Origin of the sequence: Humibacillus xanthopallidus, from assembly GCF_044793955.1 — a bacterium.
Taxonomy (GTDB): Bacteria; Actinomycetota; Actinomycetes; order Actinomycetales; family Dermatophilaceae; genus Humibacillus; species Humibacillus xanthopallidus_C.
The window spans coordinates 2237764-2295434 of the sequence record NZ_CP084995.1; the positions used below are offsets into that span (position 1 = coordinate 2237764).

At 71.3% G+C, this 57671-nt stretch carries 53 protein-coding genes, 1 tRNA gene and 1 riboswitch (2 of these 55 only partly in view); of the genes, 48 read left to right on the forward strand and 6 right to left on the reverse strand.

Annotated elements, in window-relative coordinates; translation table 11 throughout:
* The 5 genes from def to LG278_RS09885 form a co-directional block, all read left to right on the forward strand.
* Positions 1 to 129, forward strand: partial view of a peptide deformylase gene (gene def, locus LG278_RS09865; protein WP_404393331.1) — the final stretch only. It extends 417 nt beyond the left edge of the window; only the last 129 of its 546 coding nucleotides appear in the window; its start codon lies beyond the left edge, outside the window; its stop codon occupies positions 127 to 129.
* 1 nt (position 130) lies between these two features.
* On the forward strand, positions 131 to 1078 hold the full coding sequence (gene fmt / locus LG278_RS09870; protein ID WP_404393333.1) for a methionyl-tRNA formyltransferase: 948 nt from the start codon (positions 131 to 133) through the stop codon (positions 1076 to 1078).
* On the forward strand, positions 1071 to 2588 hold the full coding sequence (locus LG278_RS09875) for an RsmB/NOP family class I SAM-dependent RNA methyltransferase (protein WP_404393335.1): 1518 nt from the start codon (positions 1071 to 1073) through the stop codon (positions 2586 to 2588). Before fmt ends, LG278_RS09875 begins: the two co-directional genes overlap by 8 nt.
* Positions 2589 to 2597: 9 nt before the next feature.
* Entirely contained in the window at positions 2598 to 3254 is a 657-nt protein-coding gene (gene rpe / locus LG278_RS09880; protein ID WP_404393337.1) for a ribulose-phosphate 3-epimerase, read from the forward strand.
* A 96-nt stretch (positions 3255 to 3350) separates the two neighbouring features.
* Positions 3351 to 3827, forward strand: a complete 477-nt coding sequence (locus tag LG278_RS09885) for a GNAT family N-acetyltransferase (protein WP_404393339.1) — start codon at positions 3351 to 3353, stop codon at positions 3825 to 3827.
* A 35-nt stretch (positions 3828 to 3862) separates the two neighbouring features.
* Here the strand turns inward: LG278_RS09885 and LG278_RS09890 are convergent, their stop codons facing one another.
* Complete coding sequence (locus LG278_RS09890) at positions 3863 to 4864, reverse strand: alpha/beta fold hydrolase (protein WP_404393341.1); 1002 nt, start codon at positions 4862 to 4864, stop codon at positions 3863 to 3865.
* 146 nt (positions 4865 to 5010) lie between these two features.
* Positions 5011 to 5141: riboswitch (FMN riboswitch) on the forward strand.
* Between the two features lie 119 nt (positions 5142 to 5260).
* On the opposite strand from LG278_RS09890, the gene pnuC reads away from it, so the two are divergent.
* From pnuC to LG278_RS09950, 12 genes are all read left to right on the forward strand, one after another.
* Entirely contained in the window at positions 5261 to 6022 is a 762-nt protein-coding gene (pnuC, locus tag LG278_RS09895; RefSeq protein WP_404393343.1) for a nicotinamide riboside transporter PnuC, read from the forward strand.
* A gap of 2 nt (positions 6023 to 6024) precedes the next feature.
* Positions 6025 to 7056 carry a bifunctional diaminohydroxyphosphoribosylaminopyrimidine deaminase/5-amino-6-(5-phosphoribosylamino)uracil reductase RibD gene (ribD, locus tag LG278_RS09900; RefSeq protein ID WP_404393345.1) on the forward strand — a complete coding sequence of 344 codons (1032 nt, stop codon included), beginning with the start codon at positions 6025 to 6027 and terminating at the stop codon, positions 7054 to 7056.
* 8 nt (positions 7057 to 7064) lie between these two features.
* Positions 7065 to 7670 carry a riboflavin synthase gene (locus LG278_RS09905; protein WP_404393347.1) on the forward strand — a complete coding sequence of 202 codons (606 nt, stop codon included), beginning with the start codon at positions 7065 to 7067 and terminating at the stop codon, positions 7668 to 7670.
* A complete protein-coding gene (ribB, locus tag LG278_RS09910) occupies positions 7667 to 8911 on the forward strand; it encodes a 3,4-dihydroxy-2-butanone-4-phosphate synthase (protein ID WP_404393349.1) in 1245 nt (414 codons plus the stop codon). The genes LG278_RS09905 and ribB overlap by 4 nt, the downstream gene beginning before the upstream one ends.
* The gene (gene ribH, locus LG278_RS09915; RefSeq protein ID WP_404393351.1) at positions 8908 to 9399 is read left to right on the forward strand and encodes a 6,7-dimethyl-8-ribityllumazine synthase; all 492 of its coding nucleotides are present in this window, start codon (positions 8908 to 8910) and stop codon (positions 9397 to 9399) included. Before ribB ends, ribH begins: the two co-directional genes overlap by 4 nt.
* A gap of 44 nt (positions 9400 to 9443) precedes the next feature.
* Positions 9444 to 9707, forward strand: coding sequence for a phosphoribosyl-ATP diphosphatase (locus tag LG278_RS09920; protein ID WP_404393353.1), 264 nt, complete (start codon positions 9444 to 9446; stop codon positions 9705 to 9707).
* A gap of 22 nt (positions 9708 to 9729) precedes the next feature.
* Entirely contained in the window at positions 9730 to 10575 is an 846-nt protein-coding gene (hisG, locus tag LG278_RS09925; RefSeq protein WP_404393355.1) for an ATP phosphoribosyltransferase, read from the forward strand.
* Between the two features lie 4 nt (positions 10576 to 10579).
* On the forward strand, positions 10580 to 11107 hold the full coding sequence (locus LG278_RS09930; RefSeq protein ID WP_404393357.1) for a PH domain-containing protein: 528 nt from the start codon (positions 10580 to 10582) through the stop codon (positions 11105 to 11107).
* A complete protein-coding gene (locus tag LG278_RS09935) occupies positions 11104 to 11670 on the forward strand; it encodes a flavin reductase family protein (RefSeq protein WP_404393359.1) in 567 nt (188 codons plus the stop codon). The genes LG278_RS09930 and LG278_RS09935 overlap by 4 nt, the downstream gene beginning before the upstream one ends.
* A 48-nt stretch (positions 11671 to 11718) precedes the next feature.
* Positions 11719 to 14097 (forward strand): ATP-binding cassette domain-containing protein, encoded by a 2379-nt coding sequence (locus LG278_RS09940; protein WP_404393361.1) that lies wholly within the window; start codon positions 11719 to 11721, stop codon positions 14095 to 14097.
* Positions 14094 to 15296 (forward strand): 2-oxo acid dehydrogenase subunit E2, encoded by a 1203-nt coding sequence (locus LG278_RS09945; RefSeq protein WP_404393363.1) that lies wholly within the window; start codon positions 14094 to 14096, stop codon positions 15294 to 15296. Before LG278_RS09940 ends, LG278_RS09945 begins: the two co-directional genes overlap by 4 nt.
* A 188-nt stretch (positions 15297 to 15484) precedes the next feature.
* On the forward strand, positions 15485 to 15784 hold the full coding sequence (locus LG278_RS09950) for a hypothetical protein (protein WP_404393365.1): 300 nt from the start codon (positions 15485 to 15487) through the stop codon (positions 15782 to 15784).
* Positions 15785 to 15840: 56 nt separating this feature from the next.
* On the opposite strand, the gene LG278_RS09955 is transcribed toward LG278_RS09950, so the two are convergent.
* Both LG278_RS09955 and LG278_RS09960 read right to left on the reverse strand, forming a co-directional pair.
* A complete protein-coding gene (locus tag LG278_RS09955) occupies positions 15841 to 17076 on the reverse strand; it encodes a CynX/NimT family MFS transporter (protein WP_404393367.1) in 1236 nt (411 codons plus the stop codon).
* Between the two features lie 3 nt (positions 17077 to 17079).
* Positions 17080 to 17667 carry a hypothetical protein gene (locus LG278_RS09960; protein WP_404393369.1) on the reverse strand — a complete coding sequence of 196 codons (588 nt, stop codon included), beginning with the start codon at positions 17665 to 17667 and terminating at the stop codon, positions 17080 to 17082.
* A 53-nt stretch (positions 17668 to 17720) separates the two neighbouring features.
* Between LG278_RS09960 and hisF the strand changes: the two genes are divergently transcribed.
* Positions 17721 to 18494: an imidazole glycerol phosphate synthase subunit HisF gene (gene hisF, locus LG278_RS09965; RefSeq protein WP_404393371.1), complete on the forward strand. Its 774-nt coding sequence runs from the start codon at positions 17721 to 17723 to the stop codon at positions 18492 to 18494.
* A 93-nt stretch (positions 18495 to 18587) separates the two neighbouring features.
* On the opposite strand, the gene LG278_RS09970 is transcribed toward hisF, so the two are convergent.
* Positions 18588 to 19229 (reverse strand): TIGR03085 family metal-binding protein, encoded by a 642-nt coding sequence (locus LG278_RS09970; protein ID WP_404393373.1) that lies wholly within the window; start codon positions 19227 to 19229, stop codon positions 18588 to 18590.
* 73 nt (positions 19230 to 19302) lie between these two features.
* On the opposite strand from LG278_RS09970, the gene LG278_RS09975 reads away from it, so the two are divergent.
* The 22 genes from LG278_RS09975 (at position 19303) to LG278_RS10080 (ending at position 45510) form a co-directional block, all read left to right on the forward strand.
* A complete protein-coding gene (locus LG278_RS09975; protein WP_404393375.1) occupies positions 19303 to 19854 on the forward strand; it encodes a GNAT family N-acetyltransferase in 552 nt (183 codons plus the stop codon).
* A gap of 113 nt (positions 19855 to 19967) precedes the next feature.
* On the forward strand, positions 19968 to 21872 hold the full coding sequence (locus tag LG278_RS09980; RefSeq protein ID WP_404393377.1) for an ABC transporter ATP-binding protein: 1905 nt from the start codon (positions 19968 to 19970) through the stop codon (positions 21870 to 21872).
* On the forward strand, positions 21869 to 23680 hold the full coding sequence (locus LG278_RS09985) for an ABC transporter ATP-binding protein (protein ID WP_404393379.1): 1812 nt from the start codon (positions 21869 to 21871) through the stop codon (positions 23678 to 23680). Before LG278_RS09980 ends, LG278_RS09985 begins: the two co-directional genes overlap by 4 nt.
* 46 nt (positions 23681 to 23726) lie before the next feature.
* Positions 23727 to 24107, forward strand: a complete 381-nt coding sequence (hisI, locus tag LG278_RS09990; protein WP_404393381.1) for a phosphoribosyl-AMP cyclohydrolase — start codon at positions 23727 to 23729, stop codon at positions 24105 to 24107.
* Between the two features lie 380 nt (positions 24108 to 24487).
* Entirely contained in the window at positions 24488 to 26074 is a 1587-nt protein-coding gene (locus LG278_RS09995) for an anthranilate synthase component I (protein WP_404393383.1), read from the forward strand.
* Complete coding sequence (locus tag LG278_RS10000; RefSeq protein WP_404393385.1) at positions 26071 to 26655, forward strand: Trp biosynthesis-associated membrane protein; 585 nt, start codon at positions 26071 to 26073, stop codon at positions 26653 to 26655. Before LG278_RS09995 ends, LG278_RS10000 begins: the two co-directional genes overlap by 4 nt.
* Before the next feature lie 58 nt (positions 26656 to 26713).
* Positions 26714 to 26983, forward strand: coding sequence for an HGxxPAAW family protein (locus LG278_RS10005; RefSeq protein ID WP_404393386.1), 270 nt, complete (start codon positions 26714 to 26716; stop codon positions 26981 to 26983).
* A 5-nt stretch (positions 26984 to 26988) separates the two neighbouring features.
* Entirely contained in the window at positions 26989 to 27804 is an 816-nt protein-coding gene (trpC, locus tag LG278_RS10010; RefSeq protein WP_404393388.1) for an indole-3-glycerol phosphate synthase TrpC, read from the forward strand.
* 2 nt (positions 27805 to 27806) lie between these two features.
* Positions 27807 to 29090: a tryptophan synthase subunit beta gene (trpB, locus tag LG278_RS10015; protein WP_404393390.1), complete on the forward strand. Its 1284-nt coding sequence runs from the start codon at positions 27807 to 27809 to the stop codon at positions 29088 to 29090.
* Entirely contained in the window at positions 29087 to 29887 is an 801-nt protein-coding gene (gene trpA / locus LG278_RS10020) for a tryptophan synthase subunit alpha (RefSeq protein ID WP_404393392.1), read from the forward strand. The genes trpB and trpA overlap by 4 nt, the downstream gene beginning before the upstream one ends.
* Positions 29884 to 30939 carry a prolipoprotein diacylglyceryl transferase gene (lgt, locus tag LG278_RS10025; RefSeq protein WP_404393394.1) on the forward strand — a complete coding sequence of 352 codons (1056 nt, stop codon included), beginning with the start codon at positions 29884 to 29886 and terminating at the stop codon, positions 30937 to 30939. The genes trpA and lgt overlap by 4 nt, the downstream gene beginning before the upstream one ends.
* 198 nt (positions 30940 to 31137) lie before the next feature.
* Entirely contained in the window at positions 31138 to 35697 is a 4560-nt protein-coding gene (gltB, locus tag LG278_RS10030; RefSeq protein WP_404393396.1) for a glutamate synthase large subunit, read from the forward strand.
* Complete coding sequence (locus LG278_RS10035; protein WP_404393397.1) at positions 35690 to 37147, forward strand: glutamate synthase subunit beta; 1458 nt, start codon at positions 35690 to 35692, stop codon at positions 37145 to 37147. Before gltB ends, LG278_RS10035 begins: the two co-directional genes overlap by 8 nt.
* Before the next feature lie 147 nt (positions 37148 to 37294).
* Positions 37295 to 38752 (forward strand): pyruvate kinase, encoded by a 1458-nt coding sequence (gene pyk / locus LG278_RS10040; RefSeq protein ID WP_404393399.1) that lies wholly within the window; start codon positions 37295 to 37297, stop codon positions 38750 to 38752.
* Positions 38753 to 38780: 28 nt separating this feature from the next.
* Positions 38781 to 38863, forward strand: a tRNA-Leu gene (locus LG278_RS10045).
* A 63-nt stretch (positions 38864 to 38926) separates the two neighbouring features.
* Positions 38927 to 39562 (forward strand): ANTAR domain-containing response regulator, encoded by a 636-nt coding sequence (locus LG278_RS10050; protein WP_404393401.1) that lies wholly within the window; start codon positions 38927 to 38929, stop codon positions 39560 to 39562.
* 143 nt (positions 39563 to 39705) lie between these two features.
* Positions 39706 to 40854, forward strand: coding sequence for a branched-chain amino acid ABC transporter substrate-binding protein (locus LG278_RS10055; protein WP_404393403.1), 1149 nt, complete (start codon positions 39706 to 39708; stop codon positions 40852 to 40854).
* 112 nt (positions 40855 to 40966) lie between these two features.
* Positions 40967 to 41956, forward strand: a complete 990-nt coding sequence (locus LG278_RS10060) for a branched-chain amino acid ABC transporter permease (RefSeq protein WP_404393405.1) — start codon at positions 40967 to 40969, stop codon at positions 41954 to 41956.
* Positions 41953 to 43104 (forward strand): branched-chain amino acid ABC transporter permease, encoded by a 1152-nt coding sequence (locus tag LG278_RS10065; protein ID WP_404393407.1) that lies wholly within the window; start codon positions 41953 to 41955, stop codon positions 43102 to 43104. The genes LG278_RS10060 and LG278_RS10065 overlap by 4 nt, the downstream gene beginning before the upstream one ends.
* Positions 43097 to 44041 (forward strand): ABC transporter ATP-binding protein, encoded by a 945-nt coding sequence (locus tag LG278_RS10070; RefSeq protein WP_404393409.1) that lies wholly within the window; start codon positions 43097 to 43099, stop codon positions 44039 to 44041. Before LG278_RS10065 ends, LG278_RS10070 begins: the two co-directional genes overlap by 8 nt.
* Positions 44031 to 44750 (forward strand): ABC transporter ATP-binding protein, encoded by a 720-nt coding sequence (locus tag LG278_RS10075; protein ID WP_404393605.1) that lies wholly within the window; start codon positions 44031 to 44033, stop codon positions 44748 to 44750. Before LG278_RS10070 ends, LG278_RS10075 begins: the two co-directional genes overlap by 11 nt.
* 175 nt (positions 44751 to 44925) lie before the next feature.
* Positions 44926 to 45510, forward strand: coding sequence for a GNAT family N-acetyltransferase (locus tag LG278_RS10080; RefSeq protein WP_404393411.1), 585 nt, complete (start codon positions 44926 to 44928; stop codon positions 45508 to 45510).
* A 4-nt stretch (positions 45511 to 45514) separates the two neighbouring features.
* On the opposite strand, the gene LG278_RS10085 is transcribed toward LG278_RS10080, so the two are convergent.
* On the reverse strand, positions 45515 to 45952 hold the full coding sequence (locus LG278_RS10085) for a PaaI family thioesterase (RefSeq protein ID WP_404393413.1): 438 nt from the start codon (positions 45950 to 45952) through the stop codon (positions 45515 to 45517).
* Between the two features lie 90 nt (positions 45953 to 46042).
* Between LG278_RS10085 and polA the strand changes: the two genes are divergently transcribed.
* The 3 genes from polA (at position 46043) to LG278_RS10100 (ending at position 52151) form a co-directional block, all read left to right on the forward strand.
* Positions 46043 to 48718 carry a DNA polymerase I gene (polA, locus tag LG278_RS10090; protein ID WP_404393415.1) on the forward strand — a complete coding sequence of 892 codons (2676 nt, stop codon included), beginning with the start codon at positions 46043 to 46045 and terminating at the stop codon, positions 48716 to 48718.
* Between the two features lie 191 nt (positions 48719 to 48909).
* A complete protein-coding gene (locus tag LG278_RS10095) occupies positions 48910 to 49509 on the forward strand; it encodes a hypothetical protein (RefSeq protein ID WP_404393417.1) in 600 nt (199 codons plus the stop codon).
* Positions 49506 to 52151 carry a hypothetical protein gene (locus LG278_RS10100; RefSeq protein ID WP_404393419.1) on the forward strand — a complete coding sequence of 882 codons (2646 nt, stop codon included), beginning with the start codon at positions 49506 to 49508 and terminating at the stop codon, positions 52149 to 52151. Before LG278_RS10095 ends, LG278_RS10100 begins: the two co-directional genes overlap by 4 nt.
* Positions 52152 to 52209: 58 nt before the next feature.
* On the opposite strand, the gene LG278_RS10105 is transcribed toward LG278_RS10100, so the two are convergent.
* Positions 52210 to 53019: a class I SAM-dependent methyltransferase gene (locus LG278_RS10105; RefSeq protein WP_404393421.1), complete on the reverse strand. Its 810-nt coding sequence runs from the start codon at positions 53017 to 53019 to the stop codon at positions 52210 to 52212.
* 171 nt (positions 53020 to 53190) lie between these two features.
* Between LG278_RS10105 and rpsA the strand changes: the two genes are divergently transcribed.
* From rpsA to coaE, 5 genes are all read left to right on the forward strand, one after another.
* Positions 53191 to 54705, forward strand: coding sequence for a 30S ribosomal protein S1 (gene rpsA, locus LG278_RS10110; RefSeq protein ID WP_404393423.1), 1515 nt, complete (start codon positions 53191 to 53193; stop codon positions 54703 to 54705).
* 164 nt (positions 54706 to 54869) lie between these two features.
* Positions 54870 to 55805: a glycerophosphodiester phosphodiesterase family protein gene (locus tag LG278_RS10115; protein WP_404393425.1), complete on the forward strand. Its 936-nt coding sequence runs from the start codon at positions 54870 to 54872 to the stop codon at positions 55803 to 55805.
* 214 nt (positions 55806 to 56019) lie between these two features.
* Positions 56020 to 56718, forward strand: a complete 699-nt coding sequence (locus LG278_RS10120) for a TetR/AcrR family transcriptional regulator (protein ID WP_404393426.1) — start codon at positions 56020 to 56022, stop codon at positions 56716 to 56718.
* A 3-nt stretch (positions 56719 to 56721) separates the two neighbouring features.
* A complete protein-coding gene (locus LG278_RS10125; protein WP_404393428.1) occupies positions 56722 to 57186 on the forward strand; it encodes a PPOX class F420-dependent oxidoreductase in 465 nt (154 codons plus the stop codon).
* A gap of 13 nt (positions 57187 to 57199) precedes the next feature.
* Positions 57200 to 57671 carry the 5' end (the start) of a dephospho-CoA kinase gene (coaE, locus tag LG278_RS10130; protein WP_404393430.1) on the forward strand. It continues 725 nt past the right edge of the window, so only the first 472 of its 1197 coding nucleotides appear in the window; its start codon is at positions 57200 to 57202; its stop codon lies beyond the right edge, outside the window.

A 57671-nucleotide genomic window follows, 5' to 3' on the forward strand; every position in this document is an offset into this window, starting at 1 on the left:
TTCGTCGACCGGCTCGACCCGGAGGCGCGGCGCGAGGCGATGCGGGCGATCCGCGAGTCCGACTGGTTCGCCGAGAGCCCGACCGAGGTGCGCATCAGCCCGCACTCGACCTTCGGCCGGGCGATGTGACGTGAGAGTCGTCTTCGCCGGCACGCCGGAAGCCGCGGTGCCGAGTCTCGAGGCCGTGGCGGCATCGAGCCACGAGCTCGTCGGGGTCGTGACCCGCCCCGACGCCCCGTCGGGTCGCGGCCGCCGTCTCGAGGCCTCGCCCGTGCGACGCCGGGCCGACGAGCTCGGTGTGCCGGTGTTGACCCCTGCCCGGGCCGGTGACCCCGACTTCCTCGAGGCGCTTCGCGGCCTGGCCCCCGACGCGTGCCCGGTCGTCGCCTACGGCAACCTCCTGCCGCCGGCCGCTCTCGAGATCCCGCGCCTCGGCTGGGTCAACCTGCACTTCTCGCTGCTGCCCGCCTGGCGCGGCGCGGCCCCCGTCCAGCACGCCATCATGGCCGGCGACACGGTGACCGGCGCCTCGACGTTCCTCATCGAGCGGGGACTCGACACCGGACCGGTGCTCGGCTTCATGACCGAGACGATCCGGCCGGCAGACACCGCCGGCACGCTGCTCGAGCGGCTCGCCACCGCAGGGGCCGGACTGCTCGTCGCCACGCTCGACGGCCTCGAGACCGGCGACCTCGTGCCGCGGCCGCAGGGTGGTGACGGGGTCTCGCTCGCGCCGAAGATCGAGGTCGGCGACGCCCGCATCCGCTGGGAGCACCCGGCCACGGCCGTCGACCGTCGCGTCCGCGGTTGCACCCCGGCGCCCGGCGCCTGGACGACCTTCCGCGGTCAGCGCCTCAAGGTCGAGCCCGTGACGCTGCCGACCGACGACGAGAGGACTGCCCTCGGGCATCTCGACCCCGGAGTCCTGCTCGTCACGAAGAAGGCCGTCCACGTCGGCACCGGCACCGTGCCCGTGCGGCTGGGCGCGGTGCAGGCGCACGGCAAGAAGCCGATGGCGGCGGCCGACTGGGCCCGCGGCACGCGCATCGAGGCGGGAGAGCGGGTCGGCGATGAGTGACGACGAGAGCAGGGCCCGGCGCGGCGACCGGCAGCGGCCCCCGGCCCGCGAGCGGTCGGCCCGGCACCGCTCGGAGCAGCGGCCGTCCGAGCGGGCCCGCCGCACCGACTTGGCCCGCCTGACGGCCTACACGGCGATGCGTGAGATCGCCGACGGCGCCTACGCCAACCTCGCTCTGCCGAGGCTCCTGCGCGACAAGCGGATCACCGGTCGGGACGCCGGCTTCGCGACCGAGCTCGTCTACGGCGCGACCCGACTGTCCGGCCTCTACGACGCGATCATCGCCTCAGCCGCCGGCCGCCCCGTCGACAAGATCGACGCCAACGTGCTCGACACCCTGCGGCTGGGGGCCCACCAGGTGCTCGGCATGCGGGTGGCCACCCACGCCGCCGTCGACGAGACGGTGGCCCTCGCGCGCCAGGTCAACGGAGCCGGGGCAGCCGGCTTCGTCAATGCCGTCATGCGGCGCATCAGCGAGCGCGAGCCCGACGCGTGGGTCGAGCTCGTGTCACAAGGCATCACCGACCCGGTCGAGCGGCTGGCCCTGCGCACGTCGCACCCCGTCTGGGTCGCCAAGGCCCTGCGCGCCGCCCTCATCGGCCACGGCGCCACCACCCCTGACGAGGCCGAGGCATCGCTCGCCGCGCTGCTCGAGGTCGACAACGAGCCCGCCAAGGTCTCGCTCGTGGCACGCCCGGGTCTGTGCTCGCTCGAGGAGCTCGAGGACTTCGGGGCCGAGCGCACCGGCCTCAGCCCGGTGGGCGCCGTCCTGCCCGAGGGCGACCCCGGCGCCGTCGACGCGGTGCGCGACGGCAGGGCGGCCGTGCAGGACGAGGGGTCGCAGCTGCTCGTGCTCGCGCTGGCGGGGGCCGAGGTCCAAGGGGCGGCGGCTGCCGACGAGCGCTGGCTCGACCTGTGCGCGGGGCCGGGCGGCAAGGCCGGGCTGCTCGCCGCGCTCGCCATCCAGCGACGAATTCCCTTTGTCGCCAACGAGATCAGTGAGCACCGCGCCGACCTCGTGTGGCAGACGCTCGCTGCTGCGCGGCTGGCGGCACGCGAGGCCGACACGAGTCTGAAAGTCCGCCACGGCGACGGGCGCGAGATGGGGGAGGTCGACCCGGCGGCATACAGCAGGGTGCTCATCGACGCGCCGTGCACCGGCCTCGGTGCGTTGCGCCGCCGCCCCGAGGCGCGCTGGCGGCGCAGCCCCGCGGATGTCGCGGCCCTCGCCGGCCTGCAGCGCGAGCTGCTCGCCTCGGGCATCGAGGCCACCGCCCCGGGCGGCCTCGTCGGCTATGCGACGTGCAGCCCGCACCTCAACGAGACCCGCTTCGTCGTCGCAGACATCCTCAAGCGTCGCGACGACGTCGAGGTGGTCGATGCCCGGCCACTCTTCGTCGACGCGTCGGGGGAGCAGCTGCCGGAGCTCGGCGAGGGACCCTTCGTCCAGCTCTGGCCACACGTCCACGGCACCGACGCGATGTTCTTCGCGCTGCTGCGCAAGAAGTAGATTCGCCCCGTGCAGATCTCACCGAGCATCCTGTCGGCCGACTTCGCCAACCTCGAGTCGGAGCTGCGGCGCATCGCCAACGCCGACTGGGCCCACGTCGACGTCATGGACGCCCACTTCGTGCCCAACCTCACCCTCGGGCTGCCCGTCGTCGAGGCCCTGGTGCGCGTGAGCCCCGTGCCGATCGACGCCCACCTGATGATCGAGGATCCCGACCGGTGGGCGCCGAAGTACGCCGAGGCGGGCTGCCAGTCGGTCACCTTCCACATCGAGGCGGCGCGCGACCCGCGCACCCTGGCGCGGGGGCTGCGCGCGGCCGGTGCGCGGGCGTCGATGGCGCTGAAGCCCGCGACGCCGTTCGCGCCCTACGAGGACCTGCTGCCCGAGCTCGACATGGTGCTGGTGATGACCGTCGAACCCGGCTTCGGGGGGCAGTCGTTCATGGCCGACCAGATGCCCAAGGTGCGCGAGGTGCGTGAGGCCGTGCGACGTCACGGCGGCGAGATCTGGGTGCAGGTCGACGGTGGCGTGAGTGCCGACACGATCGAGCAGTGCGCCGAGGCCGGTGCCGACGTCTTCGTCGCGGGGTCGGCCGTCTACGGCGCCGAGGACGCCGCTGCCGCGGTCGACGAGCTGCGGGCTCTCGCCGTCGCGCACCGGCACTGACCGGGCGCGGTTACTGAGTCAGCGGTTGTCGCCGGCAAGCGGCTGCAGCACCCGGCGACGTCAGGAGGCGGAGGAGGCCGGGCTAGCCTGCTGGCCGTGGAGCTCGAGCTGCGTGTCATCACCCCCGACGACTGGGAGGCCTTGCGTGCGGTGCGCCTGAAGGCGCTGGCGGACTCACCCGACGCGTTCGGCGCAACTCTGGCCGACGCCACGGCGCAACCTCCGCAGGTGTGGCGGGACCGCGCGGCCGGTGCCGGCCCGGTCATCCTCGCGTTCGCCGACCAGGTGCCGGTCGCCATGGGTGGGCTGTATGTGCCGCCGGAGTCGGACGACGCGTTCGTCTGGGGGATGTGGGTCGAGCCGGCGTCACGAGGTCATGGCTTGGCCTCCCGCATCCTTCACGACCTGCTGAGCCACCCCGAGGCAGCGGGACGATCCCTGCACCTGCATGTCACGCACGGCAACAGCACCGCTCGTCGCCTCTACGAACGGCACGGCTTCACGGGCACCGGCGAGAGCCAGCCGTTGCGGGACGGCTCCGACGTTCGCATCGCCGCCATGCGGCGGGACTGATCGCTGCAGCGAGCCGCCGCGTCACGGCCGTGGTCTCAGGCCTTGTCGGCGGTCGGTCCGGTGTCGGCGAGCCACTTGCCCACGGCCTGCGCACAGAGGTCGGGCGCCTCGACCGGAAGCAGGTGGCCGGCGCCGTCGACCGCCCGGAGGGTCCAGCCCGGCCGCCGGGCGTGCTCTGTGAGCGACGCGGGGTCGACCAGCGGATCGTCGGTGCCGCGCAGGACGAGCACCGGCATCCGCAGCGCATCGAGCGCCTCGGTGGTCGGGCGCTGCGTGATGAACATGGCCCTGACGGCCGACGCCAACGCCGTGGCCGTGCCCGCCAGCCGTTCGGGGTGCTCGCGGGCCACCTCGAGGCTCTCGAGCCACAGGTCGACCTGCGCGCGCGAGACACGGCTCGGGTCGCCGCCGACCGGGCCGGCGCGGCCGGGTGAGACGGCACCCCCTGTGAGGATCGCGTTCCGCTTGGCGTCCACGATGCGCCGGCCGGCCAGTCGCAGCACGATGCGTGCCAGGGGCGGGCCCGTTGCCACGGCGAGGCGTCCCATCGTCTGCCACCCGAGCGCCTCGACGGGCGACGCGCGGCGCCAGGGCAGCGTCGGGGCCACCAGGACGACTCCCCGAGTCTGCTCGGGCATCATCCCCGCAGCCAGCGCCGCCACGAGGCCACCCGTCGACCAGCCGTGCAGCACCACCGGGCGGTCGAGCCGGAGCCGCCGGACGAAGGCCGACACGAAGAGAGCGTCGAGGTGCGCGGAGGGCCCTCGCCGATAGGGGTCACCGGTGTGACCCGTGACCGTGCCCGGGAGGTCGACGGCGACCACCGTGCCGAAGCGCCTCAGGTGCGGAACGAGGTCGAGCCACATGCTCGCGCTGCCGGTCATCGGGGGCACGAGCAGGTGAACCGGTGACGCGGGCGCGGCGGCAGAGGTGGGCTCCGCGAGGACGTAGTGCACGGGCACGCCGCACACGCTCGTCGACACGCTGCGCAGGCCCGCCCACTGCTGCGAGCGAACGCCCCAGTCGTCACAGCGCACGGGACCCTCCGCCCTCCGATGGGAGCCGTGGCGAAGCCTCGGCCCCTCTCATCATGACCCCGACCCAGGCAGCCTGCACCCCGCGTCGTGGCGGCCGTCACGTGGTCAGGGTGTGCGTCGCGGGTGGACGCGGGTGCATACTGGATGCACGTGCTCCGGGGTCGGTGTAATTCCGAGCCGGCGGTTAAAGTCCGCGACCCGGCCGCAGCCAGCGGCCGGTTGATCTGGTGAAATTCCGGGACCGACGGTGAAAGTCCGGATGGGAGGCAGCACGAGACAGGCCGTCATGGTCTGGGTCTTCGGCGTCCGCACGCCGCGACCCGGCACCCTGCGGCGTGTGGGAGTTCCCCCGGAGTTCGTCCGTGCACCGACGAACGACGCGAGGTCGAACACCCCATGCAGGCACTTGCCCTGGCCGACGAGACACAGAACGTCTTCCAGCGCGCCATCGAGGCGGCGATCGCCATCGGCCCCTACCAGCTGCACTGGCTCGAGCTGATCGGCGTGCTGATCGGCCTCGCCTCCGCCTACCTCGGCATGCGCCGGTGGGTCTGGGCCTGGCCCGTCGGCATCATCGCCAACGTCATGCTCTTCTTCGTGTACCTCGGTGCCGTCTTCGGCGCGGACGAGCGCATCCCGCTCTTCGGGCAGGCCGGCCGCCAGGTCTTCTTCATCATCACGAGCATCTACGGCTGGTGGCGGTGGTCCCGGCTGCGCCGGCTCAACCACGCCGACGACCCGACCGGCGCCGCCATCACCCCGCGATGGGCGACGGCGAAGGAGCGCACGGCGGTCGTCGCCTTCTGGCTCGTCGGCACCGTCGTCGTGCACCAGGTCTTCGTCTGGCTCTGGAGCCTCTCGCCCAACCCCTACTTCACCCCGCAGTGGTGGTTCTTCTGGTGCGACGCCTGGATCTTCGTCGGCTCGATCGTCGCCACCTACGCCATGGCGCGCGGGTGGAACGAGTTCTGGCTCGCCTGGATCGGGGTCGACCTCGTCGGCATCCCCTTCGGTTTCGCCACGGGCTACGTGCCGACGGCGGTGCTCTACACGTTCTACGGCCTGTTCGTCATCTACGGCTTCACCCAGTGGGTCAAGGCCTCACGCACCGAGCAGCCCGACCCCGAGGCGACCCTCGCGAGATCGGCGACGGGCTGAGCATGGCTGACACGACTGCCTCGACCTGGATGCGGCGAGCCCTCCACCTCGCCGCATCCGGGCCGTGGCCCGACCCCAACCCCCGCGTCGGGTGCGTGATCGTCGCGCCGGACGGCAGCGTCGTCGCAGAGGGACACCACCACGGGGCCGGCACGCTGCACGCCGAGGTCGAGGCGCTCCGCAGGGCCGGCGAGCAGGCCCGGGGTGCGACCGCCTACGTGACCCTCGAGCCCTGCGCGCACACGGGCCGCACCGGGCCGTGCGCCGACGCCCTCGTCATGGCGGGGGTGGCTCGGGTCGTCTTCGCCCAGTCCGACCCGAACCCCGATGCCATGGGTGGGGCCGAGCGGTTGCACGCCGCCGGGGTCGACGTGATCGGGGGGGTGCTCGCCGACGAGGCGGGCGCGCTCAACGACCGGTGGGCCCGCGGTGTCGCGCTCGGCCGGCCCCTCGTGACCTGGAAGTTCGCAGCCACCCTCGACGGTCGCAGCGCGGCCGCCGACGGCACGAGCCGCTGGATCACGAGCGACGCGTCCCGCGCCGACACTCACGCCCTGCGGGCGACCCGCGACGCCGTGCTGGTCGGCACCGGCACCCTGCTCGCCGACGACCCGCGCCTCACCGCCCGTATGCCGGACGGCGGGCTCGCCGAGCGTCAGCCGCTCCGCGTCGTGATGGGCCTGCGCGACGTGCCCGGCTCGGCACAGGTGCACCGCGGCCCCGGCGAGGTGCTGCACCTGCGCACGCGCGATCCCGAGCGCGCCCTCAAGGAGCTGTGGCACACCGGCGTCCGCGACGTCTGGCTCGAGGGCGGCCCCACCCTGGCTGCTGCCTTCGTCACCGCCGGGCTCGTCGACGACGTCTACGCCTACCTCGCGCCCGCGCTCCTCGGGGCCGGGCGCCCCGTCGTCGACGACCTCGGCATCACCACCATCGCGGACATCCGGCGGCTCGAGACCGTCGACGTCGAGGTCATCGGGGGAGACGTGCGCGTGCACGCACGACCCAGTGACAGCACCGAAGAGGAGCAGTGATCAGAACGATGTTCACCGGAATCGTCGAGGAGCTCGGCACGGTCAGTGCCATCGAGCACGGCGCCGACTCGGCCGTGCTGCGCATCAGGGGCCCGCTCGTCGTCAGCGACGCGGTGCACGGGGCCTCGATCTGCGTCAACGGCGTCTGCCTGACCGTGACCGATCACGACAGCGAGCAGTTCGCCGTCGATGTCATGGCGGAGACGCTGAGCCGCAGCGCCCTCGGAGCGCTCGAGCCCGGCGACCGCGTCAACCTCGAGCGTGCCATGCGCGCCGACGGTCGCTTCGGCGGCCACGTCGTGCAGGGGCACGTCGACGGCACGGCCACGATCACCCGGCGCACCCCCGGGGACCGTTGGGAGACAGTCGAGCTGACGCTCCCACCCGACCTCGCGGCATACGTCGTGGAGAAGGGGTCGATCACCGTCGACGGTGTCTCGCTCACGGTCGCCTCCGTCGGCGACGACAGCTTCTCGGTGTCGCTCATCCCGACGACTCTCGCCCTGACCACCTTGGGGCACAAGCGAGTCGGCGACGTCGTGAACCTCGAGGTCGACGTCATCGCGAAGTACGTCGAGCGGCTGCTCGGGGCCCGGACGGCGGTGCAGCGATGATCGGGCTGGCCACGATCGAGCAGGCCCTACAGTCCCTCCGAGACGGGCGACCGGTGCTCGTGCTCGATGACGAGGGGCGCGAGAACGAGGGCGACCTCGTGCTGGCCGCCGAGACGGCCACGCAGGAGTGGATGGCCTGGACCGTGCGCCATTCGTCGGGCTACCTCTGCGCGCCGATGCCGGCCGAGCTGGCCGACCGGCTCGAGCTGCCTCTCATGGTGACCGACAACCGCGACCCGCTCCGCACCGCCTACACGGTGTCGGTCGACGCGGCCCGTGGGGTCACGACGGGCATCAGCGCCGCCGACCGCCTGCGCACCGTGCGGGTGCTCGCCGACCCCGCCTCGGCGCCGAGCGACCTCGTGCGCCCCGGGCACGTGCTGCCGCTACGGGCGCGGCACGGCGGCGTGCTCACCCGGCCCGGGCACACCGAGGCAGCCGTCGACCTCACCCGGCTCGCCGGTCTCGCGCCGGTGGGGGTCATCGGGGAGCTCGTCCACGACGACGGGCGGATGATGCGCTACGACGCCGTCGTGGCCCTCGGCGCGGAGGCCGGGCTGCCGGTCATCACCATCGAGTCGCTCATCGCCTGGCGGCAGCGTCTCGACCGGGTCGAGCGGCTCGCGACGACCCGCATCCCGACGGTCCACGGCACCTTCACCGCCCACGGCTACCGCGACACCCTCACCGGCGACGAGCACGTCGCGCTCGTCAGCCCGCGCGGCCTCCAGGCGCTCGGACGACCCGGCCCCGTGCTCACCCGGCTGCACAGCGAGTGCCTCACGGGCGACGCCTTCGGCTCGCTGCGGTGCGACTGCGGCCCGCAGCTCCAGTCCGCACTCTCCCGAGTCGGGCGCGAGGGTGGCGTCGTGGTCTACCTCGGCGGTCACGAGGGCCGGGGAGTGGGCCTGGTCGACAAGCTGCGCGCCTACTCCGAGCAGGACGCCGGCGCCGACACCGTCGACGCGCAGACCGCGCTGGGCCTGCCCGTCGACGCCCGTGACTATGCCGCCGGCGCCGCGATCCTGCACGACCTCGGCGCCGAGCAGGTCGTCCTGCTCACCAACAACCCGACCAAGGTCTCGGCCCTGCGCCACTTCGGCGTCGACGTCGTCGCCGTCGAGCGACTCCACGGACCTGTGGGCGAGGACAACGCCGGCTACCTCATCACCAAGCGCGAGCGGCTCGGCCACGACATCCCGGCGGCGCCCGCCGCGCACCAGAGCAAGGAGACAGCATGAAGGACGGCGCCCCCACCATCGCCGCCGACGGCACCGGCCTGCGGATCGCCGTCGTCGCGGCGAGCTGGCACGAGCAGGTGATGGGCGGCCTGCTGGGCGGGTCCCTCCGAGGCCTCGCCGAGGCCGGCGTCACGGACGTCGAGGTCGTGCGCGTGCCCGGCACCTTCGAGCTGCCCGTCGCCTGCGCCGCCCTCGCCGACCGCTTCGACGCGCTCGTCGCGCTCGGCGTCGTCATCCGTGGAGGCACACCGCACTTCGACTACGTGTGCCAGGCGGCGACCGTCGGCATCACCGAGGTAGCCGTGCGCACCCGCGTGCCGATCGGCTTCGGCGTGCTCACGTGTGACGACGAGGCCCAGGCGCTCGACCGGGCCGGGCTGCCCGGCTCCGCCGAGGACAAGGGCCACGAGGCCGCCACGGCCGCGGTGGCCACCGTCGTTGCGCTCCGTGCCGCAAGCGACGCCGGGCCCCTGAGCGCCACGGGGTGAGCGGCATACGGACCCCGTCCCGGCCCCACGTAGGCTGGGGGACCGTGAAGAGCTTTGAGCAGCTGTATGCCGAGCTGGCCGAGAAGGCGGCGACCCGACCCGAGGGATCCGGCACCGTCGCGCAGCTCGACGCCGGCGTCCACGCGATCGGCAAGAAGATCGTCGAGGAGGCGGCCGAGGTCTGGATGGCCGCGGAGTACGAGTCGAACGCCGAGGCCGCCGAGGAGATCAGCCAGCTGCTCTACCATCTGCAGGTCCTCATGCTCGCCAAGGGCATCACGCTCGACGACGTCTACGCCCACCTGTAAGACCCCAGAGGACCCCACCCCCATGCTGCGAATTGCCGTGCCCAACAAGGGCTCCCTGTCCGACGCCACCGTCGAGATGCTTCGCGAGGCGGGCTACCGCACGCGCCGCGACACCAAGGAGCTCGTCGTCACCGACGTCGAGAACGACGTCGAGTTCTTCTACCTGCGCCCTCGTGACATCGCCGTCTACGTCGGCTCCGGCACCGTCGACGGCGGCGTCACCGGACGCGACCTGCTGCTCGACTCCGGCTCCGCCGCCGTCGAGGTGATGGCGCTCGGCTTCGGGGGCTCGACCTTTCGGTATGCCGCCCGCCCGGGCCAGGTGGCCACGGTCGACGACATCGACGGCAAGCGGGTGGCGACGAGCTATCCGGGTCTCGTCCGCGCCGACCTCGCGGCCCGCGGTCTCACCGGCGAGGTCGTGCGCCTCGACGGGGCGGTCGAGACCGCCATCACCCTGGGTGTCGCCGACGTCATCGCCGACGTCGTCGAGACGGGCGCCACGCTGCGCAGCCAGGGCCTCGCGGTCTTCGGTGAGCCGATCCTGCAGTCCGAGGCCGTGCTCATCCGCGGTGACCGGCCGGGCGAGGAGCAGGCGGTGTCGGTGCTCGAACGACGCATCGCGGGCGTCATCACCGCGCGCACCTACGTGATGCTCGACTACGACTGCCCCAAGGAGCTCGTCGACAAGGCGACCGAGCTGACGCCGGGTCTCGAGTCGCCCACCGTGTCGCCGATGCAGGACGACGCCTGGGTCGCCGTGCGAGCCATGGTGCCGCGCATCGGCCGCAACCGGCTCATGGACGAGCTCTACGACCTCGGGGCCCGCGCCATCCTCGTCACCGACATCGCGGCGTGCCGCCTGTGACGCCGTGAGCGCGCCCGACGGGCCCGACGCCTCCATCCCGTCCGGTGAAGGTGACGCCCTCGCGACGTTCCGGCCGCGGCGCGGTCGGGCCGTCGCCTTCGGGGTCGCGTGGGCCTCGCTCGCCGTCTTCGGGGGGCTGGCGGTGCTCATGCCCGCCGAGACGCTGGGGCAGTGGAGCATCGTCGACCGACTGATGTTCTTCGCCCTCGGCGTCGTCATCGCCGTCGTCGCCTGGCGCTACGCCTCCATCTCGGCGGTGCCGACGCGCGAGGGCCTCGTGGTCCGCAACCTCGTGCTCACCCGCACCCTCAGCTGGCCGGAGGTCGTCGGCGTGCAGTTCGGTGGTGGCGAGCCGTGGGTGTCGCTCGACCTCGACGACGGCGACACCCTCGCCGTCATGGCGATCCAGAAGGCCGACGGCGACGTCGCGGGACGTGAGGCGTCACGCCTCGCAGCACTCGTGCAGGCCTTCGGGGAGTCACGCCACGGCGACGGCAGCGGGGGAGCCGGGCCAGGCGGCGGGGAGTCGTGAGCGACGGCACCGGTGGTGAGCTGCAGCAGGGCGACCCCACGCCGGAGCGCATGCGTCACGCCCTCGGCCACTTCGCCACGGGCGTCACCGTCGTGACCGGCCTGACGGCACAAGGCGATCCGGTGGGCTTCGCGTGCCAGTCGTTCGCCTCGGTGTCGCTCGACCCGCCCCTCGTGCTCTTCTGTGCCGACCACCGTGGGCGGTCCTGGCCGCGCATGCGCGAGGCGGGTCGCTTCACCGTCAACGTCCTCGGTCACGCGCAGCGCGACCTCATCGAGCGCTTCGGCTCGTCGACCGGGCGGCGCTTCGAGGGACTCGACTGGCTGCCGGCGCGCTCCGGCGGCCCGGGGCTGCCGGGGGTGCTCATGCGCATCCACTGCACCGTCGAGCAGGTGCACGTCGCCGGAGACCACGACGTCGTCATCGGCCGCGTCGTGGAGCTCGAGGACGGAGAGTCCGGCCGGCCCATGCTCTTCTACCGCGGTCGCCTCAGCGTGACCGAGCGGCGCACCCCCTCCGGCGGAGACGACGGCGCCGAGCCGCTCGACGACTACTGGGGCTGACTCGGGACTACCGTGGGTCGCGCATCACGCCGAGGGGACGGAGACACGATGAGCGGGACGACGACGAGGACGGGCACGCACGTCGCTGACAGCCACGATCGCATCCGGGTGCACGGGGCCCGGGTCAACAACCTCAAGGACGTCAGCATCGAGCTGCCGAAGCGACGCCTGACGGTCTTCACCGGCGTCTCGGGCTCCGGCAAGAGCTCGCTCGTCTTCGCCACGATCGCTGCCGAGTCGCAGCGGATGATCAACGAGACCTACAGCGCCTTCGTCCAGGGCTTCATGCCGTCGCTGGCCCGGCCCGAGGTCGACCTCCTCGACGGGCTGACGACGGCGATCATCGTCGACCAGGAGCGGATGGGCGCCAACCCGAGATCGACCGTCGGCACTGCGACCGACGCCAACGCCATGCTGCGGATCCTCTTCAGCCGTATCGGCACGCCGCACATCGGGCCGCCGACCGCCTTCGCCTTCAACGTGCCGACCCGGGTCGCGAGCGGGGTCATGAAGACCGACCGCGGCAACCGGCAGGAGACCTCAGTCGTCCGTGAGGCGGTTTACCAGGGCGGCATGTGCGCCCGGTGCGAGGGGATGGGCGCTGTCAACGACTTCGACCTCACCGCGATCTACGACGAGAGCAAGTCGCTCGCCGAGGGGGCCCTCCTCGTCCCCGGCTACAGCATGGACGGGTGGTACGGCCGGATCTTCAGCGGCGCCGGACTGCCGATGGACAAACCGGTCGGGACCTTCACGGCGAAGCAGCTGCAGAAGCTGCTCTACGGCCCGCCGGAGAAGATCAAGGTCGAGGGCGTCAACCTCACCTTCGAGGGCGTGCTCACGAAGGTCCAGAAGTCGATGCTCTCCAAGGACCTCGACGCCATGCAGCCGCACGTGCGCCGTTTCGTCGAGCGCGCCGTCACCTTCACGACCTGCCCCGACTGCAACGGCACCCGCCTGTCCCAGGAGGCGCTGTCCTCGAAGATCAAGGGCAAGAACATCGCCGACCTGTGCTCGATGCAGATCAGCGACCTCGCCGACTGGCTGCGTGACCTGTCCGAGCCGTCGGTCGCGCCCCTGCTGCGTGGCCTGCAGCACCTGCTCGACTCCTTCGCCGAGATCGGCCTGGGCTACCTCTCCCTCGACCGTCCCGCTGGCACGCTGTCGGGCGGGGAGGCGCAGCGCACCAAGATGATCCGGCACCTCGGGTCGTCCCTCACCGACGTGACCTACGTCTTCGACGAGCCGACCATCGGGCTGCACCCGCACGACATCGACCGCATGAACGCCCTGCTGCTCCAGCTGCGCGACAAGGGCAACACCGTGCTCGTCGTCGAGCACAAGCCCGAGGCGATCGCCATCGCCGACCACGTCGTCGACCTCGGTCCCGGTGCCGGCTCGGGCGGCGGCGAGGTCGTCTTCGAGGGCACGGTCGAGGGGCTGCGCGGCAGCGACACCGTGACCGGTCACCACCTCGATGACCGGGTGCGGCTCAAGGACTCGACCCGCTCGGCGACCGGGGTGATGGAGGTGCGTGGCGCCGCGGCCCACAACCTGCGCGACCTCGACGTCGACATCCCCCTCGGCGTGCTCTGCGTCGTCACCGGAGTCGCAGGGTCGGGCAAGAGCTCGCTCATCCATGGGTCGGTGGCGGGGCGAGAGGGGGTCGTCGTCGTCGACCAGGGCGCGATCCGCGGCTCACGCCGTAGCAACCCGGCGACCTACACCGGTCTGCTCGAACCGATCCGCAAGGCGTTCGCCAAGGCCAACGCCGTCAAGCCGGCGCTCTTCAGCTCCAACTCCGAGGGCGCCTGCCCGGCCTGCAACGGCGCCGGTGTCATCTACACCGAGCTCGGAGTCATGGCGACCGTCGAGTCGACCTGCGAGGAGTGCGAGGGCCGGCGCTTCCAGGCCGCGGTGCTGGGCTACGAGTTCGGCGGGCGCAACATCGCCGAGGTGCTGGCGATGCCGGTGTCCGAGGCGCTGGACTTCTTTGCCGAGGGTGAGGCCCGCACCCCGGCCGCCCACACGATCCTCGGGCGGCTCGTCGACGTGGGGCTCGGCTACATCACGCTCGGCCAGCCCCTGACGACGCTGTCCGGCGGTGAGCGCCAGCGCCTCAAGCTCGCCGCCCAGATGGCCGAGAAGGGCGAGGTCTACGTCCTCGACGAGCCGACGACGGGCCTGCACCTCGCCGACGTCGACAACTTGCTCGGGCTGCTCGACCGGCTCGTGGAGTCGGGACGCTCGGTCATCGTCATCGAGCACCACCAGGCGGTGATGGCCCACGCCGACTGGATCATCGACCTCGGTCCCGGAGCCGGGCACGACGGCGGTCGCGTCGTCTTCGAGGGCACTCCCGCCGACCTCGTGGCCGACGCGTCCACGCTCACCGGCACGCACCTCGCCGCCTATGTCGCGACGTGAAGGTCTACGTCGCCGGTGAGCTGTCCGACATCGCCGCGGTGACGCAGGCGCAGCGCACGATCGTCGCCGCCGGCCACGAGCTCACGCACGACTGGTCGCAGGATCTCGAGCTGCCGCAGGACTACGCCTCGCGTCCCGATCGGTCCGCCGCGATCGCGCGGACCGATCTCGACGCCGTGCTGACCGCCGAGGCGGTCGTCGTCCTGGCATCGAGCGCGCAGGCCGGTCGGGGACTCTTCGTCGAGCTGGGCGCAGCGCTCGCCCGAGCCGAGCTCGGGCAGCTGCAGCACGTGGTCGTCGTCGGCGAGATCCGTCACGAGAGCGTCTTCCACTTCCACCCGCGAGTCCTCCGCGTGGGGTCCGTCGAGGAGTGGCTCGCGACGGTCGAGGCCAGCACCGTGCCTGCTGACCGACCGGCGCTGCGCCCGCGCTCCGTCGTGGTGCGCCCGTTCCCCCCGAGCCGGCGACTCGTCACGGCCGCGGTGCGTGCCGGACGACGCATGGTGCCGATGCACGGGCTCGTCGAGGTCGACGTCACCGAGGCGCGCCGGCTCCTCGTGGACGCAGACCCACCGCTCTCGCTGACGGCCTTCGTCGTGGCCTCGGTCGGTCGCGCGGCCGCCGCGCACCCGCAGGTGCACGCCTACCGCGACTGGCGGGGTCGGCTGGTCGAGCACCACTTCGTCGACGTGCAGACCCTCATCGAGGTCCCGACGGGTGAGGGCCCCTTCGGGCTCGTGCACGTCGTGCGCGACGCCGACACCCGTGCCGTCGACGACGTCACGGCCGAGATCCGATCGGTCCAGCACGACGCGGACTCGACGACGGGCGGGCGCCTCCTCAGGAGCGTCGCGCCGGCACTCGGTCACGTGCCGGGCCTCTACCCGGCGATGTATGCCGCGTTGGGCCGGTCCCGTCGCGCCCACCTCTCGACCGGCACCGTCCAGGTGACCGCGGTCGGGATGTTCGCCGGCGGCGACGGCTTCGCCATCGCCCCGCCGACGCTGGCCTCGCTCAGCATCGTCGTCGGCGGGCTGAGCCGACGGCCGCGTGCGGTCGGCGACGACGTGGTGGTGCGCGACGTCCTCGACCTGACGGTGACGATCGACCACAACGTCGTCGACGGCGCACCGGCAACGCGCTTCGTCGCCGAGCTCCGACACCTGTTGACGACCGCCGCGGTCCTGACCGACGGCTGACCGAGGGCTGACCAAGGGCCGACCGAGGGCCGACCGACGAGCTCGAGCAGGCCCGGGCTCCGGCTGCGACTCGGCTGCCAGGCAGCCGCGTGGTGTCCAGCTCGCTGCGTACACTGCTGCCTCCCGAGCCGGCCCGTGATGTCTCACCGCACATGGACGGTCTCCCGTTCGACGAGAAGGACTGAGCCGTGCCCGACCGACCTGAGATCGTCTGCATCTGCGGCTCCGCCCGGTTCGTGGACGAGATGCGTGCGGCAAACCGTGACCTGACCTTCGCGGGTGTCATCGTCGTCGCGCCCGGCGAAGCGGACGAGGTGATCACCCACGAGCAGAAGACCGCGCTGGACGCCCTCCACCTGCGCAAGATCGACCTGGCTGACCGGGTGCTGGTCGTCAACCCGGGCGGATACATCGGGGAGTCCACAAGCAGGGAGATCGCCTACGCCCAGGCCTCGGGCAAGCCGATCTCGTTCACCGATCCCGTCTGACCCCGAGCCGCTTCGCGGTGTCCGAGGTCCGGGGTCCGGACCGTGAGAGGCACGGCCTAGTCGATGCGGCGCAGTCCCGGGCGCAGGCGCAGCACGACAACCGCCTGCACGACACCGACCGCCGCGAGCACCGCCCAGACGGGCCCGAGGCCGCCGGTGACGTCACGCACGAGACCCATCGCCATCGGCCCGATCGAGGCGATGCTGTAGGAGGCGAAGAAGGCCATGCCGGTCAGCCGGCCGCTCGCCTCGGGCGTCGCGGCATACCGCACGAGCAGCACGAGCCCGAGCGAGAAGGCCGCGCCCTGACCGAGCCCGACCACGCCCGCCCACAGCCAAGGGGCGGCCAGCGGCGCGAGCCAGATGCCGATGCAGCCCAGCGTGCCGAGCGCGGCGACGGGCAGCAGGAGCCGACGAAGGTCGGTGGCGCGGTCGCTCAGCACCGGACCGAGCAGTCCGGAGACGATCTGGGTGCCGCTGAAGACGGCAGCGAGGTAGCCCGCCGACGACGGCGACCAGCCCTGCTCGACGTAGGTCGGCGCGAGCCACGTGACCGCGGAGTAGAAGGCCCACGACTGCAGTGCGAGATAGGCGGCGACGAGCCACGCCGTGCGGTGGCGCCACGGCAGACGCCCGCGCCCCGCCTCGTCGGGCGTGTGGTGCGGGTTGGCGCGCCTCGTGAAGGGCGCCCAGGCGAGGGTGCCGACGAGGGCGATCACCGACCACGAGCCCAGCGAGGCCTGCCACGAGCCGAAGCGGTCGGCGAGCGGCACCGAGAGCGCCGAGCTCAGCGCGGCGCCGCCCATCATCGCGAGCATGTAGAGCCCCGTGACGAGGCCGGCGCGCTCGGGTGGGAAGAAGGTTTTGACCAGTCGCGGGAGCAGCGTGCCGGCCAGGGCGATGCCGACGCCGGCGAGGGCCGTGCCGAGGTAGAGGATGGGCCACGAGTCGGCGGCGAAGCGGCTCGCGGTGCCGGCGAGGATCGCCAGGATCGCCCCGAGCACCGCGGCGACGGCGCCGAACCGGTGGGCGACGACGCTCGCGACCGGGGCGAAGAGGCCCATGCAGAGCACCGGCAGGGTGGTCAGGGCCCCGGCGGCAGCGTGGCTGAGGCCGAGGTCGGCCGAGATCGCGTCGAGCAGCGGCGGCACGCTCGTGATCGCGGTGCGCAGGTTGGCAGCGACCGCGAGCAGGGCGAGCGCCATGATCCACGCGGGCGGCAGCGGTCGCCGGACGGGAGCCGACGGCGGCGCAGCAGACCGCGTGTCGTCGGACGGGGCGGGTCGGGGCACCCTTCAGAGACTAGAGGTGTCGATGACGAGGTCGGCACGCTCCCTCGTGCCGTCGGCGGCATAGAGGCGCGCCTCCTGCTCGGCCCACCGCTCCCAGTTCGGGCGGTAGCCCTCGCCGTCGCGGGCGATACCGCGGCGCATCCGCAGCGCCCGCCCGGCCTCGACGAAGACGCGCACCGCGGCATACGCCCCGGCGGGCCCGACGCTGCTCCCGCAGCCCTCGACGACGAGGAAGCGCGACGCGGCGACCGTGCGGGTCCCGTGCCACTCGTCGCGCACCCAGCTCCACGTCCGGTATGCCGCCGGGTGGCCCTGCGCGATCGGCTCGAGCACCTGCGTGGTGAGCAGTCCCGGGGCCTCGGCGAGTCCGTCCCACCCCGGGAAGATGAGGTCCATGTGCACCACCTCGACCGTGCCGAGCCCCTCCAGCGCGTCGGCCACGCCCTTGGCGAGCGTCGTCTTGCCCGAGCCGCTGGGCCCGTCGATGGCGACGACCACCGTTGCGCCGCAACGGGGCTCGGCCTCTCGGGCCAGCGACACGACGGCTTCGACATCGGAGTCTCGAGCGGGCTCGGTCAGCTGATGCCACATGGCGGCGACCCTACCGGTGCGGCCGTCATCGGCCACTGGCCTAGATTTGGTCCATGCCGGTTGCCACGAGGGTCATCGCCTGTCTCGACGTCGACGCGGGCCGTGTCGTCAAGGGCGTCAACTTCGAGAACCTCCGCGACGCCGGCGACCCGGTCGAGCTGGCGAAGGTCTACGACGCCCAGGGCGTCGACGAGCTGACCTTCCTCGACGTGACGGCGAGCAGCGGCAACCGCGAGACGACCTACGACGTCGTGCGACGCACGGCTGAGCAGGTCTTCATCCCGCTCACCGTCGGCGGGGGAGTGCGCGCGGTCGACGACGTCGACCGCCTCCTGCGCGCGGGCGCCGACAAGGTCGGGGTCAACACGGCGGCCATCGCACGCCCCGAGCTGATCGCCGAGATCGCCGAGCGCTTCGGCGCCCAGGTGCTCGTGCTCTCGGCCGACGTGCGCCGCCGGATCGGCGACGACGGCCGGCCCACGGACGACTTCGTCATGACGACCCACGGCGGGCGCACTCCGGTCGACCTCGACGCCGTCGAGTGGTGTGCCCGGGCGGCCGAGCTCGGCGCCGGCGAGATCCTGCTCAACTCCATGGATGCCGACGGCACCAAGGAGGGCTTCGACCTCGAGCTCATCCGGCGCGTCCGGGCGGCCGTGTCGGTGCCGGTCATCGCAAGCGGAGGCGCGGGCGCGGCCCAGCACTTCGCCCCGGCGGTCGAGGCCGGCGCCGACGCCGTGCTCGCCGCCAGTGTCTTCCACTTCGGCGAGCTGACCGTCGGGCAGGTCAAGGACGCGCTGCGCGCGGCCGGCGTCGTGGTGCGCTGAGCTTCGTCGTGCGCTGAGCGACGCGGACGACGAAGCCAGCCCATGACGACGCTGCCGGCGTCGAGGACCCGGCGACGCGGCATACGGCAGCCGTCAGGAGATGCCGAGCTCAGCCGCCTGCAGGGCCGCGATGTCGTCGGCGTCGCCCGACAGCTCGACCCGCGCGACGTCCTTGCGGCCGTAGGCGTAGAGCACGAGCTCGGCGGGCGTGCCGCGCACGACGACGGTGCCGTGGGCGTCGGGCAGCTTGGCGGAGTGCCGGCCGTGGCCCTCGGCGACGAGGACGATGCCCGTCGGGGACTTGCGGAACATCAGGCGCGAGCTGCGGCGGACCGCGACCCACAGCGCGTGCTGGAGGTTGCCGGCGAGCTCGCGCGGCTCCCAGTCGGGCTGGGCGCGGCGCACGTCCTCGTGGTGCACGAAGTACTCGACGAGGTTGGCCATCTCGTCGACCTTCTCGAAGTGCATCGGGTTCCACACGGGGGCGCCGGCGCGGACGCGCTCGACGAGGGCCGCGTAGTCGCCGCGGGCCATCCGCGACTGCTCCCGCTCGAGACGGTCGCGGAGGAAGGGCAGCCAGGCGCCGGCCGCGAGGTCGGGGCGTCCTTCGCGGATCACGAGGTGGGCCGCGAGGTCGCTGGTGCTCCAGCCATCACACTTCGTGGGGGCGTCGGGGCCGAGTCGGAGCAGCTCGTCGCACAGCAGGTGGCGTTCGGACAGGGCGTGGCGGGTCATGGCCCCATCCTCGCAGCCATGGCCGCGCAGAACGCGCTGGCCTGCCCGGGAGGTGCGTGCCTAGGGTCGGGGAGTGATCGAGCTCGCACGACCGACCGTCGACCTGGCCGCCTCGTGGTGGGCCCTCGTCGACGCCTTCGACGGCGCGACCATCCACGGCTCGGGGCTGCGTCCCGGCGACACCGTCCGGCTGCGCGACCCCGAGGTGCTCGCTGAGTGGGTCGACTGGCTGGGCCGCCAGGAGCGCTCCGACGAGGAGCTGCCCGAGGGTCGGGTGCCCTCGTCCTATCGCTGGGTGCTCGACGGCGGACGGGTCGTCGGCACCATCGCGATCCGTCACGCGCTGACGCCGTCGCTGCTCGCCGAGGGCGGCCACATCGGGTATGCCGTCGGGCCGGGTGACCGCGGACGCGGGGTCGCGAGCGCCGCCCTCGCGCTCGCCCTCGACCTGGCCGGCAGGCGCGGCATCGACCGGGCGCTCGTGACGTGCGACGACGACAACGTCGCGTCCGCTCGCACCATCGAGCGGGCCGTTCGGGAGCGCGGGGGCTTCCTCGAGGACGTGCAGGGCGGCATCCGGCGCTACTGGGTGCGCACCGATGCATTGACTGTCGGTGGCGCGTGAGAGGCTGGCAAGTCGTGGCAGTGGGGGCGGCGGCGCGTGCCGACCACCCTGATGCCTGACCGACGCATGACCCTACGCATGACCTGAAGCTCGACCCAACGGGAGCCCCACACGTGAACGACCTGCCGTCCTCGACCCTGCGAGAGGGCCTGTCCGTCATCGCTCGCGGCATCAAGGGACAGCCCCGGTGGTTCGCGCTCGCGGTCCTCGGCAGCGTGGTGTACGGCGTCATGACCGGCATGACCGCGTGGACGATCGGGTGGCTCGTCGAGCACCAGATCACGCCCGCCATCGAGGCCGGCAGCGTCACCGCACAGCAGCTGTGGACGATCGGTGGGGTCCTCGGCCTCGTCGTGCTCGTCACCGTCACCGGCGTCATCGGCCGACGGTTGGCCGGCGGCATCGCGATGTTCAACCTCGGCGCCATGTATCGCCGCCAGGTGACGCGGCAGTACCTCCGCCTCCCGCTCTCGTGGCACCACAAGCACCCGTCGGGCCAGCTCCTGTCCAACGCCAACGCCGACGTCGAGGCGACCTGGAACATCTTCGCCCCGCTGCCCATGGCCCTCGGGGTCGTCGTCATGCTCGCCTTCGGCATCGTGCAGATGATGGTCATCGACCCCTGGCTGGCCGTCGTCGGTCTCACCGTCTTCCCGCTGCTCTTCCTCGCCAACGTCGCCTTCCAGCGCGCGATGTCGCCCAAGGTCACCCTGGCGCAGCAGCTGCGCGCCGACGTCTCCGAGGTCGCGCACGAGAGCTTCGAGGCCGCGCTCATCGTCAAGTCGCTGGGCCGTGAGGACCACGAGGCCGAGCGCTTCCGCGAGGTGACCCACGCCCTGCGCGACGCCAACATCGAGGTCGGCCGCACCCGCGGCCGGTTCGACCCGGCGATCGAGGCCATCCCGACCATCGGCACCCTCGCGGTCCTCTTCGTCGGCACCCTGCGCGTCAGCGGCGGCTACCTGTCGGCGGGCGAGGTCGTGCAGATCGCCTACCTCTTCTCCATCCTCGCCTTCCCCGTGCGCGCGCTCGGCTGGGTGCTCGCCGAGCTGCCCCGCTCCGTCGTCGGCTGGAAGCGGGTCTCGGCCGTGCTCGAGGCCGAGGGCAGCATGACCTACGGCGACCGTGACCTGCCGCGCGGGCGCTCGAGCCGGCTGCAGGCCGACCACGTCGCCTACGCCTACGAGGTCGAGAGCGAGTCGGGCAAGGTCGACCTCAACCCGGCGCTGGTCGACGTGACGCTCGACGTCGCGCCCGGCTCCACCGTCGCCGTCGTCGGCCCCACCGGCAGCGGCAAGTCCACGCTGACCAACATCCTCATGCGCCTCGTCGACCCCGACACCGGTGCGGTGCTCGTCGACGGCATCGACCTGCGCGAGGTGCGACGCGGCGGGGTCAGCGACGTCGCCGCCCTCGTCGCCCAGCAGACCTTCATGTTCGACGACACCGTGCGCGGCAACGTCACGCTGGGGCTCGACCACGACGACGAGGCGGTGTGGCGCGCCCTCAACGTCGCGCAGGGTGCCGGCTTCGTCGACCGCCTGCCGGAGGCCCTCGACACCCGCGTCGGTGAGCGCGGGGCGAGCCTCTCCGGGGGCCAGCGCCAGCGCATCGCCCTCGCCCGGGCGATCATCCGAGAGCCGCAGCTGCTCATGCTCGACGACGCCACGTCGGCGGTCGACCCCAGCGTCGAGCAGGCGATCCTCTCGCGGCTGCGCGAGGCGAGCTCGGGCACGACGGTGCTCGTCGTCGCCTACCGCATGGCGACGATCCTGCTCGCCGACGAGGTCGTCTACGTCGAGGGTGGCCGAGTCATCGACCACGGCACGCATGCCCAGCTGCTCGGGAGGTGCGCCGGCTACGAACGCCTCGTGACGGCATACGCCCGCGAAGCGGCTGAGCGGGCGGCCCTCGCGGCGGAGGACGACGACATCGGCGCCGACTTCGACGACGACTACACCCAGCGCGACTCCGACGGCGAGCCGCGACGCGACCAGGTCGAGGAGGTGTCGCGATGAGCATGCGCTCCGAGGCTCTCGTCGAGCACCACGGCATCGCCACCGGCAAGGAGCGGTCGACGAGCGACACGCTGAAGCGCGGGCTGCACCTCTCGCCCGAGCTGAGCCGGGGCATCTGGGTCACCGTCGCCCTCGCGGTGCTCTCGACCCTGGGGCGCGTCCTCGTGCCCTTCGTCGTGCAGCGCATCACCGACGACGGCATCCTCGCCGATGGCGGCCCCGACATGGGGGTCGTCGCGGTCTACATCGGCATCGCCCTCGTCGGTGTCGTCGTCACGGCGTTCTCCGCCTACTTCGTCAACGTGCGGCTCTTCCGCGCCTCGGAGAACGGCCTGGCGACCTTGCGGCTCAAGGCTTTCCGTCACATCCACGACCTCGCAATGCTGACCCAGAACACCGAGCGCCGGGGCTCGCTCGTCTCGCGCGTGACGTCGGACGTCGACACGATCTCGATGTTCGTGCAGTTCGGCGGACTGATGCTGATGATCAACCTCGCGCAGATCACGCTCGCGACGGTGCTGATGGTCGTCTACAGCCCACCGCTCGCCCTTGTCGTGTGGCTGTGCTTCGTGCCGCTCTTCGTCATCATCCGAAAGTTCCAGGGCATCGTCGGCCGCGCCTACACCAAGGTGCGCGAGCGCGTCGGCGACATGCTCGGCGCGATCTCCGAGGCCGTCGTCGGCGCCCAGGCGATCCGCGCCTACGGCGTCGAGGACCGCACTGCTGCGCGCATAGACGTCTCGGTCGAGGCCCACCGCAAGGCCGCCATCGGCGCGCAGGCACGCGCGGTCGTCGCCTTCACCTCGGGGCAGCTCGTCTCGGGTCTGACGACGGCCGTCGTGCTGGTCGTCGGCACCGTGCTCGCGGTGAACGGCCGTCTCACCCTCGGTGAGCTGCTCGCGTTCCTCTTCCTCGTCAACCTCTTCACCATGCCGGTGCAGCAGGCGACCGAGATCCTCAACGAGATGCAAAACGCCGTCGCCGGCTGGCGGCGCGTCATCGGCATCATCGACACGCCCGCCGACGTCTCCGACCCGGCCGACGAGGGTGTCGAGCTGCCGCGGGGACCGATCACCGTGCAGTTCAGCGGCGTCGGCTTCTCCTATCCCGGCGGCGAGCAGGTGCTGCACGACATCGACCTCACCATCGCGCCGCGCAGCCGCGTCGCGATCGTCGGCGAGACCGGCTCGGGCAAGTCGACGCTCGCCAAGCTGCTCACCCGGCTGATGGACCCGACCTCGGGTCGGGTGCTGCTCGATGGCACCGACCTCGACACGATCCGCTTCTCGTCGCTGCGCCAGCGCGTCGTGCTCGTGCCGCAGGAGGGCTTCCTCTTCGACGGCACGCTGCTCGACAACATCCGCTTTGGCCGGCCCGAGTCGAGCCAGCAGGACGTCGAGCGCACGCTCGCCGAGCTGGGCCTCGACGCCTGGGTCGCCACGATGCCGCTCGGTCTCGGCACCGAGGTCGGCCAGCGCGGTGAGTCGCTGTCGGCGGGGGAGCGGCAGCTCGTGGCCCTCGCCAGGGCCTACCTCGCCGACCCCGACCTGCTCGTGCTCGACGAGGCGACCTCGGCCGTCGACCCGAGCACCGAGGTGCGCCTCCAGCGCGCGCTCGACTCGCTGACCCGCGGGCGCACCTCGATCGCGATCGCGCACCGGCTCTCCACCGCCCAGGCGGCCGACGAGGTCATCGTCGTCGACGCGGGTCGGATCGTCGAGCGCGGTCCGCACGCCGAGCTCGTGCGGCTCGGGGGCGTCTATGCCCGCCTGCACGACTCGTGGGTCGCCCAGCAGCACGCCGTCTGAGACCCGGCGCGTTCGCCGCTCCTCGCGGACGCGGCAGAATGTCCGGGTGACCGACACCTCGACCCTCAGCCCTGACATCGCCGCCCTGCTGAAGCGCGACGAGCACGGCCTCGTCGCCGCCGTCGTGCAGCAGCACGACTCCGGTGACGTGCTCATGGTCGGGTGGATGGACGACGAGGCCCTGCGCCGCACCCTCACCGAGGGTCGGGTGACCTTCTGGTCGCGCAGCCGACAGGAGTACTGGCGCAAGGGCGACACGAGCGGTCACGCCCAGTGGGTCAAGGGCGTGCGGCTCGACTGCGACGGCGATGCGCTCCTCGTCTCCGTCGACCAGGTCGGTGCGGCCTGCCACACCGGCGACCGGACCTGTTTCGACGCCCGGGTGCTGCCCGCCACCGTCGGCGAGCCCGACCCCGCCACCACCTGACCCCCTGACCCGTCGAGTGGCCACTTCTGGCCGCGACCCCCGTGTCGAGTGGCCACTTCTGGCCGCGACCCCCGTGTCGAGTGGCCACTTCTGGCCGCGACCCCCGTGTCGAGTGGCCACTCGTGGCCGCTTCTCGAGGGGGAGGGGGGCGGCATACCTTGGCCTCTCGACCGGTCGGGGGCGGCACGCTTTGGCCTCTCGACCGGTCGGGGGCGGCACGCTTTGGCCTCTCGACCGGTCCGGGGCGGCATACCTTGGCCACTCGACTTGTGGGGGGCGGCATGTTTTGGTCTCTCGAGGGAGAGGGGGCGGCACGCTTTGGCCTCTCGACGCGTGGAGGCGGCGGCACGGCATACCGGCCGGTGGGCCAGAATGGCCGGGTGCCCGACTCGACCACGTCCCTCGCCCCTGCGCCCGCACCACACGCAGACCTCACGTGGGGGCAGACCTGGCCGAGCCTGCAGGTCTTCACCGAGCTGGCCCTCGAGCGGCGCCGGGTCATCCCCGTCGTGCGCCGCCTCCTCGCCGACAGCGAGACGCCGGTCGGTGTCTATCGCAAGCTGGCCCGGGGCGGGCCGGGCACCTTCCTGCTCGAGTCGGCCGAGCACGGCGGCGTGTGGTCGCGATACTCCATCGTCGGGGCCCGCTGCGCTGCGACGCTGACCGAGCGCGACGGCGAGACGCACTGGATCGGCAGCCCTCCCGTCGGGGTGCCGACGACGGGCGACCCGACCGAGGCCCTGCGCCGCACGGTCGCCGAGCTCGCGACCGACCGCATCCCGGGGCTGCCGCCGCTCACGGGCGGGATGGTCGGTGCGATCACCTACGACGCCGTGCGCCGCTGGGAGCGCGTGCCCGACGAGGGCCGTGACGACCTCGACCTGCCCGAGCTCGCGATGATGCTCGCCACCGACCTCGCCGTCTTCGACCACAGCGACGGCTCCCTGCTGCTCATCGCCAACGCCGTCAACCACGACGCCACCGACGAGCGCATCGAGGACGCCTGGGCCGACGCCGTGTCACGGCTCGACCGGATGACCGACGAGCTCGCCGAGGCCGCACCGAGCACCGTCGCGACGATCGAGCCGATCGCGAGCGAGCCGCGCAGCAGCCACACCCAGCAGCAGTTCGAGGCGATGGTCGAGCAGGCCAAGGAGGCGATCCGGGCCGGCGAGGCCTTCCAGATCGTCGTCTCGCAGCGCTTCACGGTGCCGTGCGAGGCGGACTCGCTCGACGTCTACCGCGCGCTGAGGGTCAGCAACCCCAGCCCGTACATGTACCTCCTGCGCCTGCCGCACCCCGACGGCTCGGCCTACGACGTCGTCGGCTCGAGCCCCGAGGCGCTCATCAAGGTGACCGGCCGGCAGGCGATCACCCACCCGATCGCCGGGTCGCGTCCGCGCGGCAAGAGCCCCGACCACGACGCACACCTCGCCGAGGAGCTGCTCGGCGACGCCAAGGAGCGGGCCGAGCACCTCATGCTCGTCGACCTCGCCCGCAACGACCTCCAACGGATCTGCCGCGCCGGCACGGTCGACACCGTCGACTTCATGTCGGTGCGCCGCTACAGCCACATCATGCACATCGAGTCGACAGTCGTCGGAGACCTGCGTGATGACCGCAGCGCCTACGACGCGCTCGTCACGACCTTCCCGGCAGGCACCTTGAGCGGGGCGCCGAAGCCGCGCGCGATGGCCCTCATCGACGGCTACGAGGGGGTGCGGCGCGGCCTCTACGGCGGCGTCGTCGGCTACCTCGACTTCGCCGGCGACCTCGACATGGCCATCGCGATCCGCACCGCGCTCATCAAGGACGGCCTCGCCCATGTGCAGGCCGGTGCGGGCATCGTCGCCGACTCGGTGCCTCACCTCGAGTTCGAGGAGACCGTGCACAAGGCCGCCGCGGCCCTGCGCGCCGTGGCTGCGGCGGCGGGTCTGCGTCCCATGGCGGGCAGGCGCGACCGATGAGGCTGTCCAAGCGGTATGCCGCTCTCGCCGTGCTCGTGCCCGCCGCGCTCGCGCTGTTGCTCACGACTCGCCCCTGGGTGGTCGGGGAGTCGCGCGACGTCCTCAGCGTCGGCACGACGGAGGTGACGGGGGGAGCGGCCGCACCGGGTGTGGTCGGGCTCGTCGTCGTCACGGTCGTCGCCCTGCTCGGTCTGATGACGGGCGGCCGCATCATCCGTGCGGTGTCGGGCGTGGTACTCGTGCTCGCCGCGGCCGGCGCCACCGCGCTGACGCTCCTCGTCGTGCTGCGACCGGTCGACGCGGTGTCGTCCGCCGTCGCCAAGGAGCTCGCGCGCACGACGGCGCCCGACGCGACCGGCGCGACGACGGCCTGGGGCTGGGCGGCGGTTGTCGTCATGGTCGCGCTCCTCGCCGGCGCCCTCGCCGCTGCCCTGTCGAGCCGATCGTGGGCGGGCCTGTCGTCGCGCTACGAGCGCGGTGCGCGCCCCGACAGCGGGCCCCGCGGGCAGGTGCGCAGCGCGTGGGACGAGCTGTCCGAGGGCGGCGACCCCACCCTGCGAGACGCACCAGACCAGACCTGACAGAATGGCGGACGTCGAGGCCCATGGGCGGGCCCGCGATCGATCGAGAGAGGGCGACATGGAAGACGAGCACGAGGACCACGGCCACAGCACCGCTGCCTGGACCGGAGTCGGCATCATCCTGCTCGGCTCGGCCATCGCCTCCGTCGCCGTGCTCCTGCCCAACCTGCTCCTCGGCATCATCGGCGCGGTCGTCATCGTCGCCGGCGCGGCCGCCGGCAAGCTGCTGTCGATGGCCGGCTACGGCAGCAACGGGCACAGCGCCCAGGCCGGGTCGCTCGTCGACGCCCCCGACGAGGCGGGCGCCGAGACCGTCGGCAAGAGCTGAGAGCGGTGCCGACGGTTCTCGACGGGATCATCGACGGCGTCCGCGAGGATCTCGAGCGTCGTCGCGCCACGACCTCGTTGGCGTCGCTCGAGACGCGTCTCGCCGCAGTCGCTCCTGCCCTCGACCCCATGCCGGGCATCCGCTCCGCGCACGGTGTCGCGGTCATCGCCGAGGTCAAGCGTGCCAGTCCCAGCAAGGGGTCGCTCGCCGAGATCCCCGAGCCCGGTCGCCTCGCCCGGGCGTATGCCGCCGGGGGAGCCAGCGCGATCAGCGTGCTCACGGAGGAGCGCCGTTTCAGCGGCAGCCTCGCCGACCTCGTCGAGGTGCGTGCTGCGGTGCCGACCCCCTTGCTGCGCAAGGACTTCATGGTCGAGCCCTACCAGGTCACCGAGGCCCGGGCGCACGGCGCCGACCTCATCCTGCTCATCGTCGCGGCCCTCGACGACGCCCTGATGCACGACCTGCACGACCAGGCCCGTGACCTCGGCATGACCGCCCTCATCGAGGTGCACGACGCCGCCGAGCTCGACCGGGCCCTGGCGCTCGACCCCGTCCTCGTGGGCGTCAACGCCCGCAACCTCAAGACCCTCGAGGTCGACCCCCGCACCGTCACCGACCTGCTGCCCCGCGTGCCCGAGGGCGTCGTCGGCGTGGCCGAGAGCGGCGTCACCGGACCCGCCGACGTCGCCGCCTACGTGCGCGCCGGAGCCGGCGCCGTGCTCGTGGGCGAGGCCCTCGTCCGCGACGGTGCCCCGGAGCGCACCGTGCGCGCCTTCATCGAGGCAGCCGCGGCCGTGCGCAGCGGCGCCACCCAGGAGTGAGCATGACCACGACATCCAACGTGCCGGCATACGGCCGCTTCGGTGGCTTCGGCGGACGCTACGTCCCCGAGGCGCTGATCCCTGCCCTCGAGCAGCTCGAGGAGGTCTGGCGCAAGGCGGTCGTCGACCCCGAGTTCGTCGGCGAGCTCGAGCGCCTCCACCGCACCTACACGGGCCGGCCGAGCATCATCACCGAGGTGCCGCGCTTCGCCGAGCACTGCGGCGGCGCGAGGGTCATCCTCAAGCGCGAGGACCTCAACCACACCGGCTCGCACAAGATCAACAACGTGCTCGGGCAGGCGCTGCTCACCAAGCGGATGGGCAAGACGCGCGTCATCGCCGAGACCGGTGCCGGGCAGCACGGCGTCGCGACGGCCACCGCGGCCGCCCTGCTCGGCCTCGAGTGCGTCGTCTACATGGGCCGCAAGGACACCGAGCGCCAGGCCCTCAACGTCGCTCGGATGCGGCTGCTCGGCGCGACCATCGTGCCGGTCGACAACGGCAGCAAGACGCTCAAGGACGCCGTCAACGAAGCCTTCCGCGACTGGGTCGCCAACGTCGAGACGACCCACTACGTGCTCGGCACGGTGACCGGTCCGCACCCCTTCCCCGAGATGGTCCGCGACTTCCACCGCGTCATCGGTGTCGAGGCGCGCCAGCAGGTGCTCGACCTCGTCGGTCGCCTGCCCGACGCCGTGCTCGCCTGCGTCGGCGGGGGATCCAACGCCATCGGCATCTTCCACCGCTTCATCGACGACCGGTCGGTGCGGCTCATCGGCTTCGAGGCCGGCGGCGAGGGGGTCGCCTCGGGCAAGCACGCCGCGCGCTTCTCGGCCGGCATCCCGGGCGTGCTCCACGGCGCCTTCACCTACGTCATGCAGGACGTCGACGGCCAGACGGTCGAGTCGCACAGCGTCTCGGCCGGACTCGACTACCCCAGCGTCGGACCCGAGCACGCTCACCTGCTCGAGTCGGGGCGCGCCGAGTACCGTCCCGTCACGGACGACGAGGCGATGGAGGCCTTCTCGCTGCTCTCACGCACCGAGGGCATCCTGCCGGCCATCGAGAGCGCGCACGCCCTCGCCGGCGCGATGAAGGTGGGGCGCGAGCTCGGCCCCGACGCCGTGCTGCTCGTCAACCTCTCCGGTCGCGGCGACAAGGACGTGCACACGGCTGCGGCGTGGTTCGGCCTCATCGACGAGCAGGGCGGCACCGTCCTGCCCACCGACGACGGCGGCGCGCTCGCGGCCGACGACGGTGCCAAGGGCATGGGAGTGCAGCAGTGAGCGTCGGACCCGTCCTCGCGGCGTGCCGCGCCGAGGGTCGAGCGGCGCTCATCGGCTACCTCCCCGTCGGCTTCCCCAGCGTCGAGGGCTCCATCGAGGCGATGCGGGTGATGGTCGACAACGGTGTCGACATCGTCGAGATCGGCGTGCCCTACAGCGACCCGGTCATGGACGGCCCCGTCATCCAGGAGGCCGCGGTGCGCGCCCTCGAGGCGGGCGTGCACCTCGGCGACATCTTCACCGCCGCACGTGCGGTCTCCGAGGCCGGGGCGGGTGCCCTCGTCATGACCTACTGGAACCCCGTGCTGCGCTACGGCGTCCACCGCTTCGCCGCCGACCTCGCCGCCGCCGGAGCCGCGGGCCTCATCACGCCCGACCTCATCCCCGACGAGGCCGGAGACTGGATCGCGGCGGCCGACGCCCACGACCTCGACCGCGTCTTCCTCGTCGCGCCGAGCTCGACGCCCGAGCGCCTCGCCAAGGTCACGGCGGCGAGCCGCGGATTCGTCTACGCCAGCGCGGTCATGGGCGTCACCGGCGCCCGGACCAGCGTCGGCGCCGCCGCCGACGCGCTCGTCTCGCGCACGCGGGCGACGACCGACCTTCCCGTCTGCGTCGGGCTCGGCGTCTCGACGGGCGACCAGGCGGCCGAGATCGCCCGCTACGCCGACGGCGTGATCGTGGGCTCGGCCCTCGTGCGCTGCCTCACCGAGGCATCGACGCCGGAGGCTGGCCTCGAGGAGCTCGGCGCTCTCACGCGCGAGCTCGCCGAGGGCGTCCGGAGGGGCCGCGCATGAGCCTGCTCGGCGGCATACCGGCTGCCGTGGCCGCAGTGCCCGGACTTCCCACGCTGGCGGCCGAGCTGCCGTCGCCGACGGTCGGCGTCTGGCACCTCGGGCCGTTGCCGCTGCGCGGCTACGCGCTCTGCATCCTCGCAGGCATCGTCGTCGCCGTCTGGCTCACCCAGCGCCGGCTCGGCGCCCTCGGATACCAGCCGGGCGTCGCCATCGACATCTCCGCGTGGGCGGTGCCCTTCGGCATCATCGGCGGGCGGCTCTACCACCTCATCACCACGCCCCAGCCCTACTTCGGTGAGGGCGGCGACCCGTGGCGGGCCTTCGCGATCTACGAAGGCGGCCTCGGCATCTGGGGCGCCGTCGCTCTCGGCGCGCTCGGCGCCTACATCGGCTGCCGCAAGAACGGCGTCCGGTTCCGTGACTTCGTCGACGCGGCCGCGCCGGGTGTCGCGATCGCCCAGGCGATGGGGCGCTTCGGCAACTGGTTCAACAACGAGATCTATGGCGCGCCGACCGACCTGCCGTGGCGCCTGCGCATCTACGAGTGGGACACCGGCGCCGGGCGCGCGGTCGTCGACGCGGCCGGCAACCCCGTCGTCAAGGGCTACTTCCACCCGACCTTCCTCTACGAGGCGCTCTGGTGCCTGCTGCTGGCCGCGTTCCTCATCTGGATCGGGCGGCGCTTCACGCTCAAGCCGGGGCAGGTCTTCGCGGCCTACGTCATCGGCTACCCGATCGGGCGCTTCGTCATCGAGAACATGCGCAGCGACTCTGCCAACTACATCTTCGGCCAGCGGGTCAACACCTGGGTCTCGATCCTCGTGCTGCTGCTGGGCGTCTTCCTCTGGCGGCGCTTCGGCCAGATGTCGGGGGAGCGTGGGCCGATCGCCGAGCCGGCGTCAGACCCGATGTCGGAGTCGACCTCGGAGCCCGCAGCAGGGTCGGATGCCGGGGGGCGGCCGGACGGAGATCCTTCGGCAGAAGGCGACGACGACCGTGAGGACGACGCGGCGCAGGCCGGTTCGAAGCAGGAGCCTTCGCAAGGCACCTGATCACCGGTTCGTGCAGACCCGACCACCTGTTGAGCACGACGTCTCAGCATCCGGAATCCGCCGTATCAGCAGGTAGGACGGGGGCCTGCTCCGATATCGTCGTACCCATCGCCTGTGGCCAGTGCCGTCCACATGCCATTCGTCATGCCGTCGGCCCCTCGAGGGAAGCCCCGGGGCCCAGTCAGAAGGACGGTGGAGATGTCGCCGCACACCCGCACCCTCTTCAGTGCACAGCCGGAGGACTCCGGCCTCTACCGCCGCGAGTTCGAGCACGATGCCTGCGGCGTCGCGCTCATCGCGACGATGCGCGGGAGCGCCGGCCACGACATCGTCGACCACGCCCTGACGGCCCTGCGCAACCTCGACCACCGCGGCGCCACCGGCGCCGACCCGCTCGTCGGCGACGGTGCGGGCATCCTCACGCAGATCCCCGACGAGTTCTTCCGCGAGGCCGTGCCGTTCACGCTGCCCAACGTCGGGGCGTATGCCGCCGGCATGGCCTTCCTGCCCCCCAACCCCGTCGAGCGCGCCGCCGCCAAGGCCCGCATCGAGGAGATCGCCGCCTCTGAGAACCTCAAGGTGCTCGGCTGGCGCGAGGTGCCGGTCGGCGCCGACCTCGTCGGCAAGGTCGCCCGCGAGTGCATGCCGTTCTTCGAGCAGCTCTTCGTCAGCAGCTCGATGGGTCGCCAGGTCGCGCTCGGCCTCGACCGGCTCGCCTTCTGCCTGCGCAAGCGGGCCGAGCGCGAGGCCGAGGTCTACTTCGCCTCGCTCAGCTCGCGCACCATCGTCTACAAGGGGATGCTGACGACGGGCCAGCTCGAGCCGTTCTTCCCCGACCTGTCGGACCCGCGTTTCGCCACCGAGCTCGCGCTCGTTCACTCGCGCTTCTCGACCAACACGTTCCCGTCCTGGCCGCTCGCGCACCCCTACCGGATGATCGCCCACAACGGCGAGATCAACACCGTCAAGGGCAACCGCAACTGGATGCGCGCCCGCGAGAGCCAGCTGACCTCCGACATCATCCCGGGTGACCTCGAGCGGATCTTCCCGATCTGCACCCCCGACGCCTCCGACTCCGCCAGCTTCGACGAGGTGCTCGAGCTGCTGCACCTCGGGGGCCGCTCGCTCCCGCACGCGGTGCTCATGATGATCCCCGAGGCGTGGGAGAACCACGCCACGATGGACCCCGCCCGCAAGGCGTTCTACGAGTTCCACTCCACCTTCATGGAGCCGTGGGACGGCCCGGCCAACGTCTGCTTCACCGACGGCACCCTCGTCGGCGCGGTCCTCGACCGCAACGGGCTGCGCCCGGGTCGGTATGCCGTGACCGACGACGGGCTCGTCGTGCTCGCCTCCGAGTCCGGCGTCATCGAGCTCGACCCCGCTCACGTGGTGCAGCGCGGACGCCTGCAGCCCGGCAAGATGTTTCTCGTCGACACCGAGCACGGCCGCATCGTCAGCGACGACGAGATCAAGTCCTCGCTCGCGGCCGCCAAGCCCTACGCCGAGTGGCTGCACGCCGGCCTCATCCGCATGAAGGACCTTCCCGAGCGCGAGCACATCGTGCACACGGCGGCCTCGGTGCAGCGTCGTCAGCAGACCTTCGGCTACACCTCGGAGGACCTGCGCATCCTGCTGACGCCGATGGCCAAGTCGGGCGCCGAGGCGCTGGGCTCGATGGGCACCGACACCCCCATCGCCGTGCTGTCGTCGCGTCCCCGCCTGCTGTTCGACTACTTCACGCAGCTCTTCGCGCAGGTGACCAACCCGCCTCTCGACGCGATCCGCGAGGAGCTCGTCACCTCCCTGGGCACCTTCCTCGGCCCGGAGGGCAACGCCCTCTCGGCCTCGCCGGCGCACGCCCGCCAGCTCGTCCTCGACTTCCCGGTCATCGACAACGACGAGCTCGCCAAGGTCGTGCACATCAACGCCGACGGCGACCTCCCCGGCTACGCCACCCACGTCGTGCGCGGCCTCTACGACGTCACCGGCGGCGCGGCCGCGATGCGCGACCGGCTCGAGGAGATCTTCGCCGAGGTGTCGCAGGCGATCCGACGCGGCGCGCGCTTCGTGGTGCTCTCGGACCGCGACTCCGGGCGCGACCTCGCGCCCATCCCGTCGCTGCTTCTCACGGCAGCGGTGCACCACCACCTCATCCGCGAGAAGACCCGCACCCAGGTCGGCATGATCGTCGAGGCGGGCGACGTGCGCGAGGTGCACCACGTCGCGCTGCTCATCGGCTTCGGTGCCGCGGCCGTCAACCCCTACCTCGCGATGGAGACCGTCGAGGACCTCGTGCGCTCCGGCGAGATCGAGGGCGTCGAGTCCGAGCAGGCCGTCAAGAACCTCATCAAGGCGCTCGGCAAGGGTGTGCTCAAGGTGATGTCCAAGATGGGCATCTCCACGGTCGCCTCCTACCGCGGCGCCCAGGTGTTCGAGGCGATCGGCCTGTCGCAGCAGCTCGTCGACCGCTACTTCACGGGCACCGTCTCGCAGCTCGGCGGCGTCGGGCTCGACGTCATCGCCCGCGAGACGGCCGAGCGGCACGCCCGGGCCTACCCGCCCGACGGCGTGCAGCAGGCCCACCGGGTGCTCGAGGTCGGCGGTGAGTACCAGTGGCGCCGCGAGGGGGAGCCGCACCTCTTCGACCCCGACACCGTCTTCCGGCTCCAGCACTCCACGCGCCAGCGCCGCTACGACATCTTCAAGCAGTACACCGAGCGCATCGACGACCAGACGTCACGCCTCATGACCCTGCGCGGCCTGATGGGTTTCAAGCCCACGGGCGTGACGGGCCGGCTGCCCGTGCCGCTCGAGGAGGTCGAGCCGGTCAGCGAGATCGTCAAGCGCTTCAACACCGGGGCGATGAGCTACGGCTCGATCTCGAAGGAGGCGCACGAGACCCTCGCGATCGCGATGAACCACCTCGGCGGCCGCTCCAACACCGGAGAGGGCGGCGAGGACGTCGACCGCCTGCTCGACCCCGAGCGGCGCTCGGCCGTCAAGCAGGTCGCCTCCGGTCGGTTCGGTGTCACGAGCCTCTACCTCACCCACTCCGACGACATCCAGATCAAGATGGCCCAGGGCGCCAAGCCCGGCGAGGGCGGCCAGCTGCCCGGCCACAAGGTCTACCCGTGGGTGGCCAAGACGCGTCACTCGACGCCGGGGGTGGGCCTCATCTCGCCGCCGCCGCACCACGACATCTACTCCATCGAGGACCTCGCCCAGCTCATCCACGACCTCAAGAACGCCAACCCGTCGGCGCGCATCCACGTCAAGCTCGTCTCCGAGATCGGTGTCGGCACGGTCGCCGCGGGCGTGTCCAAGGCGCACGCCGACGTCGTGCTCATCTCCGGCCACGACGGCGGCACCGGAGCCTCGCCCCTGACGTCGCTCAAGCACGCCGGGGCGCCGTGGGAGCTCGGCCTGGCCGAGGCCCAGCAGACGCTCGTGCTCAACGGCCTGCGCGACCGCATCGTCGTGCAGGTCGACGGTCAGCTCAAGACGGGCCGCGACGTCGTCGTGGCGGCGCTGCTCGGTGCCGAGGAGTTCGGTTTCGCGACCGCCCCGCTCGTCGTCTCGGGCTGCATCATGATGCGCGTCTGTCACCTCGACACCTGCCCGGTCGGTATCGCGACCCAGAACCCCGAGCTGCGGGCGCGCTTCTCGGGCAAGCCGGAGTTCGTCGAGACCTTCTTCGAGTACATCGCCGAGGAGGTGCGCGAGAACCTCGCCCTGCTCGGCTTCCGCTCCATCGAGGAGGCGGTGGGCCAGGTCGGCAGCCTCGACCTCGACAAGGCCATCGCGCACTGGAAGGCCTCGGGCCTCGACCTCAGCCCGATCCTCGCCGTGGCCGACAACCCGACCGGCGGCACGCTGCACCAGTCGGCGGTGCAGGACCACGGACTCGACAAGGCGCTCGACAACGAGCTCCTGACGAGGTCGCTCGCGGCCATCGAGGACGGGGAGCTGGTGCGCACCGAGATCGCCGTGCGCAACGTCAACCGCACGGTCGGCACGATGCTCGGGCACCACGTCACCAAGGCGCACCCCAACGGCCTGGCCGACAACACCATCGAGCTGACGATGACCGGGTCGGGCGGGCAGTCGTTCGGCGCCTTCCTGCCGGCGGGCATCACGATGAAGCTCTTCGGCGACGCCAACGACTACGTCGGCAAGGGCCTGTCGGGCGGGCGCATCGTCGTGCGCCCCGATGTCAGGGCCACGCTCGTGGCCGAGCACAACGTCATCGCGGGCAACGTCATCGCCTACGGCGCGACCACCGGCGAGCTCTTCCTGCGCGGCCGGGCGGGCGAGCGCTTCTGCGTGCGCAACTCGGGGGCCCGGGCCGTCGTCGAGGGCGTGGGCGACCACGGCTGCGAGTACATGACCGGCGGTGTCGCGGTCGTGCTCGGTTCGACCGGCCGCAACTTCGCGGCCGGCATGTCCGGCGGTGTCGCCTACGTGCTCGACCTCGACCGCGACCTCGTCAACCGCGAGCTCGTCGACCTCACCCCGCTGCGGCCCGACGACGAGACCACCCTGCACGAGCTGCTCGCAGCCCACCTCGAGTGGACCGAGTCGCCCGTGGCCGCAGCGCTGCTCTCGGAGTGGGAGGAGGCGCGCCAGCGCTTCACCCTCGTCCTGCCGCGCGACTACCAGCGCGTCCTCGACGTCCGCGCCCAGGCCGAGGCCGAGGGCCTCGACCCCGACGGCGCCGACGTGTGGCACCGGATCATGGAGGCTTCCCGTGGCTGACCCGCAAGGTTTTCTCAACGTCCGCGAGCGCGAGCTCCCCGCCCGTCGTCCGGTCCCGGTCCGCATCCGGGACTGGAAGGAGGTCTACGAGGAGCAGGAGCTCGGTCAGCTCCAGCGGCAGGCCGGACGCTGCATGGACTGCGGCATCCCGTTCTGCCACTCGGGGTGCCCGCTCGGCAACCTCATCCCGGAGTGGAACAACCTCGCCTGGCGTGGCGACTGGACCGACGCGATCGAGCGCCTGCACGCGACCAACAACTTCCCGGAGTTCACCGGTCGCCTCTGCCCGGCTCCGTGCGAGACCGCGTGCGTGCTCGGCATCAACCAGCCGGCCGTGACGATCAAGCAGATCGAGGTCACGACGATCGAGCAGGCCTTCGAGGGTGGCCTCGTGCAGCCGCTGCCGCCGGAGCGCCTCTCGGGCAAGACGGTCGCGGTCGTCGGCTCGGGGCCGGCCGGTCTCGCCGCAGCGCAGCAGCTGACGCGAGCCGGTCACACGGTCGCGGTCTTCGAGCGGGCCGACAAGCCGGGTGGTCTGCTGCGCTACGGCATCCCGGAGTTCAAGATGGAGAAGTCGGTCCTCGACCGACGCCTCGACCAGATGGCGGCCGAGGGCACGCGCTTCCGCAACAACATGAACGTCGGCGTCGACATCACCGGGCGCCAGCTGCGCGACCGCTACGACGCGGTCGTGCTCGCCCTCGGCGCCACCGTGCCACGTGACCTCGACGCACCCGGCCGTCAGCTCGGGGGCATCCACCAGGCGATGGAGTACCTCCCGCAGGGCAACCGCGTCGCCCTCGGCGAGCAGGTCGAGGACCAGATCCTCGCCACCGGCAAGCACGTCGTCGTCATCGGCGGCGGCGACACCGGCGCCGACTGCATCGGCACCGCCCACCGTCAGGGTGCGGCCTCGGTGACGAGCCTCGAGATCATGCCGCAGCCGGGGGAGGACCGCCCCTCGACCCAGCCGTGGCCGACCTACCCGATGCTCTACCGGGTCGCCAGCGCGCACGAGGAGGGGGGCGAGCGCCTCTACGCGGTGAGCACGACGGAGTTCGTCGGCGACGACGACGGCAACGTCGCGGCGCTCAAGATCACGGAGGTCGAGTTCGTCGACGGCAGGCCGAGCGGCAAGCCCGGTACGGAGCGCGAGATCCCCGCACAGCTCGTCCTCTTCGCGATGGGCTTCCTCGGACCCGAGGGGCCGGGGGTGGTCGAGCAGCTCGGCGTCGAGCTCGACGAGCGCAGCAACGTCAAGCGCGACAAGACCTTCATGAGCTCGGTCCCTGGCGTCTTCGTGGCCGGCGACGTCGGTCGCGGTCAGTCGCTCATCGTCTGGGCCATCGCCGAGGGGCGGTCAGCGGCGGCCGGGGTCGACGCCTGGCTCACCGGCTCGAGCGCCCTGCCGCGCCCGGTCGCGCCCACCGACCGACCCCTCACGGCCTGACCGATCGAGAGAGCAGTTCGTCCCGACCCGTCGTCCGCGCCCGACGCGTACGACGCCTCGGACGGACGAACTGCTCTCTCGATCGAGGACGCGCCCACAGACCGAACCCCCCCGTGACCCGCGTCACAGCACCCCTAAGGTTGACGTATGCGCCGCGCCAAGATCGTCTGCACCATCGGTCCCAAGACGTCGTCCCCCGAGCAGCTCCACGCCTTGGTGCTCGCCGGCATGGACGTCGCCCGTCTCAACCTCTCGCACGGCGACCACTCCGTGCACGAGCAGGTGTGCAGGGACGTGCGTGCCGCCAGCGACGCCTCCGGTCGCGCGGTCGGCATCCTCGTCGACCTGCAGGGCCCCAAGATCCGCACTGGTCGATTCGCCGAGGGACCCGTCACGTTGCGCGTCGGGCAGCGCTTCACGATCACGACGCGTGACGTCGCGGGCGACGCGACCGTCGTCGGCACGACGTATGCCGGCCTGCCGGGTGACGTCAGCCCGGGCGACTCGCTGCTCATCGACGACGGCAAGGTCATGCTCCGGGCCATCGAGGTGACCGACACCGACGTACTGACCGAGTGCGTGGTGCCGGGCGAGGTGTCCAACAACAAGGGCATCAACCTGCCCGGTGTCGCGGTCAGCGTGCCCGCGCTGTCCGACAAGGACCGCGACGACCTGAGGTTCGCCATGCGCCTCGGGGTCGACATGATCGCCCTGTCCTTCGTGCGATCGGCCGACGACATCGTCGACGTGCACGAGATCATGGACGAGTTCGGCACGCGCCTGCCCGTCATCGCCAAGATCGAGAAGCCGCAGGCCGTCGACAACCTCGAGGGCATCGTCGGCGCGTTCGACGGCATCATGGTCGCCCGCGGCGACCTCGGCGTCGAGATGCCGCTCGAGGACGTGCCGCTCGTGCAGAAGCGCGCCATCGAGCTGGCCCGGCGCGAGGCCAAGCCGGTCATCGTCGCGACACAGGTGCTCGAGTCGATGATCGACAACCCGCGCCCGACGCGCGCCGAGGCCTCCGACGCCGCCAACGCCGTGCTCGACGGCGCCGACGCCCTGATGCTGTCGGGCGAGACGTCGGTCGGCGCCTGGCCGATCGAGTCGGTGCGCACGATGGCGCGCATCATCTCGAGCACGGAGCAGAACGGCTTCGACAAGATCGTGCCGATGAAGACCAGCCCCAAGACCGTCGGTGGGGCGGTCACCAAGGCGGCGGTCGAGATCGGCGAGACCGTCGGGGCGAAGTTCCTCATCATCTTCACCGAGACGGGCGGCTCGGCCACCCGGATGGCGCGACTGCGCCCCCGACTGCCGATGCTCGCCTTCACCTCGGATCCCCGCGTGCGCTCACGGCTCGCGCTGGTCTGGGGCGTCGAGACCTACCTCGTGCCGCGCATGCAGCACACCGACCAGTTCGCCATGCAGGTCGACCTCAACCTCATCCCCGAGGGTCGGGCCACCAAGGGCGAGCGCGTCGTCATCGTGGCCGGCTCGCCCCCCGGCATCCCCGGGTCGACCAACGCCCTGCGGGTGCACCGCATCGGCGACGCCGTCGACGGCACCGCTCCGGCCTACCGACCCGAAGAGGTCACCGGCTGACACCCGGCTATGCTGGCCCGGCACTCCTGCCGGGGTGGTGGAATGGCAGACACGGGGCACTCAAAATGCTCTGACCGAAAGGTCGTGCGGGTTCGAGTCCCGCCCTCGGCACCGGTCGACGCGTGTCACCGATCCGAAACGCGCCCGAAACCCGACCCCGGATAGGCTGGGAACGTGAGCACAGACGAGAGCACGACACCCCAGCCCGCCGAGACGCCGGCGGCCGCCCCGTCGGGCGGCACCCGCATCCTCGTCGCCGAGGACGAGGCGCTGATCCGGCTCGACCTCGTCGAGATGCTGGGGGAGCAGGGCTACGACGTCGTGGGCCAGGCGAGCAACGGCGAGCAGGCCGTCGAGCTCGCCAAGGAGGTCAAGCCCGACCTCGTCATCATGGACGTCAAGATGCCGGTGCTCGACGGGCTGTCGGCGGCCGAGCAGCTCCACGAGGTCAAGCTGTGCCCCGTCATCATGCTGACCGCCTTCTCGCAGACCGAGCTGGTCGAGCGGGCCCGCGACGCCGGCGTGATGGCCTACATCGTCAAGCCCTTCACCGCCGACGACCTGCGCCCGGCCATCGACATCGCCACCTCGCGGTGGCAGGAGCTCAAGGCGCTCGAGGCCGAGATCGCCGACCTCGGCGAGCGTCTCGAGACCCGCAAGCTCGTCGACCGCGCCAAGGGCGTGCTGATGACGCAGCTCAAGCTGAGCGAGGCCGACGCCTTCCGCTGGATCCAGAAGACCGCCATGGACCGGCGGCTCGGCATGAAAGAGGTCGCCGAGGCCGTCATCAACGGGTTCCCGTCGTCCTGACGGCGTCACGCCGGAAATCATCCGGCTCCCGCAGGTCACGACACGGTCACTCCTACGGAGTTTCTGATGACCGGAGCCGGATTGTGGGCCTAGCCTTCGACTCAGCCCTCGACCGGGGGATGTGTGACATCAGGAGGACATCCGTGCGTTCTACCCTCAAGTTCGCTGTGCCGCTCGCGGCCGCAGCTCTTGCCCTCGGTGCCTGTGGCACCACGGGCGGCGACTCCGCGGCGCCTGCCGCCAGCGGTGGCGCCACGGCCGCAGCTGCCTGCGACCTGAAGATCGGCATGTTCGGTGCGCTGACCGGGCCGAACGCCAACCTGGGCATCTACATCCGCAACGGCGTCAACCTCGCCCTGGATGACTACAACAAGGCCAACCCGGACTGCAAGGTCGCGCTCGCCGAGTACGACTCGCAGGGTGACCCCACCCAGGCGCCGGCGCTCGCCAAGACGGCCATCGACGACAAGAAGGTCGTCGGCATCGTCGGACCGGCCTTCTCCGGTGAGTCCAAGGCCGCCAACCCCGCCTTCGCCGAGGCCGGGCTCGTCCACATCACGCCATCGGCCACCAACCCGGCCCTCGCCGAGAACGGCTGGAAGACCTTCTTCCGCGTGCTCGGCAACGACGCGACGCAGGGTCCCGCCGCCGCGAAGTACATCAAGGACACCGTCAAGGCCACCAAGGTCTTCGCCATCGACGACGCGTCCGAGTACGGCAAGGGCCTGGCCGACATCGTCCGCACCGACCTCGGTTCCACCGTGATCGGCAACGACACGATCCAGCAGAAGCAGACCGACTTCGGCGCCTCCGTCACCAAGGTGACGGCCTCGGGTGCCGACGCGGTGTTCTTCGGTGGCTACTCCCCGGAGGCCGCGCCGCTCATCAAGCAGCTGCGCGACGCCGGCTGGAAGGGCACCTTCGTGGTCGCCGACGGTGTCAAGGACCAGTCCTACATCGACAACGCGCAGGCCGCCGCCGAGGCCACCATCATCACCTGCCCGTGCGTCCCCGCCGACGTCGCCCCGGACTTCCAGGCCGCCTACAAGGCCAAGTTCAACGAGGACCCCAACACCTACTCCGGTGAGGGCTACGACTCCGCGAAGATCCTGCTCGACGGCATCAAGGCCGGCAGCACGCGCGAGACGATGGTCGACTTCGTCAAGGCGTACGACCAGCCCGGCGTGACCAAGCAGCTGAAGTTCGACGACAAGGGCGAAGTTGCCGAGGTCAAGGTCTTCGCCTACAAGGTCGAGGGCGGCAAGATCGTCTCTGCCGGCGAGATCAAGTAACGATTCACCGTCACTCCGGGGGCGGTCGGAGCCCAGGCTCCGACCGCCCCCGGCCGGTTGACGGCCGCAGTGCTCGGTCTCATCTCGCTCCCCGGCCCGCAGGAGGTCTTGGATGCAGTTCCTCATCGACAACTTCTGGGCGCTGACGATCACGGGCATCACGCTCGGTGCCGTCTACGCCCTGGTCGCCCTCGGTTACACCCTCGTCTACGGCGTGCTGCGACTCATCAACTTCGCGCACTCCGAAGTCTTCATGTACGGCACCTTCGCCGCCCTCTGGGTCGTCATGCTCCTCGGTGGCCAGGCCGGCGGCAGCACCGGCCAGGTGATCTTCTGGATCGCCATGATGTTCGTCGCGGCCATGACCATGTCGGGCCTGATCGCCGTGCTCCTCGAGCGCGTCGCCTACCGACCGCTCCGCAAACGCAACGCGCCACCGCTCATCGCCCTGATCTCCGCCATCGGCGCGTCCTTCGTGCTCGCCGAGATCATGGGTCTGCGCGAGAAGATCGTGGCCTGGGTCGGCCTCGACGACGAGCTGCGCCCCTACGTGCGCAACTCGCGCAACGCCGTGGGTCTGCCCGACATCGTCACCAAGGAGGCGGTCTTCACGATCGGTGGCTACAACGTCACCAACGTCGACATCTTCGTCATCGTCGGTGCCATCACCATCATGGTGATCCTCGACCAGTTCGTGAAGCGCTCGCGCCTCGGACGCGGCATCCGGGCGGTCGCCCAGGATCCCGAGGCCGCGGCCCTCATGGGTGTCAACCGCGACCGGGTCATCCAGGTGACCTTCCTCGTCGGCGGCGTCATGGCCGGCGCGGCTGCCGTGTTCTATCTCCTGCGCATCGGCATCACGCGCTACGACGTCGGCTTCCTGCTCGGCGTCAAGGCCTTCACGGCCGCCGTCCTCGGCGGCATCGGCAACCTGCGAGGCGCGCTGCTCGGCGGCTTCGTGCTCGGCCTGGCCGAGAACTACGGGTCCGCCATCGTGGGCACCCAGTGGAAGGACGTCGTCGCGTTCGTCCTGCTCATCGTGATCCTGCTGTTCCGACCCACCGGCCTGCTCGGTGAGTCCCTCGGAAAGGCCCGCGCATGACGACCGCCCCGACCGTCTCGAAGAAGGCCTCGAAGAAGGACCGGCCCAACCTCAACGAGCGCATCGCGGACATGCCGCTGCCGCTCAAGGTCGTGCTCTGGATCCTCTTCGCGATCTTCCTCTTCGCCCTTCCGCTGCTCAACATCCCGTTCATCACGACGGCCGACTCCGACTTCGGCGGAGTGCTCTTCACCGTCGCGACCTACGTCCTCGTGGCCCTGGGCCTCAACATCGTGGTCGGGTATGCCGGCCTGCTCGACCTCGGCTACGTGGGCTTCTACGCCGTGGGCGCCTACACCGTCGGCGTCCTCAGCTCCGAGCACGGCTCCCTGCCGTGGCTGTGGTGCGTGCCGATCGCGATCGTCGTCGCGATGATCTCGGGCGTGCTGCTCGGTGCCCCAACGCTGCGCGTGCGCGGTGACTACCTCGCGATCGTGACGCTCGGCTTCGGCGAGATCGTGCGCCTGACGCTCGTCAACTCGCAGTGGCTCGGCGGCGCGCAGGGCATTTCTGACATCCCGAGGCCACCAGGCGTCGAGCTGTTCGAGGTGCCGAGCATCGACTGGAGCACGGGCGTGCCCGTCATCGACCTCGACTCGACGACGATCTTCCTCAAGTTCGGCATCAACGACTTCATCCCGTACTACTGGCTGGCCCTCGTCGTCATCGCCCTCGTGCTCGTCTTCGACATCCTCGTCAAGAACAGCCGCGTGGGTCGGGCCTGGGAGGCCACCAGGGAGGACGAGGACGCCGCCGAGCTCATGGGCGTGCCGACGTTCCGTTTCAAGCTCATCGCCTTCGCCATCGGCGCCGCCATCGGTGGCCTGTCGGGGGCGCTCTTCGCGGGCAAGTCGGGCTTCATCAACCCACAGAGCTTCGAGCTGCTCCTGTCGATCCTCTTCCTCGCGGCCGTCGTCGTCGGTGGTCAGGGCAACCGCTGGGGTGTCATCCTCGGTGCGATCGTCGTGGCCTACTTCCCGGAGCGCTTCCGCGAGTTCTCCGACTTCCGTGTCCTCGTCTTCGGCCTCGCGCTTATGCTCCTCGCGATCTTCCGACCGCAGGGCCTGCTGCCACCGAGGCGCACGCTGCGAGCCAAACGAGCCGATGCCAGACAGCAGCTTCTCGAGGAAGGAGAGGCCAGTGCCTGATCCCACCAACCAGCCGGCGGCCCCCCAAGAACCGGCGGCCGAGCCGATCGCCACGCCGGTCGCCACGACCCCGTCGGCCCCGTCGGACGACGCCGTCAGCGAGATCCACCCCGAGGCCGACATCACCCCCGAGGACATCGGGGTGCCGGTCGTCGCCGAGGGCGAGCGGCTCCTCGAGGTCGACGAGGTCACGCTCCGCTTCGGCGGTGTCGTCGCCCTCAACGAGGTGAGCTTCCACATCAACAAGGGCGAGATACTCGGGCTCATCGGGCCCAACGGCGCCGGCAAGACGACCTGCTTCAACGTCATGACCGGCGTCTACCAGCCCACCTCGGGTCTGGTGCGCTACCTCGGCAAGCCGCTGGGCAAGCGCCAGAAGCACCAGATCACCAAGCTGGGCATCGCGCGCACGTTCCAGAACATCCGGCTCTTCGCCAACATGACGGCCCTCGAGAACGTCCTCGTCGGGGTCGACGCCCACCACTCCACCGGTGTCGTCACCGCCATGTTCCGGCTTCCGAAGCACCGCCGGGAGGAGACGCAGGGTCGGGCGCGGGCCATGGAGCTGCTCCATTTCATGGGCCTCGACGGCAAGGCCGACGAGCTCGCTCGCAACCTGCCCTACGGTGACCAGCGCCGTCTCGAGATCGCCCGGGCCCTCGCCACGAGCCCGCAGCTGCTCTGCCTCGACGAGCCGGCGGCCGGCTTCAACCCGGCCGAGAAGGTCAGGCTGATGGAGCTCATCCGCACCATCCGTGACCAGGGCTACACCGTCCTGCTCATCGAGCACGACATGAAGCTCGTCATGGGGGTCACCGACCGGATCGTCGTGCTCGAGTTCGGGCGCAAGATCGCCGAGGGCGCGCCCTCGGAGATCCGCGACAACCCGGCGGTCATCGCCGCCTACCTGGGAGTTGATGAAGAAGATGCTTCTTGAGGTCAAGGGCCTGTGCGTCAACTACGGCCGCATCGAGGCGATCCGCGACATCACCTTCACCGTCGACGAGGGTGAGATCGTCACCCTCATCGGGGCCAACGGCGCCGGCAAGACGACGACGATGAAGACGATCTCCGGGCTCCGGCCGGTCCGGGCCGGCACGGTGATGTTCGACGGCAAGGACATCACCGACACGCCGTCCTACGAACGGCCCGTGCTCGGCATCTCGCAGTCACCGGAGGGTCGTGGCTGCTTCGTCGGCATGACCGTGATGGAGAACCTCGAGATGGGCACCTACGCCCGTCCGGACCGCAAGAGCAAGGCCGTCAAGGACGACCTCGAGCGCGTCTTCGAGCTCTTCCCGCGGCTCAAGGAGCGCGTCAACCAGGCCGCGGGGTCGATGTCGGGTGGTGAGCAGCAGATGCTCGCCATGGGGCGGGCCCTCATGGCCAAGCCCAAGCTCCTGCTGCTCGACGAGCCGTCCATGGGCCTGGCGCCCAAGCTCATCCAGCAGATCTTCGACATCGTGACCGAGATCAACAGCCAGGGCACGACGGTGCTGCTCGTCGAGCAGAACGCCGCGCAGGCGCTCAAGCGATCGCACCGGGCCTACATCCTCGAGACCGGTGAGATCGTCCGCGAGGGCACCGGCAAGGAGCTGGCGAGCGACCCGGCGGTCAAGGCCGCCTACCTCGGCGGCGACGTCTGACGGCAGGTCGACGGCCAGGGCCGGCCATACGGCATACCTCAGGGGACGGGGCGTCACGACAGCGGTCGTGGCGCCCCGTCGCCGTCCGTCCACAGGTGCGGGGGGTCCCTTCCGCCGGGTATGGGGATACCCGTAGTCTCAGGCGGGTCACCTCGGGGCCAGAACGGGAGGGACCATGGGTCGTTCGATCGCGTCGGTGCAGCGCGTCGACGAGAGCTTGCACTCACCCTTCATCGAGCTGTGGATCACCCACCGCATCGAGGGTGGCACGACGCCGGAGGCTGCGCAGCGGCTCGCTCTCGACGGCACCCTGCGAACTGCGTTGCAACGCAACGATGTCGCGGCCTTCATCGCGTTCGTCGACAACCGGCCGGCGGGCTACCTCGTGCTCTCCGACTCGACCCGCAGCCTCCTCGTCGACTCGCCCTGCGTGTCGATCGACATGCTCTACGTCGACCCCGCCCATCGCCGCCTCGGCGTCGGTCGCTCACTCCTCGCAGCGGCCTCCCGGTATGCCGACCGGCTCGGTGCCGAGCACGTCGCGAGCCTCGTGCCCGCCCAGGACCGTGACGCCAACCGCTTCTTTGCGCGGCTCGGCTTCGCGCCCGAGACGGTGCGTCGGGTCACGTCGTTGGCGACGCTCCAGCGCAAGCTGGCGGGGGAGCCGCGCCCGACGCGGGTCGCCATCGACCAGGTGATGGCGCGCCGCCGCGACCTGCGCCTGCGTCGGCGCCACCAGCCGCCCCAGGTGGCCGGCTAGCGCCTCAGGCGCCCGGCACGGCCTCACGCAGCAGGCAGGTGATGCGCGAGGTGCAGGTGCGTCGACCCGCGTCGTCGGTCACGACGATGTCGTAGCTGACGAGCGTGCGTCCCGCACTGAGCAGGGTCGCCGTGCCCGTCACGAGGCCGCTGCGGGCGGCTCGGTGGTGGGTCGCGTTGATGTCGAGGCCGACGGCGATGCGTCCCGGCCCGGCGTGCAGGCCGGCACCGATGGAGCCGAGGGTCTCGGCGAGCACGACGCTGGCCCCGCCGTGCAGCAGGCCGTAGGGCTGGGTGTTGCCCTCGACGGGCATCGTCGCGACGAGCCGCTCCGGGCTCGCCTCGAGCACCTCGATGCCCATCCGCTCCATGAGGGTTCCTTCGAGCTGCAGACCCAGGGGGGCGAGGTCGTCGGTTGCGGTCGTCTGCTGCGCGTCGGTCATGACGGCGATCGTATGCCGACCCTCAGGGCCGCGCCGCTCGTGCACCCCCGCACGGGGGTCACCGTCGGTGGCTGACACTAGGCTGCGCGTGTGAGCCGACTTCTCCTCCTCGACGGACACTCGCTGGCCTACCGGGCGTTCTTCGCGCTCCCCGCCGAGAACTTCTCGACGAGCACGGGGCAGCACACCAACGCCGTCTACGGCTTCACCTCGATGCTCATCAACATGCTCCGCGACGAGCAGCCGACCCACGTCGTCGTGGCCTTCGACAAGTCGCGGCAGACCTTCCGCACCGAGCAGTACGCCGAGTACAAGGCCGGCCGTGCCCGCACGCCCGACGAGTTCTCGGGCCAGCTCCCGCTCGTCAAGGAGGTGCTCGACGCCCTGCGCATCCGCTTCGTCGAGCTCGAGGGCTACGAGGCCGACGACATCATCGCCACCATCGCGACCGAGGCCGACGCCCAGGGCGTCGAGGTGCTCATCTGCTCCGGTGACCGCGACACGTTCCAGCTCGTCTCCGACAACGTGACTATCCTCTACCCCGTGCGCGGCGTGTCCGAGGTCTGGCGCATGGGCCCGTCCCAGGTGGAGGAGAAGTACGGCGTGCCGCCGCAGCGCTACAGCGACCTCGCCGCGATGGTCGGCGAGACGTCCGACAACCTGCCGGGCGTGCCCGGCGTCGGCCCCAAGACTGCGGCGAAGTGGATCACGCAGTTCGGCGACCTCGAGGGCATCGTCGCCGGCGTCGACCAGATCAAGGGCAAGGCGGGGGAGTCGTTGCGTGCCCACCTCGACCAGGTGCTGCGCAACCGCCGGCTCAACCAGCTCGTCAAGGACAGCCCGGTCGGCGTCACCGTCGACGACCTCGAGCGCGCCCAGTGGAGCCGCGAGGAGGTGCACGAGGTCTTCGACCGGCTCGAGTTCCGGGTGCTGCGCGACCGGCTCTTCGCCGAGGTCGAGGCCAGCGAGCCCGAGGCCGAGTCCGGCTTCGAGGTCGACGGCACCCTGCTCGACGCAGCCGACGTGCCGGCCTGGATCACGCAGCACCTGTCCCAGGGCGAGCGGGCCGGACTCTCGGTGGCCGGCACGTGGGCCCGCGGAGTCGGCGACCCGACCGGCCTGGCCGTGGCGGCCCCCGACGGCGCGGCCGCCTGGATCGACCTCACGGCACTGACGCCGGAGGGCGAGCAGGCCGTCGGCGCCTGGCTCGAGGACCCGCAGCGACCCAAGGCCCTGCATGACGCCAAGGGACCGGTCGAGGCGCTGGCCTCACGCGGCTGGTCGCTCGCCGGGCTGACGAGCGACACCCAGCTCGCCGCATACCTCGTCAAGCCCGACCAGCGCACCTATCACCTCGACGACCTCGTGCTGCGACAGCTGCACCGCGAGCTGTCGGGTTCGGCGCCCGCCGACGGCCAGGGCATGCTCGACTTCGGCGGCGACGCCGACGAGGCCGCGGCCCACCAGGAGATGGTGCGCGCCACCGCCGTGCGCGACCTCGCGGTCGTGCTCGACGAGCAGGTGGCAGCGACCGGCGGCGCCGAGCTGCTGGCCGAGGTCGAGCTGCCCCTCGTCGACGTGCTGGCCCGCATGGAGCGCACCGGCATCGCCGTCGACATCGAGGGTCTCGACGACCTCGAGCAGGACTTCGCCGCCAAGGTGGCGCAGGCCCAGCAGGACGCCTGGGACGCGATCGGTGGCGAGCACATCAACCTCGGCTCGCCCAAGCAGCTGCAGGAGGTGCTCTTCGGGCAGCTCGGCATGCCCAAGACGAAGAAGACCAAGACCGGCTGGACGACCGACGCCGACGCGCTGGCCGACCTCTTCACCAAGACGGGTCACCCCTTCCTCGAGGCGCTGCTGCGCCACCGTGACGCCGCTCGCCTGCGGGTCACCGTCGAGGGGCTGCAGAAGTCCGTGGCCGACGACGGCCGCATCCACACGACCTACCTGCAGACGATCGCGGCGACCGGCCGCCTCAGCTCCACGGAGCCCAACCTGCAGAACGTCCCGATCCGCACCGAGGAGGGCCGGCGCATCCGCGAGCTCTTCGTCGTCGGCGACGGCTTCGAGGCGCTGATGTCGGCCGACTACTCGCAGATCGAGATGCGCGTGATGGCCCACCTGTCCGGCGACGAGGGGCTCATCGAGGCCTTCCGCACCGGCGAGGACCTGCACCGCTTCGTCGGCTCGAAGGTCTTCGGCGTCGCCCCCGAGGACGTCACCGCCGCGATGCGGTCCAAGGTCAAGGCGATGTCCTACGGCCTCGCCTACGGCCTGTCGGCCTTCGGTCTGTCCAAGCAGCTGACGATCAGCACCGAGGAGGCCCGGGGCCTCATGGACGGCTACTTCGAGCGCTTCGGCGGCGTGAGCGACTACCTCAAGGAGGTCGTCGCCGAGGCACGTGGCACCGGCTACACCGCGACGATGTTCGGGCGTCGCCGCTACCTGCCCGACCTGACCTCCGACAACCGGCAGCGACGTGAGACGGCCGAGCGGATGGCACTCAACGCGCCGATCCAGGGCTCGGCCGCCGACATCATGAAGGTCGCGATGATCAACGTCGACCGCGGTCTGGTCTCCTCCGGCGCTCGCTCGCGGGTGCTGCTCCAGGTGCACGACGAGCTCGTGCTCGAGATCGCACCGGGCGAGCGAGGCGACGTCGAGGCCCTCGTGCGCCACGAGATGGGGCATGCCGCCGAGATGGACGTGCCGCTCGACGTCAACGTCGGGGTCGGCCACTCCTGGCACGACGCCGCCCACTGACCGCGGGGCCCGACCCGGTCAGGGCCGTCGGCGCCTCGCCGCCGGCCGTCCCGAAGGGCCCGTTTGGTCACGTTCCGGCAACTGCGATGTCGTGTGCGTCACGTGGGGCACCACGCACCCCGGGGCTTCTGCATACTGACCGGTAACTTGCACCCGTCATCGGAGACGGGTGCTTTTACTGTGAGGTGGACATGGTCAGAAGCCTGGTCACAGGTCTGGGGCTCGCCGTCGGTGCGGCGGTCATCATCGGACTGAGCACCCTGTTCGGTCTGGAGCTCGAGCACGTCGCCCTGCTGGCCGCTGCTCTGGGTGGCGTCCTCGGGCTGGTCCCGCACCGTCCTGCGTGGGGCAAGGTGGTCGGTTTCCTCGCCGGCTTCGTCCTCGCCTGGCTCGGTTTCGCCCTTCGCGCAGCGGTGCTGCCGGACTCGTCCGCGGGTCGCGCCGTCGCTGCCTTCATCGTCGTGGCGCTCATCGCAGTCGTCGCGGCCGCGAGCCGTGGGCGGTTGCCGGTGTGGAGCGGCCTCGTCGGCGCGGCCGCGATCGTCGGCGCCTACGAGGCGGTCTACACCAGCGCCCCGTCGCAGTTCATGAGCGAGTCGCCAGCCGCCGCCACGACCGTCCTGCTCGCCGTGGGCCTCGGCTTCCTCGCCACGACCGTCATTGCGCCGCAGACGGATTCGATCGCGACAGAGGGCGCGAGCCGATCGGCGCGCACGCCCAGCGCGCAGTCGTCGCAAGACGGCTCCAGCACCAGCAACCTCGACGACATCATGACGGGAGCAACCCGATGAGCAAGAGATCCCTGGCCAGCGTCGTCGCGGGGATGGCCGCAGTGCCCACCCTGCTGCTCGCCGCCGCCGCACCCGCGGCAGCAGCGGGCGACGGATCCGTGCAGGTCTCCAACACCGAGACGGTGCAGGCCTACCTCGACGCGAGCGGCAACGTCGACGTCGCACGCGTCTACGAGCAGGTCGCGATGCAGGGCACCGGCACGGTCGACCTGAGAAACCCGGTCGAGCCGGAGGGGCTGCGCAACCTCGACGGGTTCGGCGACTTCGAGGTCGCCGACGGTGTCATGGTCGCCAGCATCGACGTGCAGGGCGAGCAGCGCCTGCGCACCGTCAGCGACTACACCCGCAAGCTGCCGCTGGAGGTGCGGGCGACCTACACGCTCGACGGCCAGGTCGTCGAGCCCGCAGACCTCCTCGGCCGCAGCGGCCGGCTCGAGGTGCGCTACACGGTGCGCAACGTCACGGGCACCTCCCAGGTCGTCACGTTCGACGACGGCACGGGCAGGAGCACCTCCACGACCCAGGAGGTCGTCATCCCGATGGTCGGCTCGCTGACCACCACGCTCCCCGGCACGTTCACCGACGTCAGCTCCAAGGAGGCCAACCTCGCCGGCGACGGTCGGGGAGGCACGAAGCTGACCTTCACGATGACCCTCTTCGGCCCGATCGGCACGCCGACCGCGAGCTTCGGCTATGCCGCCGACATCGTCGACGGCACACTGCCGAAGGCCTCGGTGTCGGCCCTGCCCGTGAGCCCGCTCGACAGCCCGTCGTTCAAGGGCGGCGCCGAGAGCTACCGGGGTGGGGCCGCGACCGGTGCCACCCTGACGGCGGGTGCCACCGAGATCGACGCCAACCTGCTCAAGCTGCGTGACGGCGCGAGCACGCTGCTGGCCGGCCTCATCCAGCTGCGTGACGGCGCGCAGAAGCTCGACGCGGGGCTCGGCGCCCAGGCCCTGCCCGGGTCGCGTGACCTCGCCGCCGGCGCCGGGGAGCTCAAGGACGGCACATCGAGGCTGCGCGCCGGCACGGGTGACGCGAAGGACGGCTCGGCGCAGGTCGCTGACGGCGCCCGGCAGCTCGCCGACGGCGCGGGCCGGCTCGATGCCGGTGCCGAGAAGCTGAGCACCGGTGCGACTCAGGTCGACGAGGGTGCGGCCCTGGTGGCCGGGGGCCTGCACCTCGTCGGCGACAACGCTCCCGCGCTGCTCGAGGGACTGGCCCAGGTCGCCGACGGGCTCGACCAGGTCGACGGTGGCCTGACCCAGCTCTATGCAGGTGTCGGGGGACTCCCGGAGCAGGCGAAGCCGTTGCACGCGGGCCTGACCAAGCTGCGCGTCGGACTCGGAGGCAAGGGCCAGGACGGAACGCTGATCGACGGTATCGAGCAGGTGCGCGCCGGGCTGGCAGCGGCCACGGCGGACGGTGGGAGTGTCGACCAGCTCAGGGGAGGTGTGGGTCAGGCCAAGGGCGGGGTCGACACGTCCAAGGGCGGCGTCGACCAGGTGCGTTCGGGCCTTGAGGACGCGCTGACGCCCGGTGGCGGGATCGACCAGCTCGACGGGGGCGTGTCCCTGGCCAAGGGATCCGACTGCGGCGTCGTCTGCACGGGCATCCTGACGCAGGTGCAGGCAGGACTGACCGACCTCCGGGCCAAGACCGGGGCGGCGTCGGACGGTCTCGGTGCGGTGTCGTCAGGACTCACCCAGGTGTCTGGCGGACTCGGTCAGGTGTCCGGTGGCCTCGGCCAGCTCAAGGGCAAGCTGAACGATGCGGCCCTCGGCCTCGCGCGAGTCGAGTGCGGCCTGAGCAACACGGCGCTCAAGGTGTGCGACCCCGCAGTGCCGGGTCTGCTCGAGGGGGTCGGCCTCGTGGACGCAGGGGTGACCACGCTCGTCGACGGTGTCGTGACCAAGGTCCAGGGCGGCATCGGCGGCTCGTCCGACACCGCCGAGGACAAGACGCTCCGCGGCGGCGTCAACGACCTGCAGGGGGGTGTCGACCTGCTCGGTCTCGGTGGCCTCGACCTGCTCGACGCCATCGACCAGCTCACCGTCGGTGCGGACCAGGTGAGCGGTGGCACGTCGCAGGTCGCCACGGGCGCCCGGGACCTGGGGGCGGGAGCCTCCCAGCTCGCCGACGGCTCGGGCGACCTTGCTGACGGTGCGGGTCGGCTCGACAACGGCGTCGGCCAGCTGGCTGACGGAGCCGGGCAGCTCGACGACGGAGCCGGCAGGCTCTCGGACGGGGCGGCCCAGCTGTCCGACGGTCTGGCAGATGCCGCCACCGGCACGAGCCAGCTCGCCGCCGGTCTCTCCGACGCGGCTGATGGCGCACCCCAGCTGAAGGATGGTGCTCAGCAGCTGTCCGACGAGGGCACGAAGAAGCTCGTGGAGGCCGGTAAGGCCACCGCGGCCGACTACGGCGAGAAGTACGCCCTCATCGAGGTCGGTGCCCAGCGGGCGAAGGCCGAGGGCATGGCCTACGGCGCGCCGCAGGGAGCTACGGGGGCGACGGCCTACTCCTTCGAGCTCGCCGGCGTCGACGGCGAGGGTGGCGCCAACCTCGGACGCGCTGCCGGCGCAGCGGCCGTCTTCGGTCTGGCAGGTGCGACCGTGCTGCTCCGTCGTCGCCTTCTCTGAGGTCGGCCGGGCGTCACGGCGGCGGTGGGTCGGCTGGTCCGACCCGCCGCCGCTGCGGTCACGCCGGCTTGCGGCAGACGAAGACCGCTGTGCCCGGGAAGAGGCGGCCGCGCAGGGGTGACCAGGCACCCCACGCCTCGTCATGGCCCTCGGGCCACTCGGGCTCGACGAGGTCGACGAGCTGCAGGCCCGCGGCGCTGATCTCGCGCACCCGGTCGCCGAGCGTGCGATGGTGCTCGACGTAGGTCGCCGCGCCCGTCTCGTCCTGCTCGACGTAGGGCGTGCGGTCGAAGTAGGACTGGCGCACCACGAGCCCCTCGGGGCCCGGCTCGTCGGCGAAGGCCCACCGCATGGGGTGCGTCGTCGAGAAGACGAACCGCCCTCCGGGCCGCAGCACGCGCGCCGCCTCGGCCATCACGACGTCGGAGTCGCCGACGAAGGGCACGACGCCGTATGCCGTGAAGACCGTGTCGAAGGCACCGCTCGGGAAGGGGAGCGACCGTCCGTCGCACTGCACGAACGGCACCCGGCTCGCTGCTGGGACGCGCCCGTTGACCTCGAGCCCTTCGAGCACCATGCCGGCGGACAGGTCGGTCGCGACGACGGTGGCCCCACGGGCGGCGAGCCACCGCGAGCACTGTCCCGAGCCGGCCCCGATCTCGAGCACCACCTGACCACGCGGGTCACCGAGCAGGGCGGCGTCCTCCTCGCGCAGCCGCTCCGGTCCCCAGACGAAGTCGGTGTCGCCGAGGAACTCGCCGTGCTCGACGTAGTAGCCGGCGGCCTCGCCGTCCCACCACGTCCGGTTGGCGGTGACCGTCTCGGTGGGGGGAGCGGCACGTCGGGTGACCTCGGAAGGTGTGCTCACGGCATACCCCCGTCTCTTTGACCCCGTGCTGACAGCGCAGATAGGATGACCGCGCACATGCGTGTGCGCACGACACTGTTAAACCTGTCCACAAAGGTGTCGGGGCGCCGAGCACCGCTCGCCCGCCGCGACGTCCCCAATCTAACCGTCCACAATCGGAGTTCCTACTACATGACTGCCTACACGGTCGAAAAGACCGCGCCTGAGATCGCCATCAACGACATCGGCTCTCAGGAAGACATCCTTGCGGCGATCGACGCCACCATCAAGGACTTCAACGACGGCGACATCGTCGAGGGTGTGATCGTCAAGGTCGACCGGGACGAGGTCCTGCTCGACATCGGATACAAGACCGAGGGCGTCATCCCCTCGCGCGAGCTGTCCATCAAGCACGACGTCGACCCCGGCGAGATCGTCAAGGTCGGTGACGAGGTCGAGGCCCTCGTCCTCCAGAAGGAGGACAAGGAAGGCCGTCTCATCCTGTCCAAGAAGCGCGCACAGTACGAGCGCGCCTGGGGCACGATCGAGAAGGTCAAGGAAGAGGACGGCGTCGTCACCGGCACCGTCATCGAGGTCGTCAAGGGTGGACTCATCCTCGACATCGGCCTGCGTGGCTTCCTCCCCGCCTCACTCGTCGAGATGCGCCGTGTCCGCGACCTCCAGCCGTACGTCGGCAAGGAGATCGAGGCCAAGATCATCGAGCTCGACAAGAACCGCAACAACGTGGTCCTGTCGCGCCGTGCCTGGCTCGAGCAGACGCAGTCCGAGGTGCGCACGACGTTCCTCAAGGAGCTCCAGAAGGGCCAGGTCCGTTCGGGCGTCGTGTCCTCGATCGTCAACTTCGGCGCGTTCGTCGACCTCGGCGGCGTCGACGGTCTCGTCCACGTCTCCGAGCTGTCGTGGAAGCACATCGACCACCCGTCCGAGGTCGTCGAGGTCGGCACCGAGGTCACCGTCGAGGTGCTCGACGTCGACATGGACCGTGAGCGTGTCTCCCTGTCGCTGAAGGCGACGCAGGAGGACCCGTGGCAGCACTTCGCTCGCACGCACGCCATCGGCCAGGTCGTGCCCGGCAAGGTCACCAAGCTCGTCCCCTTCGGTGCGTTCGTGCGCGTCGAGGACGGCATCGAGGGCCTCGTGCACATCTCCGAGCTGGCCGAGCGCCACGTGGAGCTGCCCGAGCAGGTCGTCAACGTCGGCGACGAGATCTTCGTCAAGGTCATCGACATCGACCTCGAGCGTCGGCGCATCTCGCTGTCGCTCAAGCAGGCCAACGACCAGTCCGTGCCGGTGTCGGAGTTCGACCCGACCCTCTACGGCATGGCCGCCGAGTACGACGAGGCCGGCAACTACAAGTACCCCGAGGGCTTCGACCCGGAGACCAACGAGTGGCTCGAGGGTTACGAGACGCAGCGCGAGAAGTGGGAGAAGCAGTACGCCGAGGCCCACGCCCGCTGGGAGGCCCACAAGTCGCAGGTCGACGCCGCGACGAAGGCCGACGCCGAGGCTGCTGCCGGTGGCAGCACGTCGACGTCGTACTCCTCCGCCACGGGTGACGTCGCCGACGACGGTGACGCCGACCGTGCCGACCGTGGCCAGCGCAGCAGCGCTCCGGCCCCGGTCGAGGGCACGCTCGCCTCTGACGAGGCGCTCGCCGCGCTTCGTGAGAAGCTGACCGGCAACTGAGCCTCACCGCTCCGAAGGAGCCCCGGACCCTCGTGGTCCGGGGCTCCTTCGCTGTCATGTCCCTGTCCTGCCACCGTCCTGCCACCGTCCTGCCCCCCGTGTGCCCCCGGTGTGGCGAGGCGCTCCTCGCGGCGGGCGGGCCCCGTTGGCCCTACGCTCGTGACATGGACTCGGCGGCTGCTGGAGACCCTGCACGCCGGTGGACTGATCGGGGGTTCGACCTCCAGGGACACCGCGGGGCCAAGGGGCTCGTCGTCGAGAACACCCTGGAGAGCTTCACCGCGGCCTACGCCGCTGGTGTGTCGGGGGTCGAGCTCGACGTGCGCCTGTCGGCCGACGGCGAGGTCGTCGTGTGGCACGACGCCGTGCTGCTGCCGCACAAGGCCCGCTCGACGACCCCTGGCCTCGTGGGGTCACGGGTCGCCGACCTGACCCTGGCCGAGCTGCGCAGCGTCGACGTCGGCAGCCAGACCCTCGAGGCCTTCCCGGGCCAACGGCCGTCACCAGGGGCCCACATCGCGACCCTCGCCGAGGTGCTGGCGCTGGGGCGGGACCACCCGTCCGACGTCTGGTGGACGGTGGAGCTCAAGGTCGACCCCACCGACCCCGCCGAGGTCGCGAGCCGGCCCCTGCTCGTCGAGAAGGTGCTCGCCTGCCTGCACGAAGCAGGCCTCGACGACCGGAGCTTCGTGCACTCCTTCGACTGGGCGGTGCTGGAGCTGTCGCGTGACCTCGCCCCCGCCGTGGCGCGCTCCGCCCTCGTCGAGTCCGGGGTCACGTGGGTGCCGGGCAGCCCGTGGACAGGCAGCGTGCGCGTGGGGGAGACGCACATCGACGTGTGTGCCGGGGCTGCCGCGGTCGGCGCCCACGTCGTCTCGCCCGAGCACGTGCTCGTCGACGAGGCCTTCGTCGCGCGGGCCCGGGAGCTCGGGCTGGGTGTGCTGCCGTGGACCGTCAACGACGTGGGCACGATGCGGGCCCTCGCCGAGGCGGGAGTCGACGGTCTGGTGACCGACTACCCCGATCTGGCTGCCGTCGTGCTCGCCGACCTCGTCGGCTCGACACCGTCCGACGCGTCGTCGGGCGAGGCCGGGCGGTGAGGAGGGTCCGAACCTCCGGCTCGGACCCTCGCCACCCCTCCTGCACCCCTGGGGGGCGGAGCCGGTGCGGCGTCCATGGCACACTCGTGCGGTCGACAGGTCGCCGCTGTGGGCACCGAGACCGAGCGTGGAGCGAGCGGGTGGGACCCCCTGCTCCCACCCGTTCGTTGGAACGCCGTTCCAGCGAACGCCATCATCCAGTCGAAGGGCACCGATGTCAACCGATCGGGCATACGACATGAGCTCGCGGGCCGAGGCCGCACAGGCGACCCGCCGGCGGATCATCGACGCCGCCGGTCCGATGCTCCTGCGCGAGGGCTACCACGCCATGTCGATCAGCAGCCTGGCCGCAGCCGCCGGCGTCAGTGCCCAGACGGTCTACAACGCCATCGGAGGCAAGGCCGCGGTCGTCAAGGCGGTCTACGACGTCACCCTCGTCGGCGACGACGAGCCCATCCCGATGCCCGAGCGGCCGGAGTTCAAGGCGATGTCGGCAGCCCCCGACCGCGACTCCTTCCTCCGGGCCTACGCGGCCCTCTGCGCGACCATCTACGAGCGCACCGGGCCCCTCCTCGGCGTCCTCCTCGCGCAGGGAGCCGGCAACGACGTCGGACTGCAGGACTTCGTCGCGACCATCGAGCAGGAGCGCCGCACCGGCAACACCAACGTGCTGGCTGCGCTCGAGCGGGTCCACGGACTGCCGCCCGAGCTCGACCGCACCCGCTTCATCGACATCGTCTGGACCGCCACCGCCCCCGAGACCTACGACCGGTTCGTCCGCCGCTGCGGGTGGACCCATGCCATGTATGCCGCCTGGCTGGCCGAGGCGCTCGTCGGGTCCTTCCAGAGCGCCAGCGCCACGACGACGGCTCACGCCACCGTCACCACCGCAACCCCCGCCACCAAGGAGTAGCCCGTGCCCCGACCGATCGCCACGAACACGAGCGTCGACCGCGACGCCCTGCTCGACTTCGTCCGGCCGCGCCACTCGATGGTGCTGATGACCGCCCGGTCCGACGGGCGGCCGCAGGCGTCTCCCGTCACGGGTGGTGTCGACGAGCAGGGACGCATCGTCATCTCGACCTACCCCGAGCGCGCCAAGACCGCGAACGCCCGGCGCCGGCCGGAGGTGTCGGTGCTCGTGCTCTCCGACGACTTCGGCGGCGAGTGGGTGCAGGTCGACGGCAACTGCGAGGTGCTCGACCGGCCCGACTCCGTGGAGCCGCTCGTCGACTACTTCCGCGCGATCTCGGGGGAGCACCCCGACTGGGACGAGTACCGCCAGGCGATGCACGACCAGGGCAAGTCGCTGCTGCGCATCACGCCCACCCGCTGGGGTCCCGTCGCGCGCGGCGGCTTCCCGGCCCGGCTCGCCGACTGAGACCGTGCCGGCCGTGCTGCGCGTCGGAGTCACCGGGGGCATCGGGTCGGGCAAGTCGAGCGTCGCGGCCCGCCTCCGCGCCCTCGGCGCGCACGTCGTCGACGCCGACGCCGTCGCGCGCGAGGTCGTCGAGCCGGGTACGAGGGCGCTGGAGATGATCCGGGATCGCTTCGGCGACAGCGTGATCCGCGCCGACGGCGGCCTCGATCGGGCTGCGCTAGCCGCCATCGTGTTCACGGACCGCGAGGCACTCGACGGCCTCGAAGAGATCACGACGCCTGCGATCGGCGCCCGAGTGACGACGCTGCGCAACCAGGCACCAGCGGGTGGTGTCTCTGTCTTCGACATGCCCCTGCTCGTGGAGCGTGGCCTGTGGGTGCACGAGCACCTCAACCTCGTCGTCGACGTTGACGCTGACACCAGGGTGCGGCGTCTCGTCGAGCACCGCGGCCTCGACGAGGCCGATGCCCGTGCACGCATCGCCA

What these genes read in the sequence shown, in the direction of transcription:
- LG278_RS09875 (WP_404393335.1), top strand. Translation starts at nt 1,071, where the DNA reads ATGAGTGACGACGAGAGCAGGGCCCGGCGCGGCGACCGGCAGCGGCCC.
- pnuC (WP_404393343.1), top strand. Translation starts at nt 5,261, where the DNA reads ATGCAGGCACTTGCCCTGGCCGACGAGACACAGAACGTCTTCCAGCGC.
- ribD (WP_404393345.1), top strand. Translation starts at nt 6,025, where the DNA reads ATGGCTGACACGACTGCCTCGACCTGGATGCGGCGAGCCCTCCACCTC.
- LG278_RS09905 (WP_404393347.1), top strand. Translation starts at nt 7,065, where the DNA reads ATGTTCACCGGAATCGTCGAGGAGCTCGGCACGGTCAGTGCCATCGAG.
- ribB (WP_404393349.1), top strand. Translation starts at nt 7,667, where the DNA reads ATGATCGGGCTGGCCACGATCGAGCAGGCCCTACAGTCCCTCCGAGAC.
- ribH (WP_404393351.1), top strand. Translation starts at nt 8,908, where the DNA reads ATGAAGGACGGCGCCCCCACCATCGCCGCCGACGGCACCGGCCTGCGG.
- hisG (WP_404393355.1), top strand. Translation starts at nt 9,730, where the DNA reads ATGCTGCGAATTGCCGTGCCCAACAAGGGCTCCCTGTCCGACGCCACC.
- LG278_RS09940 (WP_404393361.1), top strand. Translation starts at nt 11,719, where the DNA reads ATGAGCGGGACGACGACGAGGACGGGCACGCACGTCGCTGACAGCCAC.
- LG278_RS09960 (WP_404393369.1), bottom strand. Translation starts at nt 17,667, where the DNA reads ATGTGGCATCAGCTGACCGAGCCCGCTCGAGACTCCGATGTCGAAGCC.
- hisF (WP_404393371.1), top strand. Translation starts at nt 17,721, where the DNA reads ATGCCGGTTGCCACGAGGGTCATCGCCTGTCTCGACGTCGACGCGGGC.
- LG278_RS09970 (WP_404393373.1), bottom strand. Translation starts at nt 19,229, where the DNA reads ATGACCCGCCACGCCCTGTCCGAACGCCACCTGCTGTGCGACGAGCTG.
- LG278_RS09985 (WP_404393379.1), top strand. Translation starts at nt 21,869, where the DNA reads ATGAGCATGCGCTCCGAGGCTCTCGTCGAGCACCACGGCATCGCCACC.
- LG278_RS10000 (WP_404393385.1), top strand. Translation starts at nt 26,071, where the DNA reads ATGAGGCTGTCCAAGCGGTATGCCGCTCTCGCCGTGCTCGTGCCCGCC.
- LG278_RS10005 (WP_404393386.1), top strand. Translation starts at nt 26,714, where the DNA reads ATGGAAGACGAGCACGAGGACCACGGCCACAGCACCGCTGCCTGGACC.
- trpB (WP_404393390.1), top strand. Translation starts at nt 27,807, where the DNA reads ATGACCACGACATCCAACGTGCCGGCATACGGCCGCTTCGGTGGCTTC.
- lgt (WP_404393394.1), top strand. Translation starts at nt 29,884, where the DNA reads ATGAGCCTGCTCGGCGGCATACCGGCTGCCGTGGCCGCAGTGCCCGGA.
- gltB (WP_404393396.1), top strand. Translation starts at nt 31,138, where the DNA reads ATGTCGCCGCACACCCGCACCCTCTTCAGTGCACAGCCGGAGGACTCC.
- pyk (WP_404393399.1), top strand. Translation starts at nt 37,295, where the DNA reads ATGCGCCGCGCCAAGATCGTCTGCACCATCGGTCCCAAGACGTCGTCC.
- LG278_RS10060 (WP_404393405.1), top strand. Translation starts at nt 40,967, where the DNA reads ATGCAGTTCCTCATCGACAACTTCTGGGCGCTGACGATCACGGGCATC.
- LG278_RS10065 (WP_404393407.1), top strand. Translation starts at nt 41,953, where the DNA reads ATGACGACCGCCCCGACCGTCTCGAAGAAGGCCTCGAAGAAGGACCGG.
- LG278_RS10075 (WP_404393605.1), top strand. Translation starts at nt 44,031, where the DNA reads ATGCTTCTTGAGGTCAAGGGCCTGTGCGTCAACTACGGCCGCATCGAG.
- LG278_RS10080 (WP_404393411.1), top strand. Translation starts at nt 44,926, where the DNA reads ATGGGTCGTTCGATCGCGTCGGTGCAGCGCGTCGACGAGAGCTTGCAC.
- LG278_RS10085 (WP_404393413.1), bottom strand. Translation starts at nt 45,952, where the DNA reads ATGACCGACGCGCAGCAGACGACCGCAACCGACGACCTCGCCCCCCTG.
- LG278_RS10095 (WP_404393417.1), top strand. Translation starts at nt 48,910, where the DNA reads ATGGTCAGAAGCCTGGTCACAGGTCTGGGGCTCGCCGTCGGTGCGGCG.
- LG278_RS10100 (WP_404393419.1), top strand. Translation starts at nt 49,506, where the DNA reads ATGAGCAAGAGATCCCTGGCCAGCGTCGTCGCGGGGATGGCCGCAGTG.
- rpsA (WP_404393423.1), top strand. Translation starts at nt 53,191, where the DNA reads ATGACTGCCTACACGGTCGAAAAGACCGCGCCTGAGATCGCCATCAAC.
- LG278_RS10115 (WP_404393425.1), top strand. Translation starts at nt 54,870, where the DNA reads ATGGACTCGGCGGCTGCTGGAGACCCTGCACGCCGGTGGACTGATCGG.
- LG278_RS10120 (WP_404393426.1), top strand. Translation starts at nt 56,020, where the DNA reads ATGTCAACCGATCGGGCATACGACATGAGCTCGCGGGCCGAGGCCGCA.